General features: G+C 64.5%; 35 protein-coding genes (2 of these 35 cut by a window edge). 24 read left to right on the forward strand and 11 right to left on the reverse strand.

The features are described from left to right. Together ACSU1G_RS12360 and ACSU1G_RS12365 are read right to left on the reverse strand one after the other, a co-directional pair. Positions 1 to 404, reverse strand: the 5' portion of a protein-coding gene (locus ACSU1G_RS12360; RefSeq protein WP_439280252.1) for a PadR family transcriptional regulator. It extends 229 nt beyond the left edge of the window; the window shows 404 of its 633 coding nt (coding positions 1–404); the start codon lies at positions 402 to 404; its stop codon lies beyond the left edge, outside the window. Beyond that, on the reverse strand, positions 401 to 1240 hold the full coding sequence (locus tag ACSU1G_RS12365; RefSeq protein WP_439280253.1) for a DUF4097 family beta strand repeat-containing protein: 840 nt from the start codon (positions 1238 to 1240) through the stop codon (positions 401 to 403). The genes ACSU1G_RS12360 and ACSU1G_RS12365 overlap by 4 nt, the downstream gene beginning before the upstream one ends. A gap of 160 nt (positions 1241 to 1400) precedes the next feature. On the opposite strand from ACSU1G_RS12365, the gene ACSU1G_RS12370 reads away from it, so the two are divergent. The 6 genes from ACSU1G_RS12370 (at position 1401) to ACSU1G_RS12395 (ending at position 9100) form a co-directional block, all read left to right on the forward strand. Next, on the forward strand, positions 1401 to 2177 hold the full coding sequence (locus tag ACSU1G_RS12370; protein ID WP_439280254.1) for a MerR family transcriptional regulator: 777 nt from the start codon (positions 1401 to 1403) through the stop codon (positions 2175 to 2177). 36 nt (positions 2178 to 2213) lie between these two features. Continuing rightward, positions 2214 to 2579, forward strand: coding sequence for a fluoride efflux transporter FluC (locus ACSU1G_RS12375; RefSeq protein WP_439280255.1), 366 nt, complete (start codon positions 2214 to 2216; stop codon positions 2577 to 2579). Next, positions 2576 to 2935, forward strand: a complete 360-nt coding sequence (locus tag ACSU1G_RS12380) for a fluoride efflux transporter FluC (RefSeq protein WP_439280256.1) — start codon at positions 2576 to 2578, stop codon at positions 2933 to 2935. Before ACSU1G_RS12375 ends, ACSU1G_RS12380 begins: the two co-directional genes overlap by 4 nt. Before the next feature lie 119 nt (positions 2936 to 3054). Continuing rightward, positions 3055 to 3681, forward strand: coding sequence for a TetR/AcrR family transcriptional regulator (locus ACSU1G_RS12385; protein WP_439280257.1), 627 nt, complete (start codon positions 3055 to 3057; stop codon positions 3679 to 3681). Continuing rightward, positions 3674 to 6853: an efflux RND transporter permease subunit gene (locus tag ACSU1G_RS12390; RefSeq protein ID WP_439280258.1), complete on the forward strand. Its 3180-nt coding sequence runs from the start codon at positions 3674 to 3676 to the stop codon at positions 6851 to 6853. Before ACSU1G_RS12385 ends, ACSU1G_RS12390 begins: the two co-directional genes overlap by 8 nt. Positions 6854 to 6955: 102 nt before the next feature. Next, entirely contained in the window at positions 6956 to 9100 is a 2145-nt protein-coding gene (locus tag ACSU1G_RS12395) for a HelD family protein (RefSeq protein WP_439280259.1), read from the forward strand. On the opposite strand, the gene ACSU1G_RS12400 is transcribed toward ACSU1G_RS12395, so the two are convergent. Further along, on the reverse strand, positions 9093 to 9989 hold the full coding sequence (locus tag ACSU1G_RS12400) for an aldose 1-epimerase family protein (protein ID WP_439280260.1): 897 nt from the start codon (positions 9987 to 9989) through the stop codon (positions 9093 to 9095). The two genes, ACSU1G_RS12395 and ACSU1G_RS12400, sit on opposite strands and share 8 nt — an antisense overlap. Positions 9990 to 10217: 228 nt before the next feature. On the opposite strand from ACSU1G_RS12400, the gene ACSU1G_RS12405 reads away from it, so the two are divergent. Further along, positions 10218 to 12674 (forward strand): DEAD/DEAH box helicase, encoded by a 2457-nt coding sequence (locus ACSU1G_RS12405; RefSeq protein WP_439280261.1) that lies wholly within the window; start codon positions 10218 to 10220, stop codon positions 12672 to 12674. A gap of 91 nt (positions 12675 to 12765) precedes the next feature. Here the strand turns inward: ACSU1G_RS12405 and ACSU1G_RS12410 are convergent, their stop codons facing one another. Both ACSU1G_RS12410 and ACSU1G_RS12415 read right to left on the reverse strand, forming a co-directional pair. Beyond that, positions 12766 to 13314, reverse strand: coding sequence for a YaeQ family protein (locus ACSU1G_RS12410; RefSeq protein WP_439280262.1), 549 nt, complete (start codon positions 13312 to 13314; stop codon positions 12766 to 12768). A 46-nt stretch (positions 13315 to 13360) separates the two neighbouring features. Beyond that, positions 13361 to 14407, reverse strand: a complete 1047-nt coding sequence (locus tag ACSU1G_RS12415) for an Rv2578c family radical SAM protein (RefSeq protein WP_439280263.1) — start codon at positions 14405 to 14407, stop codon at positions 13361 to 13363. Positions 14408 to 14492: 85 nt separating this feature from the next. Here ACSU1G_RS12415 and ACSU1G_RS12420 point away from each other — a divergent pair, with 85 nt between their 5' ends. Further along, positions 14493 to 15419: a M15 family metallopeptidase gene (locus ACSU1G_RS12420; protein ID WP_439280264.1), complete on the forward strand. Its 927-nt coding sequence runs from the start codon at positions 14493 to 14495 to the stop codon at positions 15417 to 15419. Between the two features lie 141 nt (positions 15420 to 15560). Continuing rightward, positions 15561 to 16724 carry an acyl-CoA dehydrogenase family protein gene (locus tag ACSU1G_RS12425; RefSeq protein ID WP_439280265.1) on the forward strand — a complete coding sequence of 388 codons (1164 nt, stop codon included), beginning with the start codon at positions 15561 to 15563 and terminating at the stop codon, positions 16722 to 16724. Positions 16725 to 16818: 94 nt separating this feature from the next. Here ACSU1G_RS12425 and ACSU1G_RS12430 read toward each other — a convergent pair whose 3' ends face one another. The 3 genes from ACSU1G_RS12430 to ACSU1G_RS12440 form a co-directional block, all read right to left on the reverse strand. Then, on the reverse strand, positions 16819 to 17634 hold the full coding sequence (locus ACSU1G_RS12430) for an energy-coupling factor transporter transmembrane component T (RefSeq protein WP_439280266.1): 816 nt from the start codon (positions 17632 to 17634) through the stop codon (positions 16819 to 16821). Further along, positions 17631 to 19391, reverse strand: coding sequence for an ABC transporter ATP-binding protein (locus tag ACSU1G_RS12435; RefSeq protein WP_439280267.1), 1761 nt, complete (start codon positions 19389 to 19391; stop codon positions 17631 to 17633). Before ACSU1G_RS12435 ends, ACSU1G_RS12430 begins: the two co-directional genes overlap by 4 nt. Before the next feature lie 74 nt (positions 19392 to 19465). Then, positions 19466 to 20008 carry an ECF transporter S component gene (locus ACSU1G_RS12440; protein ID WP_439280268.1) on the reverse strand — a complete coding sequence of 181 codons (543 nt, stop codon included), beginning with the start codon at positions 20006 to 20008 and terminating at the stop codon, positions 19466 to 19468. Positions 20009 to 20188: 180 nt separating this feature from the next. On the opposite strand from ACSU1G_RS12440, the gene ACSU1G_RS12445 reads away from it, so the two are divergent. Further along, positions 20189 to 23224, forward strand: coding sequence for a S8 family peptidase (locus tag ACSU1G_RS12445; protein ID WP_439280269.1), 3036 nt, complete (start codon positions 20189 to 20191; stop codon positions 23222 to 23224). A 147-nt stretch (positions 23225 to 23371) separates the two neighbouring features. On the opposite strand, the gene ACSU1G_RS12450 is transcribed toward ACSU1G_RS12445, so the two are convergent. Together ACSU1G_RS12450 and ACSU1G_RS12455 are read right to left on the reverse strand one after the other, a co-directional pair. Then, positions 23372 to 24301, reverse strand: a complete 930-nt coding sequence (locus ACSU1G_RS12450; RefSeq protein ID WP_439280270.1) for a pirin family protein — start codon at positions 24299 to 24301, stop codon at positions 23372 to 23374. Next, positions 24301 to 24627, reverse strand: a complete 327-nt coding sequence (locus ACSU1G_RS12455; protein ID WP_439280271.1) for a GNAT family N-acetyltransferase — start codon at positions 24625 to 24627, stop codon at positions 24301 to 24303. The genes ACSU1G_RS12450 and ACSU1G_RS12455 overlap by 1 nt, the downstream gene beginning before the upstream one ends. A 67-nt stretch (positions 24628 to 24694) precedes the next feature. Between ACSU1G_RS12455 and recQ the strand changes: the two genes are divergently transcribed. The 6 genes from recQ (at position 24695) to ACSU1G_RS12485 (ending at position 35351) form a co-directional block, all read left to right on the forward strand. Then, on the forward strand, positions 24695 to 26722 hold the full coding sequence (gene recQ / locus ACSU1G_RS12460) for a DNA helicase RecQ (protein WP_439280272.1): 2028 nt from the start codon (positions 24695 to 24697) through the stop codon (positions 26720 to 26722). Between the two features lie 209 nt (positions 26723 to 26931). Continuing rightward, on the forward strand, positions 26932 to 31500 hold the full coding sequence (locus ACSU1G_RS12465) for a choice-of-anchor G family protein (protein WP_439280273.1): 4569 nt from the start codon (positions 26932 to 26934) through the stop codon (positions 31498 to 31500). A 76-nt stretch (positions 31501 to 31576) separates the two neighbouring features. Next, the gene (locus ACSU1G_RS12470; protein ID WP_439280274.1) at positions 31577 to 32401 is read left to right on the forward strand and encodes a DUF5819 family protein; all 825 of its coding nucleotides are present in this window, start codon (positions 31577 to 31579) and stop codon (positions 32399 to 32401) included. Continuing rightward, positions 32398 to 33546: an HTTM domain-containing protein gene (locus ACSU1G_RS12475; protein ID WP_439280275.1), complete on the forward strand. Its 1149-nt coding sequence runs from the start codon at positions 32398 to 32400 to the stop codon at positions 33544 to 33546. Before ACSU1G_RS12470 ends, ACSU1G_RS12475 begins: the two co-directional genes overlap by 4 nt. 58 nt (positions 33547 to 33604) lie before the next feature. Further along, a complete protein-coding gene (locus ACSU1G_RS12480; RefSeq protein ID WP_439280276.1) occupies positions 33605 to 34372 on the forward strand; it encodes a DUF5819 family protein in 768 nt (255 codons plus the stop codon). Further along, positions 34359 to 35351 carry an HTTM domain-containing protein gene (locus tag ACSU1G_RS12485; protein WP_439280277.1) on the forward strand — a complete coding sequence of 331 codons (993 nt, stop codon included), beginning with the start codon at positions 34359 to 34361 and terminating at the stop codon, positions 35349 to 35351. Before ACSU1G_RS12480 ends, ACSU1G_RS12485 begins: the two co-directional genes overlap by 14 nt. Here ACSU1G_RS12485 and ACSU1G_RS12490 read toward each other — a convergent pair. Further along, positions 35344 to 35760 (reverse strand): OsmC family protein, encoded by a 417-nt coding sequence (locus ACSU1G_RS12490; RefSeq protein WP_439280278.1) that lies wholly within the window; start codon positions 35758 to 35760, stop codon positions 35344 to 35346. The genes ACSU1G_RS12485 and ACSU1G_RS12490 overlap by 8 nt on opposite strands. Before the next feature lie 75 nt (positions 35761 to 35835). Between ACSU1G_RS12490 and ACSU1G_RS12495 the strand changes: the two genes are divergently transcribed. The 8 genes from ACSU1G_RS12495 to ACSU1G_RS12530 all read left to right on the forward strand — a co-directional run. Next, the gene (locus ACSU1G_RS12495) at positions 35836 to 36609 is read left to right on the forward strand and encodes a methionine ABC transporter ATP-binding protein (protein WP_439280279.1); all 774 of its coding nucleotides are present in this window, start codon (positions 35836 to 35838) and stop codon (positions 36607 to 36609) included. Then, positions 36609 to 37280 (forward strand): methionine ABC transporter permease, encoded by a 672-nt coding sequence (locus ACSU1G_RS12500; protein ID WP_439280280.1) that lies wholly within the window; start codon positions 36609 to 36611, stop codon positions 37278 to 37280. Before ACSU1G_RS12495 ends, ACSU1G_RS12500 begins: the two co-directional genes overlap by 1 nt. A 38-nt stretch (positions 37281 to 37318) precedes the next feature. Further along, positions 37319 to 38146: a MetQ/NlpA family ABC transporter substrate-binding protein gene (locus ACSU1G_RS12505; RefSeq protein ID WP_439280281.1), complete on the forward strand. Its 828-nt coding sequence runs from the start codon at positions 37319 to 37321 to the stop codon at positions 38144 to 38146. Positions 38147 to 38308: 162 nt separating this feature from the next. Then, positions 38309 to 40366, forward strand: coding sequence for an acyl-CoA dehydrogenase family protein (locus ACSU1G_RS12510; protein ID WP_439280282.1), 2058 nt, complete (start codon positions 38309 to 38311; stop codon positions 40364 to 40366). Between the two features lie 41 nt (positions 40367 to 40407). Beyond that, complete coding sequence (locus ACSU1G_RS12515; protein ID WP_439280283.1) at positions 40408 to 40977, forward strand: DNA-3-methyladenine glycosylase I; 570 nt, start codon at positions 40408 to 40410, stop codon at positions 40975 to 40977. Positions 40978 to 41110: 133 nt separating this feature from the next. Then, a complete protein-coding gene (locus ACSU1G_RS12520) occupies positions 41111 to 47203 on the forward strand; it encodes an Ig-like domain-containing protein (protein ID WP_439280284.1) in 6093 nt (2030 codons plus the stop codon). 141 nt (positions 47204 to 47344) lie between these two features. Next, the gene (locus tag ACSU1G_RS12525; RefSeq protein WP_439280285.1) at positions 47345 to 53425 is read left to right on the forward strand and encodes an Ig-like domain-containing protein; all 6081 of its coding nucleotides are present in this window, start codon (positions 47345 to 47347) and stop codon (positions 53423 to 53425) included. A 150-nt stretch (positions 53426 to 53575) separates the two neighbouring features. Beyond that, on the forward strand, positions 53576 to 57671 hold the 5' portion of the coding sequence (locus ACSU1G_RS12530; RefSeq protein WP_439280286.1) for an Ig-like domain-containing protein. 1991 nt of this gene lie beyond the right edge of the window; only the first 4096 of its 6087 coding nucleotides appear in the window; the start codon lies at positions 53576 to 53578; the stop codon falls past the right edge of the window.

Here is a 57671-nt window from a genome sequence, read left to right on the forward strand (position 1 = left end):
CTCTTCGCGGCAGCCCGCTCATCATGCGCCGCAGAGGCGAGGTCGGCGCGAAGGCTCTTCATGGCATCCTGAACGCTCTGACGCACCTCATTGGCGATCAGTCGCACTGAATCGGTGAGACCAGATTCGATTCCGGCAAGATCGCCCTCACGCCCGGCGAGCTCTGCCCGCCCAGCATCCGTGATGGCATAAATCGTGGTGCGGCCGTCGATGGTCTTGGTGACCAGGCCCTCTTCCTCGAGCTTTGCGAGCCGCGGATAGATGGTGCCGGCGCTCGGCGTGTACGTGCCGCCGGTGCGATCGGTCAGCGCCTGGATGATGCCGTAACCGTGTTGTGGCGACTCGGCCAGCAGCGACAGCAGGTACAGGCGCAGGTCGCCGTGCGAGAAGACGGCGGGGCTCATGAGTCCCACTCCTCATCGTCGGCCACAGTGATCATGGGCTGGCGCAGGACGGTGATGTCGCCGGAGACCGAGTTCGTGCGGATGTCGACGAAGTTACCCGCAAGCTCGCCGGTCGATCCGGTGTAGTTGGTCGGCCCGGTATTCCCGCGGTCGATACCGTCGATCATCACGCCGCCGCTCATCGAGCGCACCACGTAGTTGGCGGGGAGCGTCTCTTCGAGGCGGATCGTGCTGCTTCCGGCAACCGTGTTCAGGCTGACGGTGTTGACGGCGCCGGTGGCATCCACCCAGATGGCGCCCGAGACCGTGTCGATCGTCGTCTTGCGCACTGAGCCGGTGATGGCGACGTCGCCGGAGACGCTGTTCGCATTCACGGCACCGGTGAGTCCGTGCACCTGCACATCGCCCGAAATCGAGTTCAACGTGAGGTCGCCCGTGTGTGTGTCGACGATGAGGTCGCCGGAGACTGTGTTCAGCCGCGCGTCATTTGTGAGGCCAGAGACCAGGGCGCCAGCGCTGACTACGCCGAGGTTGAGCGCGATGTTACGGGGGACTGCGACGCTGACCTCCGCACGCGGGCCGCCCGAGCCGAAGTTGCGGAACACGTCGAGGAAGTTGTCCCAACCCAGCTGTGGGTGGTCGATCTCGATCTGCGTGCCGTCGGATTCGATGCGGAGGTCTTTGATCGTGACGCCGTGGACCTCGATGCGGATGCCTGGTTCGTCGTGGGCGATGACGTCAACCTGTCCGCCGACCAGTCCGATCTTGAGTCGGGTCGCCTGCGCGATGTCGATGACGCGTTCCTCGCCGGGGGCGATGAGCCACTTCTCGGTCATGTTCACTCTCCTGGGTTGCGGCGATATCAAGCTATATCGCGTGTGAAGAGAGTAACACGATATATCTCGAGTTCGTCAAAAAACTCTGGGGGAAGCCTTGACATTGACGCTGCGTCAACTTCTAACGTGGAGGAATGGCAACGACGGAAGGGCGGATGCTATGGACAGGCAGGACTGGTCGATCCAGGAGATCGCGCGGCTGGCCGGCACGACCAGCCGGACGCTGCGGCACTACGGCGACATCGGGCTGCTGAAGCCGACGCGGGTGGCACACAACGGCTACCGGCACTACGACCAGGCAGCGCTCGTGCGCTTGCAGCGGATTCTGCTGCTGCGCGAGCTCGGACTCGGGCTGCCGCAGATCGCGGAGGTGCTCTCTTCGAGCGACGCGGGGGCCACCAGTGAGGCATCCGCTCTTCGTCGCCACCTCGCGTACTTACGCGCGGAGCAAGACCGACTGGCGCGACAGATCGCGTCGGTCGAATCGACTGTAAACGCATTGAAAGCAGGTGAATCTCTCATGGCAGAGAACATGTTCGACGGTTTCGACCACACCCAGTACAAGGATGAGGTCGAGCAGAGATGGGGCAAGAAGGCCTACTCCGACAGTGACCGTTGGTGGCGCGGGAGAACGGATGCCGAGCGTGCCGAGTGGCAGCAGCTCGTCGCCGACCTGGGCCGCGACTGGATCGCGGCCGCCGAGAACGGCGCGGATGCGGCATCCGATCAGGCTCAGGCCCTCGCGAAGCGTCACGTGGAATGGCTCGTGAGTGTGCCTGGTACACCGGGAGCCTCCAAGGAATACATCATCGGCCTCGGTGAGATGTATGTCGCGGACCCGAGGTTCGGGGCCAATTACGCCACGAGCGCGGGTGGCTCGCAGGGTGCCGAGTTCGTGCGCGACGCGCTGCGCATCTACGCAGAGGCGAATCTGTAGCGGGGTGTGGAGGGCTGTGAGGATTAGAGTGACCTCGTGACCCTCCGCCGACTGCTCCTCGTCGTGCTCGGTGGAATGCTCGGCACGGCAGCGCGTCTTGCGCTCGGGCTCATGATTCCGGATGCTGCCGGACTGCCCCTCGCGACTCTCGCGGCGAACGTGCTCGGTGCCTTGCTTATCGGGGTGCTCGCCGCGCGACTTCCGCGCTCGTCAGAGCGACGGGTGTTCCTCGCTACGGGCATCCTCGGCGGGTTCACCACCTACAGCGCCTTCGCGGTCGGCTCGATCCAAGCGTTGGCGAGTGCACCGCTGCTCGCCGTGCTGTACGCGCTCCTCACGCTGGTGCTCGGCATCGCGGCTGTTGTGCTGGGGATGCGACTGGGCAGGAGGCGCGCACAGTGACTCCGCTCCTCTTCGTTCTGGCATCCGTCGCTGGCGGCCTCGGCGCCGGCGCGCGCTACCTCGTCGACATCGCCGTGATGCGCCTGACCGCGGGGCGATTCCCCTGGGGGATCGTCATCGTGAACATCACCGGATCGTTCGCGCTGGGGCTGGTCACCGCATCCATCCCCGAGGCGGCCTTCGTCATCGGCGCGGGGTTCCTCGGTGGTTACACCACCTTCAGTACGGCCATGCTCGACACGCTTGCGCTGTGGAAGGACGGCGAACGGCCGGCATCCGTCTTTCATCTGTTCGGAACGTTCGGGGCATCCGTGCTCGCGGCGCTCGCAGGCCTCGCGCTCGGCGCCCTGATGTGACCGTGCTCTGATGTGACCGTGCTCTGATGTGACTGTGCGCGAGTGGTCGTCTCCCAGGTAGCCTGGATATTGAAGATGTACATATGTACATGTACTGATGTCTGCGACCGGGGAGGGTCATGACGGTGACACTGCGCCGCAAGCGTGACCCCGAGGGCAGGCGGCTCGCGATCATCGAGGCGGCCGCTGAGCTCATTGTCGAGATCGGCGGCGACGCCATCACGCATCGCAAGGTCGCGGCCAGAGCCGGCGTACCGCTCGGAGCGACGACTCAGTACTTCGACACGCTCGATGACCTGCGCGACGCCGCCGTGCGTCACTTGTCTGTCGAGGTGGATGCTCGGATCGAGATGATTCGCCGCACGGTCGAGCGCGATGGCGCCTCGGCGCGGGTCCTCGCCGAGATCCTGCACCGCGGACTCATCGATGCGCATACTGTGCGTCTCGATCGCGCGGTCGCGACTGCGGCCATCCATGATCCGCAGCTGCATGGGCTCGCCCGGCGCTGGTCAGCCCAGCTCGTCTCCTTCCTCGCTCCCGTCCATGGTGAGGAGCGGGCGACCGCCGTCGCCATCTTCATCGACGGCGTCATGTGGCACGCGCTGCTGAACGACGCCCCACTCCCGCAGGAGCTCATCGAGTCGGCCCTCACCGGTCTGCTCGGTATCCCTGCGGTCACGCCTGCCGAAGCATCCGTCTCGCACGACGCATCCGTCCGTACTGATCGAGAGAAACCCCGTGTATAAACTCGCCGTTCTCAGTCTGCGCAACCGCGCACTGATCGCCCTCATCACGATCGTCGCTGCCGTGTTCGGTGGACTCGCGATGACGAACCTCAAGCAGGAGCTCATCCCCTCGCTTGAGCTGCCGGCGCTCATCGTCATGACGACCTACCCCGGCGCCTCGCCTGAGGTCGTTGAAAACGATGTCTCAACGCCGATCGAGACGGCGATTCAGGGTGTACCGGGGCTCGAGGCAACGAGTGCGACCAGTACGACGAATGCCTCGATCATCCAGGCGACGTTCACCTATGGTGAGAACCTCGCGACCGCCGAGCAGAAAATGCAGCAGGCGATCAACCGCATCTCCGCACAGCTGCCGGACGGTGTCGAGCCGCAGGTGCTGTCGGTGTCGATCGATGACTTCCCGGTGGTTCAGATCGCCGTGACCGGTTTCGATGACGCCGAGACAGCTCAATCAGACCTCGAGAACGTAGCGATCCCTGCGCTCGAAGACGTCGACGGTGTCAATGCCGCCCAGATCGTCGGAGGCATCGGGCAGCGGATCACCATCACGCCTGACAATGCGAAGCTCGCCGAAGCGGGTCTCACGACACAGGCGATCAGCTCGGCGCTGCAGCAGAACGGCACGCTGTTCCCCGGCGGCAACATCACCGAGGACGGTCAGACACTGACCGTCCAAACAGGCGCGAAGATCACCTCCGTCGAGGAGATCGCCGCCCTCCCGCTCGTCGGTGCGCAGGCCACGATCGCCGATGTCGCGACGGTTGAGCTGGCATCAGAGCCGACCTCGTCGATCTCACGCGTGAACGGCGAGGACGCGCTGTCGATCTCGATCACCAAGCTGCCTGCGGCAAACACCGTCGAGGTGTCCAACGGTGTGATCGCCGCGATCGACGAACTGAAGAAGGCATTCCCGGATGCCGAGTTCACCGTCGTGTTCGATCAGGCTCCGTTCATCGTGCAGTCGATCGAGACGTTGGCCACCGAGGGTCTGCTCGGGCTCGTGTTTGCGGTGATCGTCATCTTGGTGTTCCTGATGTCGATCCGTTCGACGCTTGTCACCGCGATCTCGATCCCGACGAGCGTGCTCATCACCTTCGTTGGTCTGCAGGCGTTCGGATACTCGCTGAATATCCTCACCCTTGGCGCGCTGACCATTGCGATCGGTCGTGTGGTCGATGACTCCATCGTCGTCATCGAGAACATCAAGCGGCACTACGTCGGCGATGCGAACAAGGGCGATGCGATCCGGCTGGGCGTGCGCGAGGTGGCTTCGGCCATCACCGCATCCACCATCACGACCGTCGCGGTGTTCCTGCCCATCGTGTTCGTCGGCGACATGGTCGGTGAGCTGTTCCGACCATTCGCGATGACCGTGGCGATCGCCATGGCCGCGTCGCTTCTGGTGTCGCTGACCATCGTGCCGGTCCTGGCGTACTGGTTCCTCAAGCCGGGCAAGGAACTGCTCGACGACAGTGGCAAGGTCATCGATCCGGAGCATCCGGATGCTCCGCCGACCAAACTGCAGAAGGCGTATCGACCGATCCTGAGCTGGACTCTTAAGCACTCCGGCCTCACCGTGATTCTCGCCGTCGTCGTGCTGGGCGGTACGCTCGCCGCGGCTCCGCTGATGAAGATCAACTTCCTCAGCGACACCGGTCAGAACACGATGACGGTCACACAGGATCTCGGTCCGACCGCGAGCCTCGAGACGAAGGATGCCGCGGCAGCAATCGTCGAGGATGCCCTGTCGGGCCTCGACGGAATCGAGAACGTGCAGGTGTCGATCGGCTCGAGTGGATCGTCCCTCATGGATGCCTTCTCCGGCGGTGCCGGGGTGACCTACTCGATCATGACGTCGGCGGATGTCGATCAGGAGCAGCTCAGGGCTGACGTGCTGGATGCTGTCGACGGACTCGACGGCGTCGGCGAGATCAGCGTCAACGCTGCTGCCGGCTTCGGATCCAGCGATATCGCGGTGAACATTACAGCGCCGAACAGTGAGGCGCTCACCGCAGCCACCGAAGCGGTGACCGCTGAACTTGAGGGACGCGACGGCATCGGTCAGGTAACCGATAACCTCGCCGCTTCGCTGCCGTACATCGCTGTCGTCGTTGACCGCCAGGCGGCGGCAGACGTCGGACTGTCCGAGGTCGCCGTCGGGCAGATCGTGTCGAGCACCATGCGTCCGCAGCAGATCGGCTCTGTCGAGCTGAACGATACCGCGCTGACCGTATACCTCGCAGCGACCGAGCCGCCGACCACAGTCGAGGCCCTGCGCACGCTGACGATTCCGAGCGCGCTCGGAATCGTGCAGCTGCAGGACATCGCCGCCGTGGAACAGCGCGAGGGACCGACCTCCATCACCACTGAACAGGGTCGTCGTACCTCGACGGTCACCGTGCCGCCGGCATCAGACAACCTCGCGGTGGCGACTGCCTCGGTTGCCGCAGCGCTTGAGGCCGTGGATCTGCCCGACGGCGTCAGCGCCGAGGTCGGCGGTGTTGCATCCCAGCAGGCAGACTCGTTCTCGCAGCTTGGACTCGCGATGCTCGCCGCGATCCTGATCGTCTACGTCGTGATGGTGGCGACCTTCAAGTCGCTGCGTCAGCCGCTACTGCTGCTCATCTCGGTGCCGTTCGCGGCAACCGGTGCGATCCTGCTGCAGATCGTCACGGGCGTGCCGCTGGGCGTCGCATCCCTCATCGGTGTGCTGATGCTGATCGGCATCGTGGTCACGAATGCGATCGTGCTCGTCGACCTCGTCAACCAGTATCGGGAGAAGGGCCTGGCCGCGCATGACGCGGTCATGGCCGGTGGCGAGAAGCGTCTGCGCCCGATCCTGATGACGGCGCTCGCGACGATCTTCGCCCTCACGCCGATGGCGTTGGGGATCACCGGTCACGGCGGGTTCATCTCGCAGCCGTTGGCGATCGTCGTGATCGGCGGTCTGGTCTCATCGACCGTGATGACGCTGATCGTGTTGCCGACTTTGTACAACCTCGTCGAGGGTGCGAAGGAACGCCGCCGGGCGCGTAAGGCCGGGCCGGATGCGTCGGCTGCCGACTCGAACGACGAGCCCACGCCGGATTCGCCTGAGGATGCCGGTCGCGTGCTCACACGTCGCGAGATGCGCGAGCAGCAGGGGTTGTCGGCGGCGAACCCCGTCGACTGACGCCCAGCAAAAATACATCACCGGCTCACGGAATATTCCACGAGCCGGTGACGTTAAGCGACCAGTGCGCTGATTTCAACCCAGTGCCCAGAAAGAGCGTCAGTGTCTTTGAACGATGTCACCACCCTTCCCAACCAGGACACGATCGCGAATGAGACCACCGTGTCTCAGGAACAGTCCATCCTCGACGAGGCCTTCGCTCGCAGGGATGATCTCCTCAGCGAACTCGACGCCGAGCTGGACAAGCCGGCGACGGATGCCGTTCACCACGCGCGGATGCGCATGATGACGCAGCGGCGTTCCGAACTGCGGTACGCCGAGCAGGGCCTGATCTTCGGCCGGCTCGACTCGCTCGACCAGAGCGTGCGCCACCTCGGCCGGGTCGGAATCCCCGGTGCAGACGGCGATGACGATGAGCCCCTCGTGATCGACTGGCGAGCACCGGCCGCCCGAGCCTTCTACACCGCGACCGCCGTCGACCCTCAGGGTCAGGCGCGACGTCGCCACATCCGCACTGATGGACGCACGGTGCTGAGCATCGACGACGAGCCGCTCGACGGTTCAGCGGCCAGCGATCTTGTCGGCGAAGGGGCACTGCTCGCCGCACTCGACGAACGCCGCACCGGACGCATGAACTCGGCCGCGGCGACGCTGCAGGTCGAGCAGGACGACGTGATCCGCGCGAGCCCGCAGGGACCGATCGTCGTGCAGGGCGGACCGGGCACGGGAAAGACCGTCGTGGCGCTGCACCGCGTCGCCTACCTGCTCTTCACCCACGCGCAGCTCGCCGCACAGGGCGTGCTCGTGCTCGGCCCGTCGATGCGATTCCTGGATTACATCGCCCAGGTGCTGCCGGCTCTCGGCGAAACGGCTATCGTCTCTGCGACCTGCGACACCCTGGTGCCCGGGATCGCGGTCGAGCGTGACGAACCGCGTCACGTCGCCGAGATCAAGGGCCGTGCGCTCTGGCAGAAGGCGCTGACCGACTACGCCGCGTCGCTGACACCGCGGCCCGCTGCCCTCGAGCTGGTCTGGGAGGGCGAGAAGTACGCGCTCGACGAGCGCCGGATCGCGAACGCACTGGCATCCGCTACATCCGGACGCTCGTACCACGCCGCACGCGCCGCCTTCAGTGCGCACGTGCACGATCTCCTCACCGACGCGGTCGTGGAGCGCAGCGAGGAAACGCTCGCGCAGATGGAGGAGGGTCTGGAAGATCTGCTCGGTTCCTTCGACGCGAAGCTCGGGCGGGCGGATGACCGCGGCGTGGCCGACGGTGTCTCCGGCGCCGAGGCCGACGGTGTGCTGTCAGAGGAAGACATCGAGCGGCTGCGCGATCGCATCGCGGACGACCGTGGACTGGACGATCTGCTCGCCCAGTGGTGGCCGATTCTGGATGCCACGGACGAGCTCGTGCGTCTGCTCGGCGACGACGAACTGCTGCAGGAATGGGCACCGGACCTCACCGAGGCGGAGCGCGAGGCGATCACCCAGGAGTCGAGCGGATGGGTGAGCAGCGACATTCCGCTCGTCGACGCGCTGTCGGATCTGCTGGGCAACCCGCTCTCCGACAGTGAGCAGGGCGAGTTCCTCGCCGATCGGGCCGCATCGCAGCGCGACTGGGTCTACGGTCACGTCGTGATCGACGAGGCGCAGGAACTGTCAGAGATGCAGTGGCAGATGGTGCTGCGCCGGTGCCCTTCGCGCTCGATCACTGCGGTCGGTGACATCGATCAGGCGGAAGCCCCGCACCGGCACGTGACCTGGGCGCAGGCAGTTGACGCCGCATTCGGCGAGCGCTGGACTGAGACGAAGCTGACGATCTGCTATCGCACGCCGCTTGAGGTGATGCAGCTCACCGCTCCCGTGCTCCGCAACGCAGGAAGCGTGAATGAGCCGCCACGTGCGGTGCGCTCCTCCGGCATCGAGCCGTGGTCGCGCGACGTCGCGGAGAGCGACATCGCCGCGGAAGCCGCGCGCCTTGTCGATGACCTGGCACAGCGCTGGACCGGCGGAACGGTCGGCGTGATCGCGCCCATCGGTCGTCTGGCCGCGCTGCGCGCCGCGCTTCCCGGTGTCACGGTGATGTCTGCGACCGACTCGAAGGGCCTTGAATGGGATGCCACGTTGCTCGTGGATGCCGATGGCATTGCCGCCGAGCCACGTGGCTGGAACGGACTCTACGTCGCGCTCACCCGCTGCACTCAGGAGCTGGGACAGCTGCATGTGATGGAGCGAATCAGCTGAGCTCGATGCCCCAGGTCAGCGTGCAGGTCTCGCCGGGGGCGAGGCGGCGGATGCCGAGGCCGCTGTTCAACGCGTCAGCGGGAGCCGACATGGGCTCGATCGCGACCGCGAGAGCCTGACCCGGATAGTTCGTCGTCGTGTACACCTGCACGAAGTCGAAGCCCTCGCCCTGCCACAGCGTCACCTCGCGACCGTCCGGGGCGGTGAGCGAGTGGCGCACTTTCCCGTCTTCGTCGCGGGCGAGGTCAGTGAAGCCGGTGTCGAGCGTGATGTCGCCGAGGCGCACCCCGACACGCAGCGACTCAGGTGCAGGCGAGGTTCCGGTCGGCAGCATCCGCTCGTCGGTGTCGAACTGCGTCGCGGCAGGAACTGTGAGCACCAGATCATGCGCATCGACGTCGCCGATCGTGACGAAGGGGTGCGTGCCGATGGCGACGGGGGCTGTGGCGTCCGACCGGTTCGTCAGCGTGTGCGTGACCTGGATGCCAGCATCCGTCAAGGCGTACGCGACCGTCGTCGCGATCTCGTAGGGGTACCCGGTTTGGGGGTGGATCGTCGCATGGAGGATGGCTGTCGCATCCGATTGTGTGATGTCGTAAGCGGTGAAACGCAGCAGCCCGTGACTCGCGTTGTTGAGCTTCGGCTCGGTGATCGCGAGATTCTGTACCGTGCCCTCGTCATTCCAGACCCCATCACGCACGCGGTTCGGCCACGGCGCGAGCACGACACCCGAGCAGGACGGGGTCGGAACGTTTTCCGGGTAGCGCGCGACGACGTCGACACCGCCGACCGTGAGGCCGCGAAGGGATGCTCCGACCTGGGCGATCTGCGCCGTCACGGCGCCGCGCTGGAGGTGGATCTGGGTGCCAGTGGGGGAGAGAGAAGTCACCTCGCAATCGTACGGGGGTCTTTCTCAGGCGTGTCGGCTAAACTGGTGAAGTCGGCTTCGGACAGCCGCGCGATAGCGCGAGCGTTTTTGTGGTCCAGGGGCCGATGGTGAGCGTCGATCGACGCACATTACCATCACATGAATGGCCCCCGGCCGACGGATGTCCGGGTTATCCCTGCGCGCGTACGTAGGTGCTGTTCTCGTGCAGAGAACCAGAAGGATTTCCCCTTGCCTAACAACAAGAAGCCCCAGGGCGGCCGAACCGGTCGCAACTTCGAGCCGCGCTACGGCGAGAAGAAGACCTCGTTCCACGACCGCCACGCTGGCCGCCCCGAGGGCGACCGCGGCGGACGCTCGGACGCTGGTCCGAAGCGTTCTGCGGGAGGCCCCAGCCGCAGTTTCGACCGTAGTCCCGGTAGCAAGAGCTCGACCCACCGCGGTTACCGCCCGGCCGAGGCTGACACCGGAGCACCCAAGCGTCGCTGGACCGACCAGGAGCGTGCCGGTCGCGATGATGCTCGTGGCTTCGCCGGTCGTAGCGATTCGGGTCGCCGCGATGCACCGCAACGCGACGAGCGTCCGCGCACCGGCAGCGACCGTGGCAACGACCGTCCCCGGTTCAACAATGACCGTGGTGGCGAGCGTCCTCGTTATAACAACGACCGCGGCAATGACCGCCCTCGTTTCAACAGCGACCGTGGCGCTGAGCGTCCGAGCTACAACGCTGATCGTGGTGCTGGGCGTCCGAGTTACAACGCTGATCGTTCCGCTGGGCGTCCGAGTTACAACAACGACCGCGGCAATGACCGCCCTCGTTTCAACAACGACCGTTCCGCTGGGCGCCCGAGCTACAACAATGATCGTGGCGCTGAGCGGCCCCGTTTCAACGACGACCGTTCCGCTGGGCGTCCGAGCTACAACGCTGACCGTGGTGCTGGGCGTCCGAGCTACAACAACGACCGCGGTAACGACCGTCCTCGTTTCAACAACGACCGTTCCGCTGGGCGTCCGAGCTACAACAATGACCGTGGCGCTGAGCGTCCGAGCTACAACAACGACCGTTCCGCTGGGCGTCCGAGCTACAACAATGACCGTGGCGCTGAGCGTCCCCGTTACAACGCTGACCGTGGCAACGACCGTCCGCGTTTTAACAGCGACCGCGGTGCCGAGCGTCCTAGCTACAACGACCGCCCCCGCACTAACAGCGATGACCGTCGTGCCGAGCGCCCCCGGGTCAACGCGGAGCGCTCCAACGATCGCCCGCGTACCAATGACCGTGAGCGCTCCAACGATCGCCCGCGTACCAATGACCGTGAGCGCTCCAACGATCGCCCGCGCACCAATGACCGTGAGCGCCGTAGCGAGCAGCGCCCCGGCCGTGACAACTGGAACGCTTCGACAAGCTCCGGCTCCAGCGGAGCGAAGTTCACTCCGGGCGCGGACGTCGTCCACGAGCGTCTCGCGGCGAAGACTGTCGCGGCCCCCGAGGTCGATGGCACCACGTTTGCGGACCTCGGTCTGGGCTCCAACATTGTCGAGGCGCTGAAGGAGCTCGGTGCATCCGCACCGTTCGCCATCCAGGCAGCGACCATCCCGTCGATCCTCGAAGGCCGCGATGTGCTCGGCCGTGGCCGCACCGGCTCCGGCAAGACCATCGCCTTCGGCGCACCACTGGTCGAGCGCGTGCTGAAGTCGCAGGCCGGCAAGCGTCGCGAGTTCGGCCGCTCCCCGCGGGCGATCATCCTTGCTCCGACGCGTGAGCTCGCACTGCAGCTCGACCGCACGATCCAGCCGATCGCGCGCAGCGTCGGGCTGTTCACCACGCAGATCTACGGTGGCGTCCCTCAGGGTCGTCAGGTCGGCGCGTTGAAGAAGGGCGTCGACATCGTGATCGGCACACCCGGTCGCGTCGAGGACTTGATCAACCAGGGCAAGCTCGACCTGTCGGATTGCATCGTCGCTGTTCTCGACGAGGCAGACCACATGTGCGAGCTTGGCTTTGTCGAGCCGGTGCAGCGCATCCTCCGTCACACCAAGGACGGCAGCCAGAAGCTGTTGTTCTCGGCGACGCTTGACCGCGAGGTCGCTGCGCTCGTTGACGAGTTCCTCGTGGATCCCGCCGTATACGAGGTCGCTGGTGAAGACCAGGACTCCGGCACGATCGAGCACCGCGTCCTCGTGATCGAGCACCGCGAAAAGGCTGACATCCTGACTTCGATGGTCGACCGTGCAGGCAAGACTCTCGTCTTCGCTCGCACTCGGGCCTACGCCGAGACGCTCGCTGAGCAGTTCGATGACGCCGGTATCTCGGCGGTGTCGCTGCACGGTGACCTGAACCAGGCCAAGCGCACCCGCAACCTCGAGCGCATGAGCTCGGGTCGCGTGCAGGTTCTCGTGGCCACCGACGTCGCCGCTCGCGGCATCCACGTCGATGACATCGACCTGGTGATCCAGGCAGATGCGCCGGACGAGTACAAGACCTACATGCACCGCTCGGGTCGTACCGGGCGCGCAGGTCGCGCAGGCCGCGTCGTTACGCTCATCACGCGTCAGCGCGAGCGTCGGATGACGGACCTGCTGGGTCGCGCCGAGATCGACGCACCGTTCGAGTCCGCTCGCCTCGGCGACGACGTGATCGAGGAGATCACTGGGCGTATGCCCACCAACGCCGAGATCACCGCGTAACAGCGTTCATAACTCCTCAGATTCCTGAGGAAAGGGCTCCGGAAGCTACTTCCGGAGCCCTTTCGCGTCTGAGTGAGGAGTTGTGACCGACTCAGGTGCGGGGAGTAGCGCCCTGCACGTGAAGGGCTGAGCTGAGGTTCGTCCCGTTCAGGTCGAGGTAGAGCTGGCGTTCGGTGACGGTGAGGGTCACCGTGTTACGACGCTCAATCACCCGGACGGCGTCGTCGATGAAGCCAGGGTCGAAACTGAAGACTTCGATCTTGTCGATGTCATGGATACGCTTGCCCGCCCACGGGGCGATCACCTTCGTCGGGTCACGGTGCGTGTAGACGACGGTGCGCTCGGCGAGGCGGCTGCCATAGTGCATCCGTTCGGCGTCGGGTGCCCCCACTTCGATCCATGCGGTGATTTTGCCGGTGAGGTCGCGGGCGAGCACAGCCGGCTCTTCCGTCGACGAGAGGCCCTCGCTGAACGCGATCCCCTCGCCGTACTCGAGGCAGTAGGCGAGCAGGCGGGTGACCATGTAAGCATCGGTCTCGGACGGATGCCGGGCGACGCGGAGTGTGAAGTCGTCGTAGGCGCCCCGATCCATATCGGCCAGTTGCACTGTGAACGTGTGGATCATTGCGCCGATTGCCATAACTGTTGAGCCTACGCGCCGCGGCTGCGGGGGCCTGACCGAGTCATCAGAACAGCATCGGTGCCGGAGCTGAGGTCGCGGGTGCGCTTACGGATGTCGGCCGCATCAGCTGTCGTGTCGGATGCACGTCATCGGAATGCCGTGCTTCGAGTCCGTGCATGCGGATGAGCGGGCGTGTCCGCTTTGCCAGCCATTGCTGGTACGGCTTCGGTGCTTCGGAAGCTGCCCCGGGGTAAAGGCCGCGGTACGACGACATGAGCTCCGGATGCTCGCGCTCCAGCCACTGCATGAACCACGGCTTGACTCCCGCGCGAAGGTGCAGTGCGCCGTAGATGACGTGGTCAGCTCCGGACTGCTTGATGCGCTTCAGCGCATGACCGATCGCCTCGATCGAGTCGGTCAGGTGCGGAAGGACGGGCATGAGGAAGACACCGACACGGAAGCCGGCATCCGTCAGTGCCCGCACGGTATCGAGGCGCGCCTGCGTCGACGGGGTTCCTGGCTCGATCGAATGCTGCAGCTCGTCGTCGTACATCGCGATCGACATCTGGATATCGATCGACACACTCTTCGCAGCCTCAACGAGCAGCGGAATGTCGCGGCGGATCAGCGTCCCCTTGGTGAGGATTGACATCGGCGTGCCCGATTCCGCGAGCGCGCGGATGATGTCGGGCATGAGCTTGTAGCGGCCCTCGGCGCGCTGATAGGGATCGGTGTTCGTGCCGAGTGCCACCCGCTCGTGCTGCCAACTGCCACGGCGCAGCTCTTTCTGCAGCACCTCGGCGACGTTCGTCTTCACGACGATCTGCGAATCGAAGTCGCCACCGCCGTCGAGGTTGAGATACTCGTGCGTTCCGCGAGCAAAACAATAAACGCAGGCATGACTGCATCCACGGTAGGGATTGATCGTCCAGCTGAACGGCATCCGCGAACCGGCGGGAACCTTGTTCAGGGCCGAGCGTGCCAGCACCTCGTGGAAGGTCATGTCGGCGAACTCCGGTGTAGTCACTGATCGCACGATGCCAGTGCGATTCTCCATGCCGGGCAGCGCCGAAGCATCCTCTTCGTCGATCGTTTGTCCCTGCCATCGCATACACTCATTCGAACAAATCCTCGATGTTAAGTCAAGAAAGGATGCAAGTTATGTTCGATCAGCGTTTAAGGGGACAATGGAACCCATGAGTGACGCACTGCAACCCCGGCATGCGTCGCGCCGACCCCGAGCGTTGAGGATCGCCTTGCCCGTCGGGCTGGCGGTGACGGCGCTTGGTGCGCTGTGGGCGATCGCTGAGATCCCGGGGGTTGCCGGAGCAGAACTCCCGCCCATGCCTGTCGCGGCCGCTCAACTCCCGGTGATCGATGTCGCAGGCGTCACCGCCGCCGATCCCTGCTCTGAGCCCGCGGTGGTCGACGCACTCGGCGCGGGTGATGATGAAGCGGCCATTGCGGCTTTCGGTGGTGGCGCCGCATTCCGCGACGCAATGGTCGTCGGCAACGCTCCCTGCATCTCGCTCACTGACCCCGCGCGCCGATGGGTCATCGTGAACAAGACCCTCTCGCTGAATCCGGTCGACTACGCACCGGCCCCACTCAGTGGCACGTCAGTCGAAACGACCACGCGGTCGAACCAGCTCCGAGGCGACGCAGCATCCGCTCTCAACGAGATGGCCGCCGCTCTCCATGAGTCGGGCGCGGGCGTGCTGGGGATGAACAACGGCTACCGTTCGTATCGTCTGCAGGTTGCAACGCATGCCGGACACGTGAGTTCCCTCGGGCAGACGGCTGCCGATCGGGTTTCTGCACGCCCTGGCTTCAGTGAGCATCAGACCGGACTCTCGATGGATCTCGTCGCGTGCAGCAATGGCTGTGGCGAGATCGGCGCCTTTGGTGGCACACGTGAGTCGGAATGGGTTGCCGAGCATGCCTGGGAGCATGGCTTCATCGTCCGCTACGAAGAGGGCGTGACCGACACCACCGGGTATGTGCAGGAGCCCTGGCACATGCGCTACATCGGTCCGGCGCTTGCGTCCGCCTATCACGACAGCGGATGTCGATCGCTGGAAGAGTTCTTCGGACTCCCTGCTGCGCCGGACTACGCGCACTGACCCTCCTTCTGTGGCTTCCCACAAACGCGGTACGCAGTCTCACGTAACGTGGGATGCATTCTCACAAGGCTCTGGCTCGGCATCCGTTCTCCGGCATAGACTCGCGGGAGCAATGACGCCACACACGTTCGGGAGGACGGCATGGAACGCGATATCTACGATGAAGACCACGAGGCATTCCGCGACCTGGTGAAGGACTTCGTCAAGCGCCACGTCAACAACGAGAGCATCGAGAAGTGGGATGCTGACGGCGAAATCGACCGGGCGACCATGCTCGCAGCCGGAGAAGCAGGAATCATCGGACTCTCCGTTCCTGAGGAGTTCGGCGGCGCCGGCATGCTTCAGGACTACCGATTCCGCACCATTGTGAATGAAGAGGTCATCGGCGCCGGTGCCGGCTCCCTCGCTGGTGCCTTCGGCATCCAGGACGACCTCGCTGTTCCCTACCTTGTGCACATGGGCACGCAGGAGCAGAAGGACAAGTGGCTGCCTCGGATGGCTACCGGAGAAATCCTTGGCGCTCTTGCGATGAGCGAGCCCGGAGCGGGTAGCGACCTGCGCGGTATCAAGACCACGGCGAAGAAGACCGACGGCGGCTACATCGTCAACGGAGCGAAGACCTTCATCTCCTCGGGCAAGACCGCCGACATCGTCGTCACGTTCGTGAAGACCGGTGAGGGTAACCGTCCGGACGCGTTCAGCCTACTCATCCTCGAGAACGGCATGGAGGGCTTCGAACACGGCAAGAAGCTCAACAAGATGGGCTCGCACGGACACGACACCGCAGAGCTGTCGTTCAGCGATGTCTTCGTCCCCGAGGCGAACCTCATCAGCGGTAAGGAAGGTCAGGGCTTCCTGCAGCTGATGATGAACCTGCCGCTTGAGCGTCTCTCGATCGGCATCGCTGCGGCATCCGCTTCGCAGGCGGCGTTCAAGTGGACCGTCGAGTACACGAAGGACCGCGAAGCCTTCGGTGAGCGGATCATCGACTTCCAGAACACTCGCTTCAAGCTGGCGGATGTTGCGACAACCGTCGACGTCATGTGGGCGTATCTTGACCGTGCGCTGCTTGCCTACAAGGACAAGAAGCTCACCGGAGAAGAAGCAGCGAAGATCAAGTTCTGGACCACTGAACGCGAGTGGGAGATCCTCGACACCTGCGTGCAGCTGCACGGCGGCTACGGGTACATCACCGAGTATCCGATCACCCGTGCCTTCCTCGACGCGCGCGTGCACCGCATCTATGGCGGCACGAACGAGATCATGCGCGACATCGTCTCGCGTCAGATCGCCGGCAAGCGCTGAGCCGAGCCTCAGCACCCGCGTAGTCATTGAAAGAACGAAAACCCGCCTCCCGAGCCCTTGAATCCAAGGCATCGGGAAGGCGGGTTTTTCTTGGTTATAAGAAGAGGAAGAGCAGGGCGGATGCTGCGAGGAACAGCACGATGAAGACCACGTCGCGCCGGCGGAAGGGCACCAGATACCGCTCCGTGCGAGTGGCGTGGGCGCCGAAGGCTCGGGCATCCATCGCCAACGCCACGCGTTCGGCATGCCGGATCGCGCCGGCCAACAACGGCACGATGTAGCCCCAGCCGCGGGCGATCCGCGCGAACGGTCCGCGTCCGCCGTGGTGTCCGCGCACGCGATGCGCGGCGCGGATAACAGCAAGCTCATGGCCGAATCGCGGCACGAAGCGGTACGCGGCGAGGGCGGTGTAGCCGATCCGATACGGCACGCGCAGTTGCTGAATGCTCGCCCGCACGAGGTCGGGCCCGGTCGTCGTGAGCCCGCCGATCAGAGCAAGGGAAAAGATCGCAGCCACGCGAAGAGCGGTGGCGAAGCCGACCTGCAGCGCGCCGGAGAACAAGGTCCAGCCGCCGATCTGCAGGAACGGTGCGGTCTCGGCGACGCCAACGGCATCTACCCACAGCGAGAAGCCGAACCCGATTGCGACGATGCCGAGTGGCACGGCGACGAAGAGAAGGACGGCAGATCGCGACGTGATCCGAGCGCCGAGCAGAATCACGAGGTACGCGAACGCGATGAACGATACCGGTGTGGCGAGGTCGCGCACGAATATGAGCAGCAGCATCGCGGGTGCGACGGCCGCAACCTTCGATAGCGGATTGAGATGGTAAAGAAAGTGCCTGGCGGATGCTGGGGTCCCGGGCGTGAACGGATCGATTGTCTTCGTCGGCGAGGTGATGGCGGTCATCGCATGCCCTCGGCCAGAGTGCGGCGAACTCGGGGTGTGAGCGCGCGGTGCAGCATCGGCAGTCGTAGCCCGGCCGACTCGAATAGGCCCTCGGTGGCGAACAGCTCGGCGGTGAGGCCCGCGGCGTGCACGCGACCTTCGGCGAGAATGACCGTGTGCGTGGTCTGGTCAGCGACCAGCTGAAGATCGTGCGTCACGATGATGATCGTGGTGCCTTCAGCCCGTAGTTCGGTGAGCAGGTGCAGCAGTTCGGCGGCGCGGGCGCGATCCTGCCCGAATGTCGGCTCGTCGAGTGCGAGCACCCGCGGGTGCGTGATCAGTGCTGTTCCGACCGAGAGGCGACGCTTCTCGCCACCGGAGAGCAGGAACGGATGCACGTCAGCCTTGGCTTCGAGGCCGAATCTGGCGAGCATCTCGCCGACCCGCTCGCGAATCTCGTGCTCGGGTGTGTGCAGCAGCGTGAGCCCGTGCGCGAGTTCGTCGAATACGGTGTGCGCGATGAACTGGTGCTCCGGGTTCTGAAAGACGAAGCCGATGCGGGCGGCGAGGTCACGCGGAGACGCCGTGCCAGGATCAAGGCCGTCGATCGTGACCTGGCGTTTCGGTGGGGGAATGACTCCTGCCAGCGACTGGATGAGTGTAGTTTTCCCCGCACCGTTCGCCCCGATGATCGCCGTGAGCGAGCCGGCGGGGATGTCGAGGTCGATGCCGTGCAGGATCTCCTGCCGCCCGCGCTTCACTGTCAGGCCGCGGGCCCGCACGATCGAGTGTTCCGCGCCCGTCGGCTGGTACAGATGCAGGGCGGATGCACGGATGTCGGATGATTCCTCGGCGTTTCGCCCTGCAGGCGTGCTTCGACCCTGCAAGTGTGCCCCGGTGTCCGCCTTGTTGTCGTCGGCCTCGGCCATCGCCGCGGCGAGCTCCTCCGGGGTCAGGGGCAGCGGCACGTCCTCCGGCAGGATGCCGCGCGCGCGCAGCATCCGTCCCGCCAATGTGGCCGCCGGCAGCCATACCCCCATCGCGACGAGTTCTTCGGTGTGCCCGCGCAGCACCTCAGCGACCGGGCCGTCAAAGGCGAGGCGACCCTGCTGATCGAGCACGAGGGCACGAGTGGCGAAGCGCATCGCGGCATCCAGATTGTGCTCGACCAGCACGATGGCATGATCTCCCGCGGCGACCAGATCGCTGAGGGCGTCATACACGTCGTCGATACCCTGAGGATCGAGGTTTGCCGTGGGTTCGTCGAGCACGATCAGCGTCGAGCGCATCGCGAGTGCGCAGGCGATTGCAAGTCGTTGGCGTCCACCGCCGGACAACCGATCGGGGTTCCAGCTGCGACGATCCCACAGGCTCACTCGGCGGAGTGCCTGCTCGGCGCGTTCCACGACCTCGGCGACAGGAAACAGCAGGTTCTCCAACGCGAAGGCAACCTCGTCGAAGACGGTGCCGGTGACCAGTTGTGCGTCCGGATCCTGGAACACCATCGCCACCGTCGTGCTGAGTTCCGCGACCGGTGTGGTGATCGTGCTGCGCCCGCCCACTTCCACGGTGCCCTGGATATCCGCCGGAACAGACTGTGGCAACAAGCCGTTGAGCGCGAGGGTGAGTGTTGATTTCCCAGAGCCGCTCGGACCCAGCACTAGCACGACTTCGCCAGGATGCACGTCGAAGCTGACACCGCTCGGTGACGGGCGCGTAGCACCGGCGTGAGTGAGGGAGAGGTCACGCACGCGAAGTAGGGGCGCGGATGTGCGCACGGCGAAACCCCGAGTCTGTGGAAAGAGTACGGTACTAGGTTAGCTGAGCCTAACCTGACGCGCATGCAGGGGGTTCACCCGCGGATAACTCCTGCACGTCGCAGCGACGACCCCACACCGAGGCCGATCAATGTCCACACGACGGGGCCGAGCACGAACAGTGCGACGAAGCCTATTCCGCCCCATAGCGGCAGCGCGCCGACGTCAAAGGCGAACCACAGCGGCACTGCGATCACGATTCCGGTGATCGCAGCGGAGAGCAGGAAACGCCACGCCTCCCAGTGTCGATATCGCAGAAGCGCGGAGACACCTTCTTGGACGCCGCCGAACACGATCGCAGCGAGCAGATAGCGACCCGCCATGGCGGGGACGAAAGCAGTGGAGATGAGCGCCGCAATCGCATGGGTGATCAGTGCCACCCATGGCGCCCGCAGTACCTGTTGTGCGATCACGCCGGGAAGCACGTGGAAACCGAGGACGAGACCGTACAGTGGCACGGCTCCGACGGCGACGATCACGTGCAGGCCCGCCCACAATGCCGAGACGAGCCCCGTGGCGACGCCAATAGCAGCGCAGATCAGCAGCACGCGGGTCGACATCACGCGTTTCGTTGGCACTGTCCCAGCCTATCGCTGGGTTCACCGGGCCGGCCCACTCTCGCCTCTGGTGCGAGGGTAAAAGGGACGTTATACCGCGCCGGGCGATTGGAATCTACCTCTGGTGCGCGGCAGCGGCCGGGTCTATGTTAAGCGGCGGATGCGGCAACGAAGCCGCAGCCGCAACCATCGGAGATACACATGGGTCGATCACCCTTCCGGTTGGCGATGGCCGTCACATTGGCCGCAGTCGTCATCGGTTCCTCGGCAACCGCCAGCTTCGCAAGTGCCGAGGGGGTGACACATCCCACACCCGTGGACGGCACACCGGGGCACTACATCGTCTTGATGAAAGCCGATCCCCTGGCCACGTACGAAGGTGACACGAACGGCCTGCGACGAACCATGCCAAAACCTGGCACGCAGCTCGACGCCCATTCCTCGGACTCGCAGAAGTACATCGCGCACCTCGCGAACGAGCAACGCAAGCTCGCGAAGGCCGAGGGCGTCACCACAGACGCGACCTACCAGGTGACGGTCAACGGCTTCAGCGCCGACCTCACCGGTGAGCAGGTCGATGCGCTGCGCGCCTCGAAGGACGTGATCGGGGTGTTCCCGGATGAGATCCGGCATCCGGATGCGCAGTCCTCCACAGGCTTCCTCGGACTCGGCGATGACGCGAACGGTGCGGGCGGCGTCTGGGACGCCACCGGCGGGGTCGAGCATGCGGGTGAAGGGGTCGTCGTCGGCGTCATCGACACGGGTATCGCCCCGGAGCATCCGTCGTTCGCGGGCGACAAGCTGAAGAAGCAGAAGCAGAGTGGCGCCGAGGCGTACAGCGACGGTTCGTACGCCTACTTCGACAAGTCCGACGGCGCACAGTTCCGCAGCGCCATCGTGCAGGGTCAGGACTGGAACAAGCACGACTACTCCACCAAGCTGATCGGTGGACAGTACTTTGCGACCGGTGCCACGGCGGCCGGATTCGATTTCCAATACGACTACCTCTCCCCGCGCGACGGCGACGGACACGGCTCGCACACCGCGAGCACGGCTGCCGGTACCTTCGGCGTCGAAGCCACCGTGGAAGGTGTCGGCCTCGGCACGATCTCCGGTGTCGCCCCGGCCGCCAAGGTCGCGGCCTACAAGGCCTGCTACGTCGGCCCGGATCCGCTGGTCACAGAGGACGACATCTGCGCCCTCAGCGACCTCATCTCCGCGATCGATCAGGCAGTCGCCGACGGCGTCGACGTGATCAACTACTCGATCGGCGGCGGAGCCGCCACGACCGTGCTGGCGCCCGATGACATCGCGTTCCTGAACGCCGCTGCCGCCGGAGTGTTCGTCTCCGTCAGTGCCGGCAACGCCGGACCGGATGCGGCCACCGCAGACCACGCGTCGCCCTGGTACACCACGGTCGCCGCATCCACGATCCCGACCTGGGAGGGCACGGTCGTCTTCGACGGGTTCGCCCAGGCCGGAACATCCGTTTCTGTCCCGTTCGGTGAGACGGTCACCGGACCCTCGATCTACGCAGGCGATGCTGCTGCGGCAGGAGCGGTGGATGCGCAGCTCTGCCTGCCAGGCACCCTCGACCCGGCAAAAGTCACTGGCCACATCGTTGTCTGCGATCGCGGCAGTAATGCGCGTGCGGAGAAGTCACAGGTGGTGAAGGATGCCGGTGGCATCGGCATGGTCCTTGTCAACGTGCCCGGCGGTGCCGACTCGCTAGACAACGACTTCCACGTCATCCCCACGGTGCACCTCGCCGCAGCACATCGCGAGGCGGTTGTCGCGTATGTGCAAGGTGGTGTCGACCGGCCGATCTCACTGATCGGCGAGAACACGACGGGCGAGGTCACTCCGGTGCCGCAGATCGCCGGATTCTCCAGCCGCGGCCCGATGCATGCCGACGGCAGCGACGTCATGAAGCCCGACATCGCAGCCCCCGGTGTGGCGATCCTCGCCGCGACGAACAACGGCAGCAAGGATGCACCGACCTTCGGCATCCTCTCCGGCACGTCGATGGCATCACCGCACATCGCCGGCCTCGGCGCGCTGTATCTCGGTGAGCGACCGAACGCGTCGCCGGCGGAGGTGAAATCGGCGATGATGACCACTGCCTATGACACCGTGAACTCCGACGGATCGGCGAACACGGATCCGTTCGAGCAGGGTGCCGGTCAGGTCGACCCGACCCGCTTCTTCGACCCGGGGATGCTGTACCTGAACGCCGTCGCGGATTGGGCGGCGTTCCTGGAAGGCAAGGGGTTGGCGCAGTTCGACGGCATCGAGCCGATCGACGGCAGCGACCTCAACCTCGCCTCGATCTCGATCGGCACCCTCGCCAGTGCGCAGACGATCACCCGCACGGTCACATCGACTGAGGCGGGCACGTTCACCGCGAGCGTCGACGTGCCGGGCGTGAACGTGAGCGTCGAGCCGTCCACGCTCAGCTTCGGCGCGGCCGGCGAGACGGCGACGTACACCGTCACCTTCGATAACGAGAGCGCTCCGGTCGAGCAGTGGGCGACCGGATCGCTCACCTGGTCGAGCGAGGCGAACACGGTGCGCACGCCGATCGCGGTGTTCCCAGTGACGGCGGCCGCACCGGCCGAGGTGACCGGAACGGGCGTAGACGGCAGCACGGTCGTGGAGATCACGCCCGGCATCAACGGCGACCTGCCGCTCAACCTCGCGGGGCTCACCCCGTTCCAGCTGCTCACCGACCCGAGTCATCCGGTCGACGGGCACTCGGGCGACGAGAACTCGGGCGATGCCAACAAGGACGTCGCGTGGATCGTCGACGTTCCGGAGGGCACGACGCTGTCGCGCTTCGATCTCGATTCGTCGGATGACGAGGGCAGCGACCTCGATCTGCTGGTGTACCGCGTGGTAGCCCCCGACGATCTGCGCTACTACGAGGTGTGGCAGTCGGCGACGGCCTCGGCCGACGAGCAGGTGACGCTGCCGACGCCGACGGCCGGCACATACCTGGTCGTGGCGAACGTGTACTCGACGACCGCACCGATGACGTGGGACATGACCCACGCCAACGTGGTGCCGGGTGGCGAGGGCGCATTCACGGCGACGCCGAATCCGATCGCCGCGACGCAGGGTGTCGCGACGAGCTACGAGATCAGCTGGTCCGGTCTCACAGCCGGCACCCGCTACCTCGGGGTCGTACAGTACGCCGATTCCGACGTTCGCACGATCGTCTCGGTGGACACGGAGTAGCAACACGGACAGGCGCCCCGTGCTCGTCGGAGCGCGGGGCGCCTCTCCGCGCGGCACACTTGCAGGGCCGAGGCACGGATGTCGGGCGAAAGCCCGGCGTGTCGCCCTGCAGCCGTTCGATCGCCCTGCATCTGTGCCGGGCAGGCGTCAGATCCGGCGGTGGCGTGGCTTCAACGTCACATGCGGGAGCTCGGGTGCGGGGATCCGCTCGTCGCCGTGGTCCACGACATGACCGAAGCGAGCGGATGCCGCATCCGGCGTCTCCCAGTCGTGTCGCGCCTGCGCGATCTCGTCGTGGGTGCGTGCGGCGAAGTTCCACCACATCACAAGGTCTTCTTCGAAGGGCTCCCCGCCGAGCACGAAGAGCAGCGTTCCTTCGGCGCTCGACACTGAAACGTGCGCGCGGGAATCACCGAGGTAGAGCATCTCGTTCTGGGAAGAGGAACGGTCATCGATGGTGACGTCGCCGTTCACGAGCACGATCGCGTGTTCCCAGGCAGGGTTCAGCGGCAGATCGACAATGCTGCCAGCGGCGAGCGTGATCTCCGCGCCGACGATCGGTGTATGCACTGTTGCAGGGGAGCGCACGCCGGCGAACTCGCCAAGCACGACGGTGGCCGTGGCATCCTCACCGGTATCAGCGGAAAGCGTGAGTTGGGGCAGCGAGGTGTGCTGTTCGAAATCGCCGGCACCGTGACGGGCCGATTCGGGTAGCACCACCCAGAACTGCAGTGCGTCGAGGGGAAGTGCCTCTTCACCGAGCGAGTACTCGGAGTGCGCGATGCCGTTGCCCGCCGTCATCAGATTCAATTGGCCGCGCGTCAAGGTCACGTCCCTGCCGATCGAGTCGCGGTGCCGCTGCTCGCCGATCAACGGCCAGGTGACGGTCTGCAATCCGATGTGCGGGTGCGGCTCCACACGCATGCGCACAACCTCGGGCCCGAAGCGATCGAGGAAGCACCACGCGCCGACCGTCGGCAGGTCGCGGTTCGGCAGAGTGCGCAGCACGTTCATCCCGCGCAGGCCGCCGAGCGGAACCACGCGTGGCTCGAGCGAGATGCTGCGCTGGCCGATCATCACGCGCTCGTCGCGTCGGCGGGGTCGGTGGGCAGCTGCGGCCAGCGGATCTTCGCGCCGGCGACGTCGTGCTTCTTCAGATAATGGGCGATGTAGGGGCAGTACGGCACGATCGTGTCGCCGGATGCCGCGGCATCCGCCAGAGCCTCCGCAGCGAGGATGCCGGCCAGTCCCTTGCCTTGGAAGGCTGGGTCGACCTCGGTGTGCGTGAAGAGGATCTCGCCGGGGCGTCGTTCGAAATCGGCGAAGCCAGCCAGAGTCTTCCCAAAGAAGATCTCGTAGCGCGATGCATCGTCATTGCGGGTGACTGTGGTCTCGTCGGTCATGGGTGCTCCTTCGCGTTGCACCCACCTTAGGGCGCTCAGCGTCTGCTGGGGTGGTTACTCTGGAGGGATGCCGCAGACTCCTGGTGACCCGTACGAGGACCTGCCGTGGAATGACACTCCGCCGCCGGAAGAGATGGATTGGGAACCGCAGGACTCGGATTACGAGCCGCCTCTTGACTGGGGCCCGGGGCCTGCGACGCCGGTGGTCACAGCATCCACAGCATCCGTTCCGCGCACCGCGACGCCCTCGCGTTACGCGACCGCGCGCGAGGCGCTGCACACGGTCTTCGGTTATGACGCGTTTCGCGGCGACCAGGAGGCGGTCGTCGATCAGGTGATCGGCGGTGGGGATGCTGTCGTGCTCATGCCGACCGGTGGTGGAAAGAGCATCACCTACCAGGTGCCTGCGCTCGTCCGCGAGGGCACTGGGCTCGTGATCAGTCCACTCATCGCCCTGATGCATGACCAGGTCGATGCACTGCGCGCCAACGGCGTGAACGCCGCCTTCCTGAACTCGACGCAGTCGGTATCCGAGCGTGCAGAGGTCGAGCGGGCGTACGTCGCCGGCGAGCTCGATCTCATCTACGTCGCCCCAGAGCGACTGTCGAACCGGCAGACCACCGCGCTGTTGCAGCGAGGCACACTCAGTGTGATCGCCATCGACGAGGCGCACTGCGTGTCGCAGTGGGGTCACGATTTCCGTCCCGACTATCTCGCTCTGGGAGACCTCGGCGAGCGTTTCCCCGGGGTTCCGCGGATGGCGCTCACCGCGACGGCGACCCGCGCCACCCACAAGGAGCTCACCGAGCGCCTGCAGTTAGACACCGCTAAGCATTTTGTGGCGAGCTTCGACCGCCCGAACATCCAGTACCGGATCGTGCCGAAGGTCGACCCGCGCAAGCAGTTGGTGTCGTTCATTCGTTCACTTCCGGATGCTCCGGCAGGCTCGGTGTCCGGCGGCTCGGGCGCATCCGCCGGAATCGTCTACGCGCTGAGCCGCAAGTCGGTGGAGCAGACCGCCACTTATCTCGCCGCTCAGGGCTTCGATGCGCTGCCGTACCACGCGGGCCTTCATGCCGATGTGCGGGCGGCGAACCAGTCGCGGTTCCTCCGCGAAGACGGCGTGGTGATGGTCGCGACCATCGCGTTCGGCATGGGCATTGATAAGCCGGACGTGCGCTTCGTCGCGCACGTCGACTTGCCGAAGTCGGTCGAGGGGTACTACCAGGAGACCGGTCGTGCTGGCCGTGATGGTGAACCAGCGGTGGCCTGGATGGCGTATGGACTCGGCGACGTCGTGCAGCAACGGCGGATGATCGACCAGAGCCCCGGCGACCGCACGTTCAAGATGCGGATGGGTCAGCATCTCGACGCCATGCTCGCGCTGAGCGAGACGGTCGAGTGTCGGCGCCAGAACCTGTTGAACTACTTCGGTCAGGATTCCGCAGCGTGCGGTAACTGCGACACGTGTCTCGAGAAACCCGAGACCTTCGACGGGCAGGTCCCCGCGCAGAAGCTGCTCTCGACTATCGTGCGGCTCAAGCGCGAGCGGCGTCAGGCGTTCGGTGCAGGTCACCTCATCGACATTCTCCGCGGATCGTCGAACGACCGCATCCGGCAGCAGAAGCACGACGGTCTCGCGACATACGGCATCGGTGCGGATCTCTCAGATCAGGACTGGCGTAGTGTCGTGCGGCAGTTGCTGGCTCGCGGCATCCTCGTCGCGCAGGGCGATTACGGAACGCTCGCGCCGGGTGAAGCTGCCGTCGGAGTGCTGAGCGGTGAGACTCCGGTGCCGCTGCGTAAAGACACCATCGGGCGGGTCAGCGCGAGCCGCACGCGCAAGGCATCGGCGGCTTCGGATGCCGTGGCCGAGGGTGATCGCTCGCTCTTCGAGGCGCTGCGCGTCTGGCGCGCCGAGACCGCGAAGGAGATCGGCAAGCCCGCGTACATCGTCTTCGGTGATGCGACGCTGCGTGCGCTCGCCGAGCTGCGACCGGCATCCGTGAATGATCTCGACGGAATCACCGGAATCGGCGAGAAGAAGCGCGAAGCCTACGGCGATGCGGTGCTCGCTGTGGTCGCTGCGAACTGAGTAACCCCTCCCGTGTGGGTCGAGGGCGATGGAATCTGTAACATCTCCACTTCTTTGTGGTGAGGTTTCACCTTTTACTGTGAGTTGGCTGGACACGCACTTGCGGCGAACGTCATACTGGTTAGACATGAGCTCTGTCGGCATTCGCTGACGCCTGGGGAGGGTCTTGTGGCGCGAACTTAGTCCGCATCACGGGAGGGGCAATACAAATGAGAACCACGGGGAGAACTCTGCGGAGACGCAGATGGACCGCGATTGCGACGGCTACGGCCCTCGTCGCGGGAAGCGCCTTCGGCGCTAATGCAGCATTCGCGCTTCCAGATGCAGACGCGGGAGACCCGTCTGCAGCGGAGGCCCAGATCCTGGGCATTGACGCTGGTTTGCTCAATGGGCTAAGTGTTGCCGCTCTCGGCCACACCTCCACGAGCAACCCGAGCGCTGTGGGGCCGGAGCCTGGAGCGCTCGACGTAGCCGTTCTCGGCGGACTGTTGAACCTGAACCTGGGCACACTGAACCTGCCGCTGCTGTCAAACGGGACTAACAATGGTCTGCTTGACCTCGGCGATCTCGGTGCGGCTGCAAGCTACAGCAGCTCGCCCAGCCTGACGCAGTCGACGGCCGCATCCGGCCTCATCACCGCAGACGGCGCGATTGACACTGGCGCCATTGACGGCAGTACTGACCCCGCATACCTGGAGCTCACCGACCTGCTCTCGCAGCTCGGCGTGGCAGGTCTCACGGATCAGATCATCGACCAGGCCGGCATCCAGATCGGCGCTCTTTCCGCACGGGCGGAGAACACAACGGGCACTGGCCCAGTTGACGACTCCTACGCGATCGCGGATCTTAAGCTGAACCTGAGCAGCCCGCTCGTGGACACGCTCTCCACGACGCTCGGTGGAGCGATCCAGGGAACTGTCGCTCCGGTGAGCGACCTGCTGGCTCCTGGTGGCGCGCTCAACGACCTCACTACGTCGATCTCGAACATTTTGAACGGCATCGACGTGCTCGTCGCGAGTGTCGAGACGACGGGCGTCGAAGCGACGATCACGGGTCTGGACACGATCGGGAACACTGTCGTCACTGAGCTGCTCACGCAGCCGGTCGAGAACGCGACGGGCTCAGTTCTGATCGATCTCGACGGGGGGACGATCACCGTCGACCTGGCGAAGATCCTCGTTGAGAGCGGGGCAGGCGCCGACCTCAACTCGCTCCCCGCGAACACCCCGGTGCTGTCGGCGACGACGATCGCCGCGATTCAGCAGGGCATCACGTCGGCCCTGACAGGGACGCATGAGAACAGCCTCGTCGGCAAGACGTCGACGATCCTCGGGACGACGCTCGACTCTCTCGGCGTCACCCTGAAGGTCAACCTTGACCTGGTTGCTGGTATCCCGCCCTTGGAGGGGACGGTCGCCTCGGGTGACATTACCGTCGCCGGTACGCTCGCGCAGTTCGCCGGAACCGACACGACTCAGCCGACGGTTACGCCGAACATCACATTGCTTGGTCTTGACCTGGGCCTGCTCACGCAGCCGGTCGTGGATCTGCTCGCCAGCACGCTGACGACGGTCACCGGTCCGCTGGTGGCTACGGCCGTTGACAGCGTGATTCCGCTTGTTCAGCCCGCGCTGGCCGCTCTCACGACGCCGCTTCTCGCGACGTTGGATCCGGTGTTGACGGGTGTGCTCGACCAGATCGTGGACCTCACGATCAATGAGCAGCCTGCCGTGGGTGACCTCGGTGCCGGAAGCTTCACGGTTCGCGCACTGAGCTTGAGCCTGCTTCCTGCTCTGGATGCTGTCAACGTCGATCTGGCTTCGGCCACGGTAAAGGCCGCAGCTGCTGCCCCCGTGCTCGTCGCGAGCAGCCCCGTCGTTGCTGGTGCTAATACGACGGTGACTTCATCCGGATGGGGACCGAGCTCGGTGGTCACGGTCCAGTTGAAGGACTCCACAGGTGCTAACGTCGGCGGACCGGTTACGGTCACCACTACTGCCGCGGGTGCGTTCCCGGCGGGCACGGTTCTGATTGTTCCGGCTGGTACCGCTGCTGGTGACTACACGGTCGTCGGTACGGATGCGGCGGGAAACACTGCGTCTGACACGATCACGGTGACGGCCGCTCCTGTCTTCACTCCGGTTTTGGATGCGTCGAGCCCGGTTGTTGCGGGTTCGGACACAACGGTGACGTCGACGGGTTGGCCGGCGGACACAGCTGCGTCTGTGCAGATCGAGGATGCGGACGGCAACATCATCGCTGGTCCGATCACGGTCACGACTGACGCTGATGGCGCGTTCCCGGCGGACACGGTCTTGACCGTTCCTGCGGGCACGACGCCTGGCGACTACACGGTTGTCGGTACGGACGCTGCGGGTAACACGGCGTCTGACACGATCACGGTTGAGGCCGCTCCGGTCGTTTACACCCCGGTTCTGGATGCATCGAGCCCGGTTGTTGCGGGTTCGGACACGACGGTGACGTCGACGGGTTGGCCGGCAGACACGGTTGTGACTGTGCAGATCGAGGATGCGGACGGCAACGTTGTCGCTGGTCCGATCACGGTGACCACGGATGCTGATGGTGCGTTCCCGGCGGACACGGTTCTGACCGTTCCTGCGGATGCTGCTGCTGGTGACTACACGGTTGTCGGTACGGACGCTGCGGGTAACACGGCGTCTGACACGATCACGGTTGAGGCCGCTCCGGTCGTTTACACCCCGGTTCTGGATGCATCGAGCCCGGTTGTTGCGGGTTCGGACACGACGGTGACGTCGACGGGTTGGCCGGCAGACACGGTTGTGACTGTGCAGATCGAGGATGCGGACGGCAACGTTGTCGCTGGTCCGATCACGGTGACCACGGATGCTGATGGTGCGTTCCCGGCGGACACGGTTCTGACCGTTCCTGCGGATGCTGCTGCTGGTGACTACACGGTTGTCGGTACGGACGCTGCGGGTAACACGGCGTCTGACACGATCACGGTTGAGGCTGCTGCGACAGCTGACGCCGCGGCGACTGCTGATGCTGATGTGAACACGAACGCGGCGGCTTCGGCTTCTGCTTCGGCGAACGCGGATGACGACAGCAATGCTTCGGCTCAGGTTGCGGCACAGGCTGCTGCTCAGGCGGATGCGTCGACGACGGCTTCGGCTGCGGCGGATGCAACGGCTTCGGCTGCGGCTGATGTTGCGGCGACGGCGACGTCGTCGGCTGATGCTTCGGCTGATGTCACGACCGACGCGAACGCTTCGGCTGCGGTTGCTGCTCAGGCAGCTGCTCAGGCGGATGCGTCGTCGACGACGACTGCTGATGCGACTGCTGCGGCAGATGCGGACGCGGGTTCTGCGGCAAGCGTTGCCTCTACGGCAACGTCGTCTGCTGATGCCTCTACGGCTGCGGCTGCGGATGCGGATGCTGACCCGGATGCTTCGGCAACGACGGACGCTACTGCGACGGCTGATGTGAACACGAACGCGGCGGCTTCGGCTTCTGCTTCGGCGAACGCGGATGACGACAGCAATGCTTCGGCTCAGGTTGCGGCTCAGGCTGCTGCTCAGGCGGATGCGTCGACGACGGCTTCGGCTGCGGCGGATGCAACGGCTTCGGCTGCGGCTGATGTTGCGGCGACGGCGACGTCGTCGGCTGATGCTTCGGCTGATGTCACGACCGACGCGAACGCTTCGGCTGCGGTTGCTGCTCAGGCAGCTGCTCAGGCGGATGCGTCGTCGAACACGAACGCTGCCTCGACGGCCGCTGCGGACGCGAACGCTGCTGCTGCAGCTGACGCTGCTTCGACGGCTACCTCGTCGGCTTCTGCATCGGCCACGGCCGCTGCGGACTCGTCGGCTTCGGCCGCTGCTGACCCGGCAGCTGCAGCGTCGACCACGGCAACTGCCACAGCTGACGCCGACTCGTCTGCCACAACTGATGTGAACGCGAATGCTTCGGCATCCGCGTCTGCGTCAACGAACGCGGATGACGACAGCAACGCTTCGGCTCAGGTTGCGGCGCAGGCTGCCGCTCAGGCGGATGCATCGACCACGGCTTCGGCTGCGGCGGATGCCTCGGCTCAGGCTGCGGCGCAGGCTGCTGCTACCGCAACGGCTTCGGCGGATGCGTCCACGGATGCAACGGTGGACGCGAACGCGTCGGCTGCGGTTGCTGCTCAGGCTTCGGCTCAGGCAGACAACTCGTCGAACTCGAACGCTGCTTCCACCGCAACGGCGAACGCGAATGCTTCGGCATCTGCGAGCGCAGCGTCCACGGCGACGGCATCTGCGGACGCTTCGTCTGACGCGGCGGCGTCGGCTTCGGCCAGTGCTTCGTCGAACGCGAGTGGTAGTAGCTCGGCCTCTGGTTCAAGCGATGCGGACGCTAACGCGAACGAACTCGGGATCACCGTCAAGGTGCCTGTGCTCGAGCGTGGCGACAAGCAGACTGCAATCGGTACCGGCTTCAAGGCAGGCGAGGTCGTCACCGGTGTGATGAACTCCGCCCCGCTGGCACTCGGCACCCAGGTGGCGAATGCGGAAGGTACCGTGACGTTCACTTGGACGATCCCGGCAGGCACCGATCTCGGCAACCACTCGGTGACTCTCACCGGTGCGGAATCCGGTTCGGTTTCTGGCACGTTCAAGGTCGTCGCAGATGGACTGGCGGCAACCGGTGGCGAGCCCGCGATGGGATGGGTTGCGCTCGGTGCGCTGCTCGTCATGCTGGGGATCGGCACCGCGCTGATCGCTCGCAACCGTCGCACCCGGATGCACGCAGAGTAAAGCAATGACACTGTAGAGGTCGGGGCCGCCTTGGTGGTGGTCCCGACCTCTCGGTGATGATAGGGAACGGTCGCGCATGACGACGAAACGAAATGAAGACCCTGTCGATATGACGGAGGACGCCACACCATCTGCATCCGCCGCCGTGCGACCGTACCCGAAACCGACGTGGGTGGTGCGCCTGATCGCGCTCATCGCCTGTTTGTTCTGTCTATGGCACGTGGCAGCGTCGTTCCTGTGGATCGCACCCCCGTCAGCACTGCGCGAGATCCCTACGCAGAAGGTGCTGTCTGCCTACATGCTTCCGATGTTCGGCCAATCATGGAGCGTCTTCGCGCCCGAGCCGATCAACGGCGACTACCACTTCAACGTACGTGCCGTCATCGACGTAGACGGTGAAGACGTCACCACCGGATGGGTGAGCGCCACAGATGTGGAGCTCTCAATGATCCGGTACAACCTGTTTCCTCCCCGCGCCGGAATCCAATCGACCGAGGTAGCGAGCGGACTGGCAGGCGCCTACAACAAGCTCAACGCAGAGCAGCAGGCTGTCGTCGCACTCGATTTCGCCAAGGACGGCTGGGAAGACTGGATGGTGGGATCCTTCGACAAGCTCGAAGACGGCCCCTCCACCGTGACGTATATGGAGCAGGAACACCTGTCCACGGCATATGCCACACAGATCGCCTATGCGATCTGGGGAAGTGACGTGCTTCAGGTGCAGTACCGTGTCAGCCGGCAGAATGTCGTACCGTTCGCCGAGCGCAACGACGCTGCAGCGCAACGCCCAGAACCGAGTATGTCGACCACGGGTTGGCGAGCTCCGGTGGAAGAGCCCGGCCAGAGTCGTGACAATTTTGGTGACGTGTTCCGCGCGCAGTTCGAGAGGACCCAGGGATGAGCCAGACGAAGGCGGATCGCCCCAAGACGGTCGAGAACAAGCCCGAGACACCTGCCGCAGAACCTGATCCACAGGCACCTGCGGAACAGGTCGTCCCCGTGAGCACACGGGTGCTCACCTTTGCCGGCAGTATGATCGCGGGCCTCTGGGCAATGGTGGTCTCAGCGATCGCGCAGATCAGCGGATTCATCGAACGATTCCTCTACGACGGAAAGAAAGCGCTCTACGGACTCGCGGTGACCCGCATCCTGTTCGGCGTCACGGCGCTCGGCCTACTGGCCGCGAACTTTGGCACCCGGCTGTACACATTCGGCTCCGGCTCGGCATGGAACGGCGAACTCGCCGAGCCCGTCAGCGACTTCCCGAAGATCTGGATCTTCAGTACGTTCCATGCGGCGATGGGCAACGACGTCCTTTACACGATGCTCTACCTGCTGCTCGGCGTGCTCGCGGTGCTCTTTGTCGTCGGCTGGCGCTTCCGCATCGTGCATCCGATCTTCTTCTGTATGTGGGTCGGTTTCATCGAGGCCAACGACATGGTCGGCGACCAGGGTGACAACATGTTCCGGATCGCACTCCTATTGCTGTTCTTCGCCGATCCCGCCGCCCGCTGGTCTCTGGACGCGCGCCGTCGCGCCAAAAAGGGGGAGTGGTTCGCTCCCGGAAGCCAGCCTGCGCAGATCGGGACGGTGTTTCACAACCTCGCCCTGGTGGCGCTCACCGCGCAGGTCTGCTTCGTGTATGCATCCGGTGCGCTGTTCAAGGCCGGTGGAACGCCGTGGTCGGAGGGGTACGCGGTTTACAACCCGCTGCACACTGCTCGCTTCGGCACCTGGCCGGTGCTCAGTGATCTGGTGACCGCGTGGGGGCCGATGGTCGTCGCGTTCAGCTGGGGGTCGATCCTCCTGCAGGTCGCGTTCCCGCTGATGCTGCTCACCCGACCGACACGGCTCATCGGGCTGATCGGGATCCTGTCGTTCCACATTGGCATCGGCGTTCTCATGGGACTGCCGTGGTTCTCGCTCACGATGATCGCTATTGACTCGATCTTCATCCGCGATCGCAGTTGGGAGCGGCTCAGCGCCGGCACCGTGGCCCGGTGGAAGAATTCGAATCGATTGCCGGCATCCACGCTCGTGACGTGACCGTACAGCCACGTCGGCGCAGGGGAACCAGAGCGACCCCGCTCGCTAGAGTGGGGGGATGAATATGGCGCAACGCGTGACGGGAATCGTCGCCACGATCGTTGTACTCATCGTCGCGATCGGGACGATCCTTATCGTCTCGCCCCCAGGCACCCCACTGCGTAGCGAGGTCCGCGCCGTCGCGCTGCCGTACTTCGGCCAGACGTGGAAGATTTTCGCACCGAGCGTCATGAAAGCGAACCGTTCCCTCGAGTTTCGAGCCAGCTGGCGAGACGACGACGGGGATCTGGTCAAATCCGGATGGGTGAGCATCACTCAGATCGAGCAGCGCACAGTAGAAGGAAATCCATTCCCTTCACGTATCCAGAAGCCCGCGTGGAACGCTGCGGGGACCTTTCTTGAGCGTTACAACAAGCTGGATGCCGATCAGCGGACGCGCGTGCGTGACACCTTTATTGAGGTGGATGGCGACGACTTCCGACCGATCCCCACCGAAACTCTGGTCGAAGAGCTCGGGAAGGATGACGGCGATGTCATCCGCTACCTTCGCATGGACTACATGATGATGCGGATGGCGACTCTGTTTGGGACCGCAGGGTTCAACGAGAAGATCGAGCGAGTCCAGTGGCGCATAGTCAGCGAGCGTCCCAATGACTTCACGCATCGCTTTGATGAAGAAGCGCAGTTCACGCCGTCCATCACTACGTTCGGATGGCGTGAGTCCAACGTCGTGACTGCCCCTGATGTTGTGGCTGACTACCGTGCGCTCATCGAGCGCACCGGCGCGACATTCGAGTTCAAGGAGGCCATCCGTGAAGCTGAGTGAGCGCTTCGACAGCTGGCTTGGGTGGCTTACCTCCGCATCGCACAACCTGCGCAGCTTTGCAGTACTGCGCGTCCTCTACGGGTTGGGGCTGCTGATCACGCTCGTCCCCAGCATTCCCGAGCGCTCCCTGCTGTGGGGCGCCGCATCTTTTTGGGTTGACCCTGAAGCGAAGCGTCGGGGCTTTTTCACCTTTGACACGTTGTTCCCTAAGGACAACCCGCTGGTGTTCGACATCGTATTTTTCCTGTTGATCGTGCTCGTGGTCCTGTTTACGATCGGCTACCGCACGCGACTAGTCACCGTGTTGGTCCTGGTGCTCGTATTTGCTCTGCAAGCAAATAACCCGTACGTCCTCAACGGCGGCGACACCATTTACCGCATCACCTTGTTGTTCCTTATCTTCGCGAACCTCGGCGCGCACTACTCGGTTGATGCGTGGCTGGCCATGCGTCGTGCATCACGCCGTGGAATTCGCAGGCGGCTTGTACCCGCGTATCTCGCAAATGCAGCTCACAACGCGGCTCTGGTCCTGTGCTGTTTCCAGATCATCATCATCTACGTCGTTTCGGGTATCTGGAAGCTTTCCGGCGATGAATGGTTGGGCGGGACGGCGCTCTTTTACTCGCTGCGCATCGACGCCTTCATGCTCTACCCCGCATTCAACGAACTGCTGTGGCAGTCGTCCCTGGTCATCTACATTGCGACCTTCGTGGCGCTGTGGGTGCAGACGCTGTTCCCGATCGCGCTGCTCTGGCGTCCTAGCCGAATCTTCGTGCTTGTCTCGCTCGTGCTCATGCACGCGGGGATCGGCATTCTGCTCGGCCTCTGGCCGTTCTCCCTCGTGATGATCGCTCTTGACATGCTCTTCATCCGCGACTCCACCTGGGTGAGCGTCACGGGTTGGCTCCGCTCGACGAAACTGGGCGCACTCATCGAAGAGAAGGTCGCAGAACGTGCACCCGCCCCGGAGGTCAACTGACCGAGTAAGCCTCCGTGTGCACGCGCACGTCCGCTGACCCAGCCAACAACTTGGACACCGGGCACCGGGCATGCGCGGCGGCGAGAACATCCTCAGCCTCCGAGACTGACGCGCCTTCCACGGACAGATAGCCGTCGACGTGAAACTCGAGGCCGGGCCCCGGGTCGGCGTCATGGAGCTCGACCTCGACGCGCACGGCGCTCCGAGTACCCCGAGCGACGATGACCTGCGCTGTCGCGTTCAGGCACGTGGCCCAAGCGAGTGCCAGCAACTGCTCTGGATTCGTGCCGTCCGCATCACGATGAGGGTTCAGCGGCGAGGCCACCTTCACCGACAACCCATCGGGAACCTGCGCGATCCCATCGCCGCCATCGCGGTTGATCGCTTCAGTCCGGTACCTCATGCTCATACCTCAACTATAGTTGGACGCAGTACATGAACTTCGGGCGATGGCGGCCGTGGGCGAGGGAAACGGCACGCATCGATGGAAACCACTGGCACGACGATCGTCGAGTTCGACGACGTCACCAAGCGGTATGACGACCGCCCTGGTCAGCCACCGGCGCTCGATGCCATCAGCCTGACCATCGAACGCGGCGAGATCTTCGGCGTCATTGGCGAGAGTGGCGCGGGCAAATCCACGCTGCTTGCGCTGATCAACGGCCTGGCCTCACCCGAGTCTGGCGTGGTGACCGTCGACGGCGAGCCGGTCGCCGGACGAAGCCGAAAGGCCCTGCGGATGCTGCGCCGAAACATCGGCGTCGTGTTCCAAGGGACCCACCTGCTCAGCAGCCGCACCGTGCGTCAGAATGTCGCGCTTCCGCTGCAGATCGCTCGACGCGGCGCAGCCGGACGATCCCGCGCCGCAGAGCGCGCCGCGGTCGACGAGATGCTCGACTTTGTCGGCCTCACTCATCGCGCTGACCATCATCCTGCCGAACTCAGTGGGGGAGAACAGCAGCGAGTGGGTCTCGCGCGAGCCCTGATCACACGTCCGCCTGTGCTGCTGTGTGATGAGCCGACATCCTCTCTGGATGCCAGCACCACGGCAGAAATCCTGCGAGTGCTGCTGAACGCACGTGAGACCTTCGGCACTACGATCATCGTGATCTCGCACGACCTCGACGTCGTCAAGGCGATCTGTGATCGCGCGGCTCTGCTCGAGAAGGGGCGGCTGCGCGAGCTGTTCCACGTGGCGAAAGCTGACCTCAACGCGATGCCCAGCTACTACGAGCAGGTCAAGCGGGAGCTGATGTGATGACCTGGCTCACCGAACTTCTCGACGAGTATGGCGAAGACATCGTCGAAGCACTCGCAGAGACCGGATACATGATGGTGGTCTCGCTGGCCGCGGCCGTGCTGATCGGTCTCCCGCTCGGAATGATCGTGTTCCTCACGCAGCGCGGAGGCATCGCCGAGAATCGGCCGATCTGGTCGACCTCGAACCTGTACATCAACATTGTCCGCTCGTTCCCGTTCCTCTTGCTTGTGGTGTTCCTCATCCCGTTCACCCGATCGGTGGTCGGCACGAGCTTCGGCACGCAAGCCTCGACCCTGCCGCTGAGCTTCGTCGCGGTGGCCATCTACGCGCGTCTGGTTGAGCAGATCCTCCGCGAGATACCGCCCGGCATCTCGCGCGTTGCCGTCGCGATGGGTACGACGTTGCCGCAGGCGGTGTTCCGAGTGCTGTTGCCTGAAGCGCGCTCCGGGCTCGTCTACGCACTGACCTCGGCAGCGATCAGCCTGCTGTCGTACTCGACCGTCCTCGGCGTCGTAGGTGGCGGCGGCATCGGCGACTTCGCGATGCGATACGGCTACCAGGAGTACAACGACGGGCTCATGTACATCACCATCGCGATCATCGTCGTCTGCGTGCTCCTGATTCAGACCGTCGGACACCGCACCTCCGAGCGCCTCGACCACCGATAGACCCCCAAACCACAGCTGAACACAGAAAGAAGGACCCCATGAGTTTCCCTCGCATCGGCATCCTCGCCGCCACTATCGGAGCAGCCCTGGTGCTGGCCGGATGCGCAGCGTCCGCAGAGCCGGCCGCCGAATCGGATGCCGGAGCATCCACTGAACCCGTGGTGCTCAAGATCGCTGCTGTCACCGCGCCGATGACGGACGTCGTCGAGGCCGCAGGCGACGCGATCGAGGATGGCTACGAGATTGAGCTCGTCGAGGTCTCTGACTATGTCACCGCCAACACCATCGTGAACGATGGCGACGTCTACGCGAACTTCTCCCAGCACGTGCCCTACATGGAACAGTTCAACGCTGGGAACGACGGCACCCTCGTCGCCGTGCAGCCGGTGTACAACTTCGTGATCGCGTTCTACTCGAAGACGCTCGACGACATCGCAGATCTGCCGGACGGCGCCACCGTTGCCGTTCCGAACGACGCATCGAATCTCGGTCGCGCGCTCAAGCTGCTTGACGCAGAGGGCGTCATCACGCTCGCGCCAGAAGTCGACCCCTACGCCGCGACGGTGGACGACATTGCCGAGAACCCGAAGAACATCGAGTTCCTCGAGGTGCCGATCGCATCGCTGAATGCCGCATATGAAGAGGCCGACCTCGTCTTCCAGTGGCCGTCGCACATCGCAGCTCTCGGCCTCAACCCTGACGACGATGGGCTCATCACCGAACTCGACGACCGCTTCTCGCTGTACGTCGCCGTCCGTGAAGAGGATGCTGACAGTGCGGCGACCGAGGCGCTCAAGGTCGCCTTCTCCAGCGACGAGGTGCGCGAGGTCATCGAGTCGAACGGCACGATTGACGTCGCCTTCTGAGCGACAGCCGAACGGCACTGAATGACAGAGACTGTGGCCTCGTGACAACTGCACGGGGCCACAGTCGCCCACGCAGTTAGAGGAACCGCACACTTCGCTTTGTGGGGCGTTGGAGGAGTCCTACGGTTGAAGCATCCTTACTTCTCTCTGAGAGGAACACTCATGGTCGACGCCGCAGTCCACACCTCGACGCCATCCGCAGCTGACGACGCTCCCCGCATCGATGTCGCGCGCGTCAATGATCTTCTGCTTGGCACCTGGGCTGACACCCGCCGGGCGTCGCGTGAGTTGATCAAGGACTCCGCCTTTTGGCGCAAGGACGATCTCGGCAAGGACGAGCACCGCGAGCGCGTGCTCAGCCAGATGCACCTGCTCGTCGAGAACAAGACCGTGCACCGCGCGTTCCCGAAGGAATTCGGCGGCGAAGAGAACAACGGCGCGAACATCTCCGGATTCGAGGAGCTCATCGTCGCCGACCCGAGTCTGCAGATCAAGGCCGGCGTGCAGTGGGGGTTGTTCGGCTCGGCCATCCACCAGCTCGGCACCGCGGAGCACCACAAGAAGTGGCTCCCCGGAGTCATGGATCTTTCGATCCCTGGCGCGTTCGCGATGACCGAGATCGGTCACGGGTCTGATGTCGCTGCCGCAGGCACGACGGCCACCTACGACCCGCAGGCCGAAGAATTCGTCATTCACACTCCGTTCCGGGCGGCGACGAAGGAGTTCCTCGGCAACGCCGCACTGCACGGGATCGCGGCCACCGTGTTCGCGCAGCTGATCACCAACGGCGTGAGCCACGGCGTGCACTGTTTCTATGTGCCGCTGCGTGGTGAGGATGGCGTGGACCTTCCCGGCATCACCCGCGAGGACGACGGGCTCAAGGGTGGTCTCAACGGCATCGACAACGGACGCCTCTCGTTCGATCACGTGCGCATCCCGCGCACGAACCTGCTGAACAAGTACGGCGATGTCGCCGTAGACGGCACCTACACGAGCACGATCGACAGCCCCGGACGCCGTTTCTTCACGATGCTCGGCACGCTGGTGCAGGGGCGTGTGTCGCTCGATGGGGCAGCGTCCTGGGCATCCGCTCTCGCTTTGCACATCGCGATCACCTACGCGACCCAGCGTCGTCAATTCGACGGTGCGGACGGGCAAGAGGTCGTACTACTCGACTACGGCAAGCACCAGCGCAGGCTGCTTCCGCGACTGGCGACCACCTACGCGCAGATCTTCGCGCACGACGAGTTCCTGCAGAAGTTCGATGGTGTCTTCTCCGGTCGCACCGATACTCCCGACGATCGTGAAGATCTTGAGACGCTGGCAGCGGCGCTCAAGCCGCTGTCGACGTGGCACGCACTCGACACTCTGCAGGAGGCCCGCGAGGCATGCGGCGGCGCCGGGTACATGTTCGAGAACCGCCTGGTCGGACTCCGTCAGGACCTCGACATCTACGTCACCTTCGAGGGTGACAACAACATCCTGCTCCAGTTGGCCGGCAAGCGTCTGCTCACCGATTTCGCCAGGCAATTCAAGGACAAGGATGCTGCGGCCCTGGCCAAATACGCGGTCGGACAGACCGCCGGCAAAGTGTTCCACGGCGCAGGACTACGCCGCTTCGGCCAGACCGTGGCCGACTTCGGCTCGACCGCGCGGTCGGTGGAGAACGGCCTGCGTGCGGATCAACAGCACGAGTTGCTCGCTGACCGCGTGCAGCAGATGGTCGCCGACATCGCCGGAAACCTGCGCCCCGCGGGCAAGGACAAGGTGCTCGGCGAGAAGCTCTTCAACGAAAACCAGGCCAATCTCATCGAGGCCGCCCGCGCTCATGGCGAACTGCTGCAGTGGGAGGCGTTCACCGATGCCGTGAACAGCATCCCGGACGAGGGCACCAAGCAGGTGCTCACGTGGCTGCGTGACCTGTTCGGTCTGCAACTTGTCGAGAAGCACCTGGCGTGGCACATCATCAACGGTCGCCTGTCGACGCAGCGCGCAGCGGCGGTGTCGAGTTACATCGACCGTCTGTGCCTGCGGTTGCGTCCGCACGCGCTCGACCTGGTCGGGGCCTTCGGCTACGAGCCGGAGCATGTGCGTGCGCCCATCGCCAGCGGAATCGAGCAGCAGCGTCAGGATGAGGCCCGCGCGTACTACGCAGACCTCGCCGCTTCCGGCAAGGCGCCGAAATCGGAAAAGGCGATGAAGAAGGCAGCCAAGAAGTAGCACCGCTTCGCGACGTCGGCACCTCTGTCTACGCTGAACCTATGACTTCCCTCATCACCGGTTCGGATGGCGTCGTACGTTGTGCGTGGGTCGGAGCGGATGCCGAATATCAGCGCTACCACGACGAGGAGTGGGGCATGCCGCTGCACGGCGACCGCGCACTCTTCGAGAAGATGGCGCTGGAGGGGTTTCAGGCAGGCCTCAGCTGGATTACGATCCTGCGCAAGCGCCCACGATTTCGCGAGGTGTTCGTGGGGTTCGAGCCCGGAACCGTCGCATCTTTCGGTGACGACGACGTCGAGCGCCTGATGATGGATGCCGGGATCATCCGCAACCGTGCCAAGATTCTCGCGACGATCGGCAATGCGCGACTCGTCGTGGATATGGCGGAGGGCGAGCTGGACGAGCTGATGTGGTCGTTCGCGCCGGTGCCGGGCATCCGACCACGTTCATTCGATGATGTGCCGGCGGTGACGGACGAGTCGACCGCGATGAGCAAGTCGCTGCGTAAGCGGGGGTTCCGTTTCGTGGGGCCGACCACGATGTATGCGCTCATGCAGTCCTCCGGAATGGTCGATGATCACGTTGAGGGGTGTTGGCGCGTCGGGTGACGCGCTGGGTATCTCTCCCCATTGGCGGCGTCCTTCGCAACGGATAGTCTGTCCACGCACCGCGTTCTGGTTCGACTGGGGCCTGGATGTGACCAGTTGACCCAGGGGGACGATCGTGCAGGCGCTGTCATGGATGCGGGCAAAACCGCGCTCGTTGGCGTCCGCCGCGTTCGTCACAGCAGGCGCGATCGCGATCGTGACGCTGGCCTTTACCCATGACGGTAACCCCACCACGAAGGTCACCCTGAACGACGGCGGCGTGTGGCTCACGAAGTCGTCGACGCTCATGCTCGGGCACTTCAACAACGAATCCACGGTTCTCGACGGCGGACTTGTGATGACGAGCGGTGACTTCGACATCCTGCAGGATGCGTCGACGGTGCTCGTCGTGAACGACGCTGACTCCACGCTGACGACGGTGGATCCGGCGCGTGTGTCCTTGACGGACAGCACGACCATTCCGAGCGGGGCAGAAGTCGCGCTGGGGGCTGAGACCGCCGCGATCCTCGATCCGGCGTCGGGAGACCTGTGGGTGTTGCCAGCGGCGGGCATCTCCGGATTCGAACTTCAGGGCACGAAGCCTCTCGTCGAGCTCGGCGAGAACTCGGATGTCGCCGTCGCGCAGGATGGCACGGTGTACGCGCTCTCCGCGCAGAGCGCCGAGGTCATCACGATCCCCGTCGATGCCGAGGGCAACCCGCTCGAACCGCAGACTTCGTCACTGGGAGAGCTGAATCTCGACGCCGTCCCGTCGATCACCGCGGTCGGACGCACGGCGGTGGTCTTGTCGCCCGCAGACGGCGAAGTGATCACTGTCGACGGTGTGCGCACTCCGATATCGGATGCCGAGACGGCCGTCCTGCAGCAGGTGTCTGCGGACACGGAGGCGGTGACGGTGGCGACGTCGTCGCATCTCGTCCGCGTCCCGTTGGATGGAAGCGCGCCGCAGGAGACCAGCTCCGGCGGGCAGGGGGTACCCGCGGCTCCCGTGTGGCTGCGTGGTTGCACCTACGCGGCGTGGGCGGAATCGGGGAAGTTCGTCAGAGAATGCCCCGGCGAGACGAACGATGTCGTCAAGGATATTCCGGGTGTTACCGAGTCCGCGCAGCTGACTTTTCGAGTGAACCGCGACGTGATCGTGCTCAACGATGTCGTCAGTGGCGCCGCCTGGCGCCCGGATGAACGCCTCGAGCAGGTGGATGACTGGAACCAGATCACCGCGCCGGAGGGGGAGACTGACAAAGAGGAGCTCGACACCGACGAGACGGTGGAGACCACGCTTCCGGAGCGCAGCGCAGCGAACACCCCGCCGGTCGCAGAGGACGATTCCTATGGTGTGCGCGCCGGTCAATCAACGCTGATCCCATTGCTCGAGAACGACAATGACTCGGACGGCGACGTGCTGGTCGCGAAGGTGGCAGGCCAGCAGCCATCGATCGGGACCGTGCAGCCGGTGTACGACGGTGAATCGCTGCAGATCGCCGTCGATCCGAAAGCCTCGGGCGCGGCATCCTTCTCCTACGAGATCGACGACGGACGCGGCGGCACCGATCAGGCGACCGTGTCCCTGTCGGTGTATGGCGAGGACCCCAACTCTGCACCGACGTCCAAGCGCACGGCGACGCTCACCGTGGAAGTCGGCGGCACGATTTCATACAACCTGCTTCCCGATTGGATCGATCCTGAAGGCGATGACCTCTACCTGAAGGAGGCGCTCGCGGCGCCCGGAGATAAGGTCGAGTTCAGCGCGGACGGGCAGATGACCTATCACGCAGTCGCGAGCACTCCCGGGTACCAGGAGATTCAGGTCACGGTCGCCGACAGTCGGGACGAGACGGCGTCTGGGGTGATCAGACTGGACGTGCGGCCAGCCGGTTCCACGTCGCCGAAGACGAATGCCGACCATGTCGTCACGGCGGTCGGGCAGCAGGTGACTGTGGCGCCGTTGACCAACGACACCAGTTCCGGCAGTGAACCGTTGCGGTTGACCCGCGTGGAACAGGAGGGTGGATCTGATGCGATGATCACGCCCGATTTTGCCAATGGCACGTTCACGTTCAGTATCGATCGGCTCGGTGTCCACTACATCAAGTATTTGGTCGCCGCCGGACCCAACGCCGTGCCAGGACTCGCCCGCATCGACGTCCGGGAATCTGTGGTGTCGGACCTTGCCCCTGTCGCAGTTCGCGACGTGGCGCTGCTCCCGTCAGGTGGCGAGATCCTGCTCGGGGTGCTCAACAACGACACCGATCCTTCCGGCGGCATCCTGGTGGTCCAGTCCGTCACAGTTGAATCAGACAGCGGCATCTCCGTCTCGGTGCTGAACCACGAGACACTTCGGATCGGCGATCAGGGAACTCTGGCGGATCCGGTGCGGATCACTTACCGGATATCGAACGGATCCCGCTCCGCCGAGGGCGATGTGATCGTCATTCCCATTCCCGCACCGAAGAAGATCCTGCCCCCGGTGGCGAATGAGGATCACGCGGTGGTGCGCGCAGGCGACGTTGTGACGATTCCGGTTCTCGCGAACGACACCCACCCCAATGAGGATGTGCTTCATCTCTCGCCCGAGCTCATCGAGCCGTTGATCGACCCGCTGGACGGCGAAATTTTCGTATCGCAGAACACGGTGCGCTTCAAGGCGGGAGACGTGGCGAAGACGGTCTATGCGACGTATGAGGCTGTCGACACGCACGGGCAGAAGGCCGCGGGATACATCACGATCGAGATCCTGGCCGTGGATACGCAGACCAATATTGCGCCGCGCCCGCGTGACCTCACTGCGCGAACGCTGAGCGGATCGACGGTAAACATCGCTGTGCCGCTGGACGGGATCGATGCGGACGGCGACTCGGTGGAGCTTGTAGGCATCGATTCCAGCCCGAAAAAGGGCCGGATCATCGAGGTTGCCTCGGACTACATCACGTATGAGGCATACGCAGATGCCGGAGGGGTCGACACCTTCACCTACCGGGTGCGCGACCGGCTCGGGATGGAAGGGACTGCGAGCATCAGCGTCGGCGTCGCCGCGGGGGAGGATCTCAACCAGGCACCGTACGCGGTGAAGGATGCTGTGGCGGTGCGTCCAGGGCGCGAAGTCGCGGTGTCGGTGATGGCCAACGATTCCGACCCCGAGGGCGAACTGGTCTCGCTGGTGGAAGACGGACTGACCGTCCCCGACCTCGACGGCCTCTCTGCACGGGTGTCCGGAGATCGGGTACTCGTGCAGGCGCCGGAGAGACCGGTCGAGACGTCGCTGCGCTACACGATCGGTGACGAGCGCGGGGCGACTTCGACAGCCGCGTTGCAGGTCACCGTCGATGACGATGTGCCGTTGCTCGCACCGATTGCGCGGGATGATCGCATCCGCTCGGCGGATGTTGATGCGGGAAGCCTCATCGTCGACGTGATCGCGCTGGACAATGATGAGGATCCGGACGGAACCAGCGACGCCCTTGATATAGAGGTTGGCGAGGGCGGCACGCTTCTTGACAATCGTGCGATCCGGGTGACGATTGGTGAGCAGATGCAGCTCATCCGATACACGATCACAGATCAGGACGAGCTATCGACGTCGGCATTCATCTTCGTGCCTGCCCTGTCGGATCTCCGGCCGACTCTGACATCGGCAGAACCCATCGTGGTCGTCAGCGGCGAGACGAGAGTGCTCCCGCTCGCGGAACACGTGACGGTGGCCGGCGGCGGCCCCGTCGTCATCACCGAAAAGAGCAAGATCACAGCCGCGCACTCCGATGGCGCGGACCTGCTCCAGGACGCGAGCACGCTGGTCTACACCTCCGCGCCGGGGTACTTCGGAGGAGACTCGTTGACCTTCGAAGTCACCGATGGCACCGGTCCCGACGACCCGAACGGCCGCAAGGCGACACTCACGATGTTGATCACTGTGCTGCCGCCGGCGAACCAGCAGCCGATCTTCACCCGAGGCGAGATGGACGTCGCGCCCGGCGAATCGGCGGCGCCACTGGATCTGCAGGCACTCACGACAGACCCCGATCCCGGAGACACCGCGCACGACTTCCAGTTGGTCGGTGACGCGGGCGAGGGGTTGACGGCCAGGATCGACGAGGGACTGCTCTCGGTACAAGCCGCCTCGAACGTCCGAAAGGGCACGACAGCCACACTCACGATCCGAGTCTCGGACGGCGAGACCGAACCGGTTGACGGGGAGGTCACGGTCCAAGTGAACGCGTCGACGCGTGATCTCGCGACGGCGAACACCGACACGATCGATAACGCGGTCGCGGGAGAGACGATCTCGATTCCGGTGCTCGCGAACGACGTGAACCCTTTCCCTGAGACGCCGTTGAAGATCGTCGCGGTCGGAACCGAGACCGGCGATGGCGTGGCGACGATCGACGGTGAGAACATCCTCGTCACACCGGGCGCGCGCTTCATGGGCACGTTGATTGTTCGCTATACGATTCAGGACGCGACCCAGGATGCCGAGCGCCAGGCGGACGGACAGATTGTTCTGACCGTCCAAGGCGCGCCGGATGCGCCGGGCCGGCCGGCCGTGACGAGCGTGCGGGACCGAACCGTGGTCGTGTCGTTCACGCCGCCACCGAACAACGGTTCGCCGATTCTGAATTATACGGTTTCAGCGGTGCAGGGCGGCGACTACTCGACGCAGTGCGAGTCGACGACCTGCACGTTGGCGGGGCTCACGAACAACTCGGAATACGCGTTCGCCGTGACGGCGACGAACGACGTCGGCGAGTCGGAAGCATCGGAGGCCAGTGAGGTCGTTCGCCCCGATGCGCGACCCGATACGCCCACCCCGCCGTCGCTGAAATTCGGGGACAGCTCGCTGTCGGTGGCGTGGAAGACGCCGTCCACGCCGGGCTCACCGGTCGAATCGTTCACGCTGGAGATCTCACCTGCCCCACCATCGGGGATCACGCAGAAGACCGCGTTGGCGGGGAACACGACTGTCTGGGAAGGGCTGGAGAACGGCACCGATTACCAGGTGCGTGTGAAGGCGCACAACAGAGCTTCGGAACCTTCCAGCTGGAGTTCGTGGTCAGTGTCCAAGATCCCGGCGGGTGCGCCGGGCGCACCGGAGGCTCCCGCGACCGCTCCCCTCGACCAGGTTGGTGCTCAGGCGCAGATGCGGGTGAGCTGGAATCGGCCGGCCGCGAACGGCGATCCCGTTTCCGCCTACCAGCTACGCATCCTCCGTGGGGGCAACGTGGTGGAAACCCTCGCCGCGAGCACCACCTCGCAAGCGGTCACCGTATCGACCTCAGAATCCACCTACACGTTCCAGATCCGCGCGCTGAACAAGGCTGGCTGGGGCGGGTGGAGCGGCGTATCTGCAGAACGTCGAGGCGTGGTCGCCCCCGGTGCGCCGACCGCAGTCGCAGCGACGGCCGGCGACAACACCGTGACGGTGACGTATGCCGCTGGCCCTCGTAACGGCGCACGCGCCGACGAGGTCAACTACCAGTACCGGGTGGGCAGCGGTGCGTGGCGCGGTGACTGGGACGGTGCACTCATCGGCAACGGCCACGTGAACAACAACGGCACCTATAGCATCCAGGTGCGCGCCGTCGCGACCGTCGACGGCTCCACGTACGTGGGCGCGGCGAGTCAGCCATCCGGTGCAGTCGCGCCGTCGGGGCCGCCGGGCGAGCCGATAGTGACGGGAACCAACGAGGGAAAAACCATCGTCTGGCGGTGGACATTGCCGAATCGGAACGGGAGCGACCTCCGCGTCCGTTGGGCCGAGTACAACGCTATCGACGGCGGGAGACCCGACGAGAGCGCCTGGAGCGCCTGGAGCAACTGGAATCCGGGTGCAGGAAGCTACACGGGCAATTACGGGTTCAACCAGTTCGCGGGTTTCTTCGTCCAGGTTCAAGATCGCGAGGGACGTACGTCGGAGACGTTTGAGCGAGGTATGAGCAACATGCCGCAGATCCAATTCGGCTCGGTGACAAAAGGCAGCAAATACACCGGGGCCGATTGCACTACTGTGTGCAACTTCGTCCGTCTGAACACGTGGGAAGGCTTCCCTGCGGGGGAATACACCGTCGAGTGTCTTGTTGACGGCGTCCGATTCCCGGCTCCGCACGTGCCGAGCGTGCACTACATTGCCGCGGGATCGTCGATAGAACCCGGATGCTGGCGCGGCGATGAGCGGGGAGAGGTGACCGTAAAACTGTGGGGATTCAACGAGCCGGTGTCGCCGATCGACTGGTAGTGCTGCCTCACCGCATGGGTATTTCTCCCCGTCCACGCCGCCAGACACGGCGGTTAGGATACCCGAGTGTGTCGTTTCGCTCTGCGAAGCGAATCGGAGGATGAATAGGTCTCTTGCAGGCCGCCCAGGGGGGAACCGGGTATGAAGGCGCTGACGTGGGTGCGTGCGCGGCCGAAGGCGTTGGCGTCGGCCGCCGGTGTGACGGCCGGCGTGATCGCGATCGCCACGCTGGCGTTCACCTACGAGGGCAACCCGACGACGAAGGTCGACCTGAACGACGGCGGTGTCTGGATCACCAAGTCCTCAGCGCTCATGGTCGGCCATTTCAATAACGAGTCGACGCTGTTGGATGGCGGCCTACGTACGACCGGTGAGAATTTCGACATCCTCCAAGACGCGTCCACGATCCTGGTCGTTAATAGCGGAGAGTCCTCCGTGACGGCAGTGGATCCCGCGAGAGTGTCACTGGCAGACAGCACGACAATCCCGGCCTCGGCGAAAGTCTCGCTCGGCGCACAGACGGCGGCGATTCTGGACACCTCCTCCGGTGACCTGTGGGTAGTGCCAGTCAAGGGGCTTTCTGGGTTTGAGGTGCAGGGAACGGACCCGCTGCTCGAGCTGGGCAAGAACTCCGACGTCGCCGTCGGTCACGACGGAACTGTCTACGCGCTGTCCGCCGGAGACGCCGAAGTCATCACGATCCGGGTGGACAACGAGGGCGAGCCACTAGAGCCGAGGACGGCATCGCTCGGCGAGATCGACGATTCGATCGCACCGAGCATCACGGCCGTCGGGCAGATTCCCGTCGTGCTGTCTCCCGCCGACAGTGCGGTGATGACTCCTGGAGGGCTGCGCACGAAGATCACCGAAGCCGACACCGCCGTTTTACAGCAGGCCTCAGCCGAGACGGATGCCGTCGCAGTGGCGACCGGTTCGCAGCTCCTCAGAGTGCCACTTGACGGCAGCGAGGTGCAGGAGACCGCCGCGGGTGGTCAGGGTCTTCCGGCGACGCCGGTCTCGTTGCGCGGGTGCAGTTACGGGGCATGGGCTGGGTCGGGCAGGTTTGTGCGGGAGTGCCCGGCGGACGCTGACGATGTCGCCGCGGACATCCCCGAGGTTGAGGCTTCTGCGGTGCTGACGTTCCGCGTCAACCGTGACGTGATCATCCTCAACGACACCGTGAGCGGCGCGGCCTGGCTGGCAGATGAGAGTCTCCGGAAGGTCGATAACTGGAGTGATCTCACTCCCCCTGAGGGCGAGACAGAGGACGAGCAGGACACCACCGAGGAGACGATCGAGACGACGCTCCCCGAGCGTAGCGACGTGAACACTCCGCCGATCGCCGAGGACGATTCTTTCGGCGTGCGCCCGGGCGAGTCGACGTCACTGCCTGTGCTCGACAACGACAACGACCCCGACGGCGATGTGCTCGTCGCAACGGTCCAGGACGATCAGCCCTCGATTGGTACGGTCCAGCCGATCTATGACGGTGGCTCGCTCCAGATTGCCGTCGACGAGGATGCTTCTGGTTCGTCGACCTTCACATATGAAGCCGATGACGGACGGGGCGGAAGAGACACCGCGACCGTGACGCTCACCGTCAAGGATCCTGAGACCAACACCGCTCCGAGGCCGAAGCGCGCGACTGCTCTCGCGATCGAGAGCGGTGGGACAGTCTCCTACAACGTGTTGCCGGACTGGCTCGATCCTGAGGGCGATGACGTCTACCTGAAGAGTGTCATCGCGGCGCCGGGCGACGAAGTTGAGTTCAGCACCGACGGGCAGATCACGTACCGCGCAACAGCGAGCCTCCAAGGGCGCAAGGAGATCCCGATCGTCATCGCGGACGCGTTTGGTGAAGCTGCCAACGGCATGCTTATCCTCGACGTGCGTCCCGCCGGCTCCACGCTGCCGAAGACGAACGCCGATCATGTGATGACACGCGTCGGCGAGCAGGTCACCGTCGCTCCGCTCACGAACGACACCAGTTCTGGTCGGGAGCCGTTGCGACTCACTCGAGTGAACGGCGACGAGACCCCAGGCGCCACGATCGTCCCGGACTATCCGAACAAGACCTTCACCTTCAGCGCTCCGAACGTTGGCGTCTATTACGTGCAGTATGAGGTCGCAGCCGGGCCCAACGGTGTGCCGGGTCTTGTCCGAATTGATGTCGCGGATGCTGCGGAGCAAGATCTGCCCCCGATCGCGGTGCGCGATGTGGCGCTGCTGCCGACCGGCGGAGAAGTGCTCCTGGGCGTGTTGAATAACGACACTGATCCCTCCGGCGGCATCCTTGTGGTCCAATCGGTGAGCGTGGAACCAGGCAGTGGGCTGTCTGTCTCTGTCCTCAACCACGAGACGCTGCGGATCGGGGACCAGGGCGCACTCGAAGAGCAGGTGCGCATCACTTACCGGATCTCGAACGGCTCGAAATCCGCCGAGGGCGAAGTCGTCGTCATCCCGATCCCGGCCCCCGAGAAGTTGCTGGCACCGGTAGCGAATCCGGATACTGCGGTGGTGCGCGCAGGAGACGTTGTGACCATTCCCGTGCTCGACAATGACACGCATCCGAACGGCGATGCGTTGCACGTAGAGCCGAAACTCATCGAACCCTTCGTCGACTCTGATGCCGGCGAGATCTTCGTGTCGCAGGACGTCGTGCGCTTCAAAGCCGGGGACGAGGCCAAGACGGTCTACGCCACCTATGAGGTATCTGACACTCGTGGACAAAAGGTCGGCGGATACATCACGATTCAGATTCTGGCTGTAGATGCGGAGAACAACGCTGCCCCTCGCCCGCGGGACCTCACCTCGCGGGTACTCAGCGGCAAGAGCAGTAACATCGCCGTGCCTCTTGACGGGATCGACGCCGATGGTGACTCCGTCGAACTGATGGGCCTCGCATCCAACCCCACGAAGGGTCGAGTCACCGTCGAGCAGAACTACATCACATACGAGTCGTTCGCCGGCTCGTCGGGCGTCGATACGTTCACCTACCGGGTGCGGGATCGCCTAGGCAAGGAGGGGACAGCGACGATCCGAGTCGGTATTGCACCTGCCCAGGACACCAATCAGGCGCCGTATGCCGTTAAGGATTCCATTGTGGTGCGCCCTGGCCGGGAGGTCGCGGTTCCGGTGCTGGAGAACGACTCTGATCCGGAAGGTGATGAGATCGCCCTGGTGACCGACGGACTTGTGCTCCCAGACCTCGACGGTCTCTCCGCGCGTGTGTCTGGTGACCGCGTGCTGGTGCAGGCACCAGATCGTCCCGTCGAGACATCGCTGCAGTACGCGATCAGCGATGCGCGCGGCGCGATGGCGGATGCCGTGTTGCAGATCACCGTTGATGAGGATGTGCCGTTGCTTGCGCCGGTCGCGCGCGATGATCGGGTGCGCGCAGAGGACCTCGAGAACGGCGAGCTGACGGCAGACGTCGATATCCTCGCGAACGATGAGGACCCAGACGGTACGACTGAGGCGCTGAAGGTCGAAGTCGGCGCGGGCGGAACGCCATTGGAAAACGGCAATGTGCAGGTCACCATCGGTGACGAGACGCAGTTGATTCGCTACAGCCTTACCGATGTGGATGGCTTGTCGACGTCAGCGTTCATCTTCGTGCCTGCCGCACCGGATCTTCGTCCATGGTCCATCACGACGACTCCTGTGGAGGTGGTCAGTGGCGAGACGAAGGTGCTGCCGCTCGCCGAATACGTCCAAGCGGCCGGAGGCGTGTCCGTCGTCATCACTGAGCAGGCCAAGGTGAGTGCTGCGCATGCGGATGGCGCCAATCTTGTTCAGGATGCACGCACGCTGGTCTACACGTCCGCCTCGAGGTATTTCGGCGATGACGCGATCACGTTCGAGGTGACCGATGGCACTGGTCCTGATGACCCGAACGGGCGTAAGTCGACGTTGAGCATCCCGATCAAGGTGTTGCCTCCGGCGAATCAGCAGCCGAAATTCACCCGCGCCGAGGTCGACGTCGCACCAGGTGAGGATGCGTCGACACTCGACCTGGCAGCGCTCACGAGCGATCCGGATCCGGAGGATGGACACGAGTTCCGTCTTGTGGGAAGCCCCGGCGACGGGCTCAGCGCACGTGTCGAGGGTTCGACGCTCCTGGTCGAGGCGGCCTCGAACGCGAAGAAGGGAACCACTACGACCCTGACAATTCGCGTGTCTGACGGCGAGACAGACCCGATTGAGGGGACGGTGATCGTGCGCGTCAGCGCATCCACGCGGTCGCTCGCAACCGCGAACACCGACACGATCGATGAGGCCCATCAAGGCGAAACCATCACGGTGCCGGTATTGGCGAACGACTTCAATCCGTTCCCTGAGACCCCGCTGACACTCGTATCGGCCGCGCCGGAGACGGGCAACGGAGTGGCCAAGATCGACGGTGACGAGGTCACCGTGACTCCTAGCGCGAAGTTCGTCGGATCGCTCGTCATCCGGTACACGGTTCGGGATGCCACGGAAGACGTGGATCGCCAGGTCGAAGGTCGCATCGTGCTCACCGTGCAGGGCGTCCCCGATGCCCCTGGGCGTCCACGGGTGACCAGCGTGCAGGATCGCACGGTCGTGGTGACGTTCTCGGCGCCGTCGAATAACGGTGCGGAGATCACCGGCTACACGGTCTCGAGCGTGACGGGAAGCAACTACAGCAAGCAGTGCGAATCGACCACTTGCACACTAGACGGACTGACGAACAACGTCGAGTACACGTTCGAGGTCGTCGCGACAAACCGGGTGGGAGATTCGGAGGCCTCAGGGCCGTCGGAACTTGCGCGCCCGGACGCCCGGCCGGATGCGCCGAACGCGCCCACGCTCGCCTTCGGCGACAAGTCGCTGGTCGTGGCCTGGGCCACTCCGACGACGCCGGGGTCCCCCGTGGAGTCGTACACGCTGCAAATATCACCCGCACCGCCTTCCGGTATCACTCAGAAGACTGGGGTGACCGGAAACTCCATGGTGTGGGAGGGGTTGGAGAACGGCACTTCGTACCAGGTGCAGGTGCAGGCACACAACCGAGCGCCAGAGCCGTCCACGTGGAGCGGCTGGTCACTCTCGCAGATCCCCGCAGGACCGCCGATGCAACCAGGAGCGCCGACCACGGCCGAGCTGTCTCCGGTCGGATCGCAGGCACAGATGAACGTGAGCTGGGCGGCGCCGAACAACAACGGCGCCGCGATCTCTGGCTATCAGATGCAGGTGATCCGCGGTGGAGAGGTGACGCGAACGCTCAGCATCGCTGCTGGCCAGACCAGCCAGGCAGTGACGGTCAGCACCTCTGAGACGGGGTACACCTACAAGGTCCGCGCGCAGAACAAGGCAGGCGGGGGTGCGTGGAGCGATGCATCCCCCGAGCGTCGCGCAGTCATCGCACCTTCTCCGCCCACAGGAGTGTCCGCCGAGCCACATGACCGAAACATTACTGTCGCGTACACGCCCGGTGCTCGCAACGGCGCCCGCGAGGGCGAGGTCAGCTACCAGTACATGCTCAACGGCAACGGCAGCTGGAATACCCTCAGCGGTACGACGATCAGCGGTCTCACTAACGGCACGAGCTACGCGGTCCAGATACGTGGCGTCGCGACCGTATCAGGGACGACATACGCGGGCGATCCATCTGCAGCGTCGGCCGCAGTGATTCCCTACGGCCCGGTAAACACGCCGACGGCGACAGCCAGCAACAACGGCACCAGTGTCACGCTCGGGTGGAGTGCCCCCGCCACGAACGGTCGCCCCATCAACGTGATGCAGATCAACGTGAATGGGGCGGGTTGGGAGAACGTCGGCCCATCGGGGTCACGGATCGCCGGAAACGGGTACCAACAGACCCACACCATCCAGGTGCGCGCCTATGACTCAGAGGGCCAGCTGTCGAGTGAGGCCGCTGCTTCCGCGAGGACGAATGATCCGCCTCCGCCCCGCGCGTGGGTGACGAGCGGTGACGCCGTCGAGGAGCCCGGTTGCCCCACCTGCGCGAGGTTCGTGATCAACACCAAAGATTTCGTTGCCGGGAACTACGAGGTCGGCTGTTATTCCGATCACCCGTCATTTGCGGCCGATGGTGGGTACTTCACCGGCGGCAAGAACTGGGACATTCCCGCGAATGACAGTGTGCAGATCAGTTGCTTCCTCGGTTCCCGCGGCGAGGGCTATCAGGTGTGGGTGACCATCGATGGTGTCGCGTATGAGCGACGCAGCTGGGACTAACTGCCTGCCTCGCCCCGTGCGCGGATGGGTATTTCTCCCCGTGGCTGCTCAGGGCACGTGCGGTTACGATTGTCCGGTGTGTCGTTTCGCTCTGCGAAGCGGATCGGAGAATGAAGGGTCCTCTTTGAGGCACTTCGAGGGGAATCAAGTATGAAGGCATTCTCGTGGATGCGCGCGAAGCCGAAGGCCATCGCGTCCGTCGCGGCGCTGACGGCCGTCACGCTCGCTATCACCGGGTTCGCCCTCGCCTACGATGGCAATCCCACCACCAAGGTCGATCTGAACGACGGCGGCGTGTGGATCACGAAGTCCTCAGCCCTGATGGTCGGGCATTTCAACAACGAGTCGACGCTGCTCGACGGTGGGTTGCGCACGACCGGCGAGTCCTTCGACATCCTGCAAGACACCTCTACGATCCTGGTTGTCGATTCCGGTGAATCATCTTTGACGGCGATCGACCCAGCACGCGTCTCGCTCACTGACACCGCACCGATCCCCGGCTCCGCGAAGGTCGCGCTCGGCGCACAGACCGCCGCAATCCTCGACACCGTGACGGGCAAGCTCTGGGTGATCCCGGTCAAGGGCATCGCGGGCTTCGAGTTCCAGGGCGCGGACCCGCTGGTCGAGCTCGGCGAGAACTCTGATGTCACGGTTGGTCAGGACGGCACGGTGTACGCGGTCTCCGGCGAGAACGCAGACGTGATCACCATTCCGGTCGACAACGAGGGCTCCCCCCTCGAGGAGACGACGACCGCGTCGCTGGGCGACATCGACACGTCAATCGCCCCCACCATCACGGCGGTCGGACAGACCCCGACGGTCCTCGTTCCCTCAGACGGCGTGATCATGACGCCATCCGGGCTCCGCACGGAGATCCCGGAGGCGGATAGCGCCGTGCTGCAGCACGCCTCCGCAGCGGCGGACTCCATCACGGTCGCCACTGCCTCGCAGCTCATCCAGGTGCCGCTGGACGGCAGCGAACCGCAGCAGACCGATGCGAAGGGACAGGGGACGCCGGCCATCCCCGTCTCGCTGCTCGGCTGCTCCTACGGCGCATGGTCCGGTGCCGGCACCTTCGTGCGAGAGTGCCCAGGAGATTCGAACGACGTCGGGGCTGCGATCCCCGATGTTGAGGACTCGGCAGCGCTCCAGTTTCGTGTGAACCGCAACGTCATCATCCTCAACGACACGGTGAGCGGAGCCGCATGGCTCGCCGACGAGAGCCTGCAGCAGGTCGACAACTGGAGCGATCTGACGCCTCCGGACGGCGAGACCGAGGACGAAGAGGAGACCACTGAGGAGACCCCGGAGACCACACTCCCCGAACGCGGGGCGATCAACACCCCACCGGTCGCCGAGGACGACGAGTTCGGTGTGCGGCCAGGCCAGACGACGAACCTCCCCGTCCTTGACAACGACAACGACGCCGACGGCGATGTGCTGGTAGCGACGGTCAAGGGTGACCAGCCCTCGGCAGGCGCCGTGCAGCCGATCTATGACGGTGGTTCCCTGCAGATTGCCGTCGATGAAGACGCCTCGGGGTCTGCGACCTTTGAGTACGAAGCCGATGACGGCCGCGGCGGCAAGGACAATGCGACGGTCACACTTCGCGTCAAAGACTGGGACACGAACACCGCGCCGAAGTCGAAGCGCACGACCACTCTCGCCATCGAGACCGGTGGCACCGTCTCCTACAACGTGCTGCCGGACTGGATCGATCCTGAGGGCGATGACATCTATCTCAGGAATGTCGAGCCTGCGCCGGGTGACGAAGTCGACTTCACCACCGACGGCCAGATTACGTACCGGGCCACAGCCAGCCTGCAGGGCCGCAAGGAAGTCGCGGTGTCGGTCGCGGATGCGCAGGGTGAGATCGCCACGACGATGATGATCCTGGATGTCCGCCCGTCCGGCTCCACGGATCCGAAGACCAACGCCGACCACGTCCTGACCCGCGTGGGCGAGCAGGTCACCGTGGCGCCGCTCACGAACGACACCAGTTCGGGGCGGGAGCAGCTGCGCCTCACCCGCGTCAACGGCGACGAGACACCGGGGGCGACGATCGTCCCCGACTACCCCAACAAGACGTTCACCTTCAGCGCACCGACGGCCGGCGTCTACTACGTGCAGTACGAGGTTGCCGCCGGCCCCAACGGCGTGGCGGGCCTCGTTCGCATCGACGTCGCGGATGCCACGGAACAGGATCTGCCGCCGATCGCGGTGCGTGACGTCGCGCTGCTGCCGACCGGTGGCGAGGTGCTGCTGGGCGTGCTGAACAATGACACCGATCCCTCCGGGGGTATCCTCGTGGTCCAGTCGGTGAGCGTGGAACCCGGCAGCGGCATCTCGGTCTCGGTACTCAACCACGAGACGCTGCGCATCGGAGATCAGGGCGCGTTGGACGCGCAGGTGCGCGTCACCTACCGGATCTCGAACGGGTCGAAGACCGCTGAAGGCGAGGTCATCGTCATCCCGATCCCGGCGCCGGATGATGTGCAGCCGCCGGTCTCGAACCCCGACACGGCTGTTGTGCGCGTCGGCGACGTAGTGACCATACCGGTCCTCGACAATGACACGCATCCGAACGGCGACGCGCTGCACGTGGAGCCGGAGATGGTCAAGCCGTTCGTGGATCCGGCGGACGGTGAGATCTTCGTCTCGCAGGACGAGGTGCGATTCAAAGCCGGCAATGAGCCGAAGACCGTCTATGCGACCTACGAAGTATCGGACTCGCGACAGGCAGTCGGTGGCTACATCACCATCCAGATCCTCGGTGTCGACGAGGAGAACAATGCTGCTCCTCGTCCGCGTGATCTCACTGCGCGTGTGCTCAGCGGCAAGACGACGAACATCGCGGTTCCTCTGGACGGACTCGATGCGGACGGCGATTCTGTCGAACTCATCGGCCTGGCATCGAACCCCACCAAGGGACGCGCCACCGTCGCTCAGAACTATTTCACCTACGAGGCGTACGCAGACTCATCCGGCGTCGATACGTTCACGTACCGTGTGCGGGACCGCCTCGGCAAGGAGGGACTCGCGACGATCAGGGTCGGCATCGCTCCCGCAGAGAACGTCAACCAGGCCCCGTACGCAGTGAAAGATTCCATTGTCGTCCGCCCCGGCCGCGAGGTCGCCGTTCCCGTCATGGTCAATGATTCCGACCCGGAGGGCGGAACCGTCCGCCTGGTCGAGGATGCGCTGGTCGTGCCGGATCAGGACGGACTGACCGCGCGCGTCTCGGGCGATCGGGTTCTGGTGGAGGCGCCGGATCACGCCCTCGAGACGTCGATCCAGTACACGATCGTTGACGAGGCCGGCGCTACCGCGGATGCCGTGCTGCAGATCACCGTGGATGAGGATGTCCCGCTGCTCGCTCCGATCGCCCGTGACGACTGGGTGCGGATGGAGGACATGGAGCCCGGTGAGCTGACCACCACTATCGACATCCTTGCCAATGATGAGGACCCGGACGGCACGACCGAGGCGCTGGACGTCGATCTCGGAGCGGGCGCGACGCCGATGCCCGACGGTACGGTGCAGGTGACGGTCGGCGACGAGATGCAGCTGATCCGCTACGGGCTCACCGACGTCGACGGGCTGACCACTTCGGCGTTCATCTTCGTTCCTGCCGTGGCGGATCTGCGCCCGGTGCCCGTCCTCGCAGCTGCCGTCGAGGTCGTCAGTGGCGAGACGAAGGTGCTCGAGCTCGCCGACTACGTGACCGCGGCAGACGGCCGCGGCGTCATCATCACCGAGCACGCCAAGGTGAGCGCGTCCCATGCGAACGGGGCGGATCTCATACGCGACGCCAGCACGCTGGTGTACACGTCGGCGGAGGGGTACTTCGGCGAGGACGGCATCACGCTCGAGGTGACCGACGGCACTGGACCCGACGATCCGGACGGTCGCAAGGCAACGCTGACCATCCCCATCACGGTGCTGCCGCCGGCGAACCAGCAGCCGACCTTCACTCAGGGCCAGATCGAGGTCGCGCCCGGTGAGGCCTCATCGACGCTCGATCTGGCGGCCCTCACGACCGATCCGGATGACGCTGATGAGCACGAATACGTACTCGTGGGCAGCCCCGGCGACGGGCTCACCGCTCGCGTCGAGGGCGGCACACTCAGTGTCGAGGCGGCGTCCAACGCGAAGAAGGGGACGACGGCGACTCTGAGCGTGCGCGTCTCTGACGGCGAGACCGATCCGATCGAGGGTACGGTCCTCGTTCATGTGACCGCGTCGA

It is taken from the genome of Microbacterium sp. A93, assembly GCF_051842835.1.

Bases quoted from the DNA above. Each gene is read 5' to 3' on its own strand.
- ACSU1G_RS12365 (WP_439280253.1), bottom strand. From the start codon at position 1,240: ATGACCGAGAAGTGGCTCATCGCCCCCGGCGAGGAACGCGTCATCGAC.
- ACSU1G_RS12475 (WP_439280275.1), top strand. From the start codon at position 32,398: ATGAGCCAGACGAAGGCGGATCGCCCCAAGACGGTCGAGAACAAGCCC.
- ACSU1G_RS12520 (WP_439280284.1), top strand. From the start codon at position 41,111: ATGCGGGCAAAACCGCGCTCGTTGGCGTCCGCCGCGTTCGTCACAGCA.
- ACSU1G_RS12410 (WP_439280262.1), bottom strand. From the start codon at position 13,314: ATGGCAATCGGCGCAATGATCCACACGTTCACAGTGCAACTGGCCGAT.
- recQ (WP_439280272.1), top strand. From the start codon at position 24,695: ATGCCGCAGACTCCTGGTGACCCGTACGAGGACCTGCCGTGGAATGAC.
- ACSU1G_RS12370 (WP_439280254.1), top strand. From the start codon at position 1,401: ATGGACAGGCAGGACTGGTCGATCCAGGAGATCGCGCGGCTGGCCGGC.
- ACSU1G_RS12450 (WP_439280270.1), bottom strand. From the start codon at position 24,301: ATGATCGGCCAGCGCAGCATCTCGCTCGAGCCACGCGTGGTTCCGCTC.
- ACSU1G_RS12425 (WP_439280265.1), top strand. From the start codon at position 15,561: ATGGAACGCGATATCTACGATGAAGACCACGAGGCATTCCGCGACCTG.
- ACSU1G_RS12455 (WP_439280271.1), bottom strand. From the start codon at position 24,627: ATGACCGACGAGACCACAGTCACCCGCAATGACGATGCATCGCGCTAC.
- ACSU1G_RS12495 (WP_439280279.1), top strand. From the start codon at position 35,836: ATGGAAACCACTGGCACGACGATCGTCGAGTTCGACGACGTCACCAAG.
- ACSU1G_RS12415 (WP_439280263.1), bottom strand. From the start codon at position 14,407: ATGCGATGGCAGGGACAAACGATCGACGAAGAGGATGCTTCGGCGCTG.
- ACSU1G_RS12480 (WP_439280276.1), top strand. From the start codon at position 33,605: ATGAATATGGCGCAACGCGTGACGGGAATCGTCGCCACGATCGTTGTA.
- ACSU1G_RS12500 (WP_439280280.1), top strand. From the start codon at position 36,609: ATGACCTGGCTCACCGAACTTCTCGACGAGTATGGCGAAGACATCGTC.
- ACSU1G_RS12505 (WP_439280281.1), top strand. From the start codon at position 37,319: ATGAGTTTCCCTCGCATCGGCATCCTCGCCGCCACTATCGGAGCAGCC.
- ACSU1G_RS12490 (WP_439280278.1), bottom strand. From the start codon at position 35,760: ATGAGCATGAGGTACCGGACTGAAGCGATCAACCGCGATGGCGGCGAT.
- ACSU1G_RS12515 (WP_439280283.1), top strand. From the start codon at position 40,408: ATGACTTCCCTCATCACCGGTTCGGATGGCGTCGTACGTTGTGCGTGG.
- ACSU1G_RS12465 (WP_439280273.1), top strand. From the start codon at position 26,932: ATGAGAACCACGGGGAGAACTCTGCGGAGACGCAGATGGACCGCGATT.
- ACSU1G_RS12385 (WP_439280257.1), top strand. From the start codon at position 3,055: ATGACGGTGACACTGCGCCGCAAGCGTGACCCCGAGGGCAGGCGGCTC.
- ACSU1G_RS12430 (WP_439280266.1), bottom strand. From the start codon at position 17,634: ATGACCGCCATCACCTCGCCGACGAAGACAATCGATCCGTTCACGCCC.
- ACSU1G_RS12420 (WP_439280264.1), top strand. From the start codon at position 14,493: ATGAGTGACGCACTGCAACCCCGGCATGCGTCGCGCCGACCCCGAGCG.
- ACSU1G_RS12445 (WP_439280269.1), top strand. From the start codon at position 20,189: ATGGGTCGATCACCCTTCCGGTTGGCGATGGCCGTCACATTGGCCGCA.
- ACSU1G_RS12525 (WP_439280285.1), top strand. From the start codon at position 47,345: ATGAAGGCGCTGACGTGGGTGCGTGCGCGGCCGAAGGCGTTGGCGTCG.
- ACSU1G_RS12510 (WP_439280282.1), top strand. From the start codon at position 38,309: ATGGTCGACGCCGCAGTCCACACCTCGACGCCATCCGCAGCTGACGAC.
- ACSU1G_RS12470 (WP_439280274.1), top strand. From the start codon at position 31,577: ATGACGACGAAACGAAATGAAGACCCTGTCGATATGACGGAGGACGCC.